The following is a 57,186-nucleotide window of genomic DNA, read 5'->3' as shown; positions in this document are numbered from 1 at the left end:
CTGGTCCGCCCGCCCGAGAGCGCGCAGCTCGATTACGAAGGCGAGATCGTCATCGTCATCGGCAAGGGCGGGCGCCGGATTCCGGAGGCGTCAGCACTCGACCACATCGCCGCGCTGTCACTCTGCAATGAAGGCACGATCCGCGACTGGGTGCGCCACGCCAAATTCAACGTCACCCAGGGCAAGAACTTCGACCGAACCGGCTCGATCGGCCCCTGGCTGGTGCCCTTCACCGATGAAGCCCAGCTTGCCGATATCAAGCTCGAAACGCGGGTGAACGGCGAGGTGCGGCAGCAGGACCGCACCAGCCGGATGATCTTTTCCTTCCGCAGGATTATCAACTATGTCTCGACTTTCACGACGCTGGTTCCGGGCGACGTCATCGTGACAGGCACTCCGACGGGCGCCGGCGCCCGCTTCGATCCGCCGATCTGGCTGAAGCCCGGCGATGTCGTCGAGGTCGAAGCCGAAGGCATCGGCACGCTCATCAACCCGATCGCCGACGAGGCCTGACCTATGCTTGACAAGTCCCATATCGAGGCGGCCGCAGCCGCACTCGACAGCGCCGAACGAGAACGCGTCCAGACCGGCCTGCTCTCGCTCAAGCATCCCGAGATGACCATGGATGACGCCTATGCGGTGCAGGCCGCATGGGTGAAACAGAAGATCGCCAGGGGACGACGGGTGATCGGCTGGAAGATCGGCCTCACCTCAAAGGCAATGCAATATGCGCTGAATATCGATATCCCTGATTCCGGCGTGCTCTTCGATGACATGCTGTTTGAGGACGGCGCGCGCATTCCGGGCGATCGTTTCATTCAGCCGCGCATCGAGGCCGAGATCGCCTTCGTGATGAAGGCGCCGCTTGCCGGCCCCAACGTCACGGTTTTCGACGTGCTGAACGCCACGGATTACGTCACGCCGGCGCTCGAAATCCTCGACACCCGCATCCTGCGCGTCGATCCGGAAACCAAGAAGGCACGCACCATCGTCGATACCATCTCCGATAACGCCGCCAATGCCGGCATCGTGCTCGGCGGCCGGCAGATGCGGCCTGACGCGATCGACATGCGCTGGATGGGCGCGATCGTCTCGCGCAATGCCGAGGTGGAGGAGACCGGGCTCGGCGCTGGCGTGCTCAACCATCCGGCCCGCGGCATTGCCTGGCTCGCCAATCGTCTCTCGCTTTACGGCGACCGCATCGAGGCCGGACAGATCGTGCTTGCCGGTTCCTTCATCCGTCCGGTCGAGGCCCGCCATGGCGATACCATCGTCGCCGATTTCGGACCATCCGGCACCGTCAGCTGCTTCTTCGAATAGGACCGCCCATGCCCGCTCCCCGCAATCCGTTCAAACAGGCTCTCGCCGAGAAACACACGCAGATCGGGCTCTGGCTGGCGCTCGCCAATCCCTATACCGCAGAGGTCTGTGGCGGCGCCGGCTTCGACTGGCTTCTGCTCGATGCCGAGCACGCCCCGAACGACGTGCCGCTTCTCGCGGCACAGCTTCAAGCGCTCGCAGCCTCGCCAAGCCACGCCATCGTCCGGCCGCCGATCGGCGAAACCTGGATGATCAAGCAGATCCTCGATATCGGCGCACAGACGCTGCTGGTGCCTATGGTCGAAAGCGCCGAGCAGGCCCGGGCACTGGTGCGCGCCGTGCGCTACCCGCCGCATGGCGTGCGCGGCGTCGGCGCGGCCCTTGCGCGGGCGTCCGCCTTCAACCGCATCCCGGATTACCTGCAGACGGCCAATGACGAGATCTGCCTGCTCCTGCAGATCGAAAGCCGCGCCGGTCTCGCGGCCCTCGACGAGATCGCCAGCACCGACGGCGTCGACGGCATCTTCATCGGCCCGGCCGACCTTGCAGCCGACATGGGTTTCCTCGGCAAGCCCGGCGCGCCGGAAGTGCAAGAAGCGGTCGAAGCGGCGCTGCTGCGCATTCAGTCTCACGGAAAGGCCGCCGGTATCCTGACCTCGGATCAGGCGCTCGCACGCCGCTACCTCGAACTCGGCGCCACCTTCGTCGCCGTCGGCAACGACGTCGGCCTGCTGGTCGGCGCAACCTCGCGTCTGGCTGCGGACTTCAGGAGCGGCCAAGGCAATGCCGAGGTAGCGCGAACAGGCGGTCCTTACTAATCTTCTTGGCCGCGGCGGCAGATGCGCTACGAGATACCAAAGCATAGGACAGTCGACTTAATCAGTTTTAATCGCTATGATTAAAGCTGATTATCGGAGATGCTCATGGAAACGAAAGTGCTGACCGCGCACGTTCCGTTGCCGCTTGCGGAAAAGGTCGACCAGCTCGCCGCCCGTCTGGAGAGACCGCGCGGCTGGATCATCAAGCAGGCGCTTGCGGCTTGGGTAGACCAGGAAGAAGAACGACGCCGATTGACGCTGGAGGCTCTTGCCGATGTCGATGCCGGGGGCGTCATCGATCACCAGGCCGTACAGGCCTGGGCCGAGAGTCTCGACAGCGACACACCGCTTACCGTTCCGCGATGATGGAGCTGAAATGGACGCAAAAGGCGCTGTCCGATCTGGCGCGCCTTTTCGAGTTTCTGGCGCCGGTCAACAGAAAGGCGGCGGCGCGGACCGTCCAATCCTTGGTTGTCGCTCCGACCCATCTCGTCGAGCAGCCCCGTCTCGGCGAGCGGCTGGACGAATTCGCACCCCGCGAAGTTCGCCGTTTGCTCGTTGGTCACTACGAGATGCGCTACGAGATTCATGAGACAACGATCTACATCCTCCGTATCTGGCACACACGCGAAGATCGTTGAAGCATTGACATCAAATGACCCTGCGCGCTCTGGCGCTTCATCATCGATTCCGATTTTGAGAATTCATGCGGCGGGAGTATAGCGATTCCACGCCCACCAGCATTGGATCCCGCTCATGACCGATACCGTTCTCGACCGCTTCCTCCGTTATGTCGTTATCGACACCCAATCCGACCCCAAGTCGAAGACGCAGCCGTCGACGGAAAAGCAGAAGAACCTCGGCCGCGTGCTCGTCGAGGAATTGCTGACGATCGGTCTTGCCGACGCCCATCTCGACGAAAACGGTTATGTCTACGCCACCATTCCTTCAAATGTGGACAAGCCAGTGCCGGTCATCTGCTGGTGCTCGCATATGGACACGGCACCCGATTTCACCGGCACGAACGTCAAGCCGCAGATCGTCAGCAACTATCAGGGCGGCGACATCCGGCTAAAGGGCGACCCGCAGCAGGTTATCCGCGTTAGCGATCACCCTGTTTTGAACGACCAGATCGGCAACGACATCGTCACGACAGACGGCACGACGCTGCTCGGTGCCGACGACAAGGCCGGCCTTGCCGAGATCGTCACGGCCGCGCAGACCCTCGTCGACAATCCCGAAATCAAGCACGGCACGATCAAGCTGCTGTTCACCACCGACGAGGAGATCGGCCGCGGCGTCGACAAGGTCGACCTCAATAAGCTTGGTGCCGAATTCGCCTACACGGTCGACGGCGAAACGGCGGGGCATATCGAGGACGAGACCTTCTCTGCCGATGGCGTCGAGATCATCATCCACGGCGTTGCCATCCATCCCGGTTTTGCCAAGGACAAGATGGAGAATGCCATCAAGATCGCCGGTGCAATCATTAGCCGGCTACCGCGTGATGTATCGCCCGAAGGCACGGAAGGCCGCGACGGCTTCGTGCATCCGACGGGTGTGACCGGGTCGATGGACAGGGCGCAGCTTGGTCTCATCGTACGTGATTTCGACGAGGCTGGGCTGGCCAAAAAGGAGGCCATGCTCGAGGCGATCGTCAAGGACGTGATGACCGCCTATCCCGGCTCGACCTACAGCTTCGAGGTCAAGGAACAGTACCGCAATATGAAGGCGGTGCTCGACCGACATCCCGAAATCGTCGAGAATGCGATCGAGGCGATCCGCCGCGCCGGCATGCAGCCGGTGCGCGGCAGCATCCGCGGCGGCACCGACGGTTCGCGGCTCTCCTTCATGGGCCTGCCTTCGGCCAACCTCTTTGCCGGCGGCCACGCCTTCCACTCGCCACTCGAATGGGTCAGCCGCCAGGACATGGAGCGCAGCGTCAAGACACTCGTCGAGCTGGCGAAAATCTGGGCGGAGCGCGCCTGAACAATTCCGGTAAGTGTGGGCGGCTTCGGATTCTAGGCGAGCCGCCCCCTCCAAAGGAGACGATCGATCGACACCGCGCGAACAAGAGTTGGGCGATGAGTACGGCGCGAAGCTCCAAGCGCCCGCCGGCGAGGCTCACTTCGCTCGCAACCAATCCGCCGACCTTCGAGCACATCGTCACCAACGTCAACGAGACGTTCCTCTGGCGTCTCGACGATTATCCCTGGGAGCGCAACGTCTGGAATTTCCACCCGGAGATCGAGATCCATCTCATCCGGAAAGCTTCGGGCCTCGCCTTCGTCGGCGATCACATCGGCCAGTTCGATCCGGGCTACCTCACTGTCATCGGCAGCAATCTGCCGCATGACTGGGTGACGGCGACCGAGCCCGACGAAATCATCGAAGGTCGCGACATCGTCATCCAGTTCCATCCGGACCGCATGCGCGAGATCACCGACGCCTTGCCGGAGTTCGCGGAACTCGAGACCTTCTTCGCCCGCGCCGAACGCGGGCTGGTGTTTCACGGCGAGGCCCGTGCTACGGGCGCCGAACTGATCGAACGCATGGGAGGCCTTGCGGGGTTCTCGCGGTTCTCGCTCTTCATCCAGCTTCTCGACCTTCTCGTGAACACGGAAGAATACGAGCTGCTCTCTTCACCCGAGTTCGCGCCGGAGCTCGACCAGCAATCGCTCGACGTGCTGCGTGGCGCTCTGGCCTTCATCTACGAGAACATCGCCACCGACATCCACCTTGCCGACCTCGCCAGGCGCGCCGGGATGAGCGAGACCGCCTTTTCCCGCTTTTTCAAGAAGAACACCGGCAACACCTTTACCGACCACGTCAACAAGCTGCGCATCTGGCAGGCGTGCAAGCTTTTGGCCGAAACCGACATGCCGATCACCGACATCTGCTTCGAGGTCGGCTACCTCAACATCTCCAATTTCAACCGCACCTTCCTGCGCCAGCACAAGATGACGCCTTCGGCCTACCGGCGGCTGACGGGCCAGCGTCGTACTTCCCGTTCCTAGGCGCGTTTCACCCACCCAGGCGATGAATCCTTGCGTTTGCTGCGCTGCAAACGGCTAGCATATGGCAATTTTCTGCAAAAAAGTACAGAACAGCCGCATCGCGCACGCTAGTTCGGCGGAGCGTAAGGCCTATCATCGAACCTGGCGAAACGGTTCGCTATGAGGAAAACGCACTGGATCTGAGGAGTATCCGGCGCGCATCGCAGACCTGGGGAGGTCTTTTCACAATGACAAAAGCCAAGACACTCGTTTCGAGCATCGCCTTCGCATGCCTTCTTTCCACCGGCCTGACGACTGTTGCGGTCGCTGCCGAATGCTCCGGCACGATCAAGGTGCTCGCCCAGCCGCGTGACGGCCTGACGCTGCTCGAGGACTACAAGTCCGAATTCGAAAAGCTCTCGGGCGGCGCATCCTTTGAGATCGACTATCTCAACGAAAACGACCGGCGCGCCAAGACCAAGGCCGACGCTTCGACCATTGGCAAATACAATGTCTATTACATCGACGAGGCCAATGTGGCGCTGTTCGCGTCCGCCGGCTGGGTCGCGCCGCTGATGGACTACTATCCCGCAGACTACGACTATGCCGACTTCGACCCCGGTCGCCAAAAGGTCGCGACCTATGACGGCAAGGTCTGGTTCGCTCCGGTCACCGGTGGCGGCGACCTGATGGTCTACCGCAAGGACCTGCTCGAAGCGGCCGGCATTTCGCCGCCGAAGACGCTCGACGAATACGTCGCTGCGGTCAAGAAACTCAATCAACCGGACCAGGGCATCTATGGCACGGCACTTCGCGGCCAGCGCGGCTCGGGCGCCAATGTCTGGCGCTGGATGCCGTTCTTCAGAGGCTTTGGCGGCAACTGGTTCGACGGCAAGACGCCCGTCTTCGATGGCGAGCAGGCGGTCAAGGCGACCGAAACCTATCTCGAACTGTTCAAATACTCGGCACCGGGGAGCCAGACCGGTGGTTGGGACGAGGCGGTCGGCGCATTCACATCCGGCCAGGTGGCTATGCTGATCGAATCCACCCCGCTCGTCGGCATGGCGATCGATCCGAAATCCTCCAAGGTCGCCGGCAAGGTCGGCTACCTGCCGCCGCCGGCACCGCTGACGGGCGGCGGCTACGGCCACGGTCTGGCGATCGGCACCAAGGCCAACAAGGACGAGGCTTCCAAGGCCTGCGCCGGTCTGTTCATCGCCTGGGCGACCTCCAAGGAAAACGAGGCGCGGCGGCTCGAGGCCAATCAGTTCAGCGAACTCAACCGCACCAGCATCATGACCAGCCCGAAATTCGCCGAGCTCTATGGCCCCGATCTCGGCCAGGCGCTGGCCGACACCGGCAAGCTCACCGCCGTCAATTTCTGGCAGAGTCCGCAATGGCCTGACCTCGGCGATCGCTGGGGCATCATCCTGGAAGAGTTGATCACCGGAACGCGCAGCGACATCAAGGAAGGCCTCGACGAGCTCGACGGCTTCGCCAAGGACCTGGTTGCCCGCAGCCAATAACACCGCTCCTCCCAGGTCCATCGGCAGGCAGAAAGCCGCGCCGGTGGACCGCCGCACCATCGGCGCGACAAGCCGTAGGACGTCTCACATGAAGCAGAAAAACAACCTGCCGGCGGTGTTCCTCACCCCGGCCATGGGGATCCTCGCCGTCCTGGCCCTCGTGCCGACGGCCTATGCGATCTACATTTCCTTCCAGAACCGGGAGCTCAGCCGTCCGGACGGCAGCCTCATTGGCTTCGCCAACTATATCGACCTGTTCTCGGATCGGCGTTTCGTCAACGCCATCGGCGTCTCCCTGACCTGGGAAGCGGTGACGGTCGGCATGACGCTTCTGATCGCCGTCGGCCTCGGCATCCTTCTGTTCGAATGCGTCTCGCCGCGCACCCGCAATATGCTGGCGCTCTTGTTTCTGGTGCCGGTGATCCTGCCGCGCGTTTCGGCCGCCTTCGTCTGGAAGTTCGCCTTTCATCCGCTCTACGGCATCGCAACCTATCCCTACAAGGCGATCACAGGCCAGCCGCTCGACCTGCTCTCCAATCCGGCAACCGCACTTGCGACCGTCGCGCTCGTCGACGTCTGGCAATGGGGCCTGTTCTTCGCCGTCATCGTGCTGAAGCTTCTGGAAACCCTGCCGCCGCAGCCGTTCGAGGCAGCAAAGCTCGACCATGCCCGCACCTGGGAGATCTACGCCTTCATCGCCCTGCCGATGCTGAAGGCGCCACTGATCTCGCTCGCCTTCGTCAAGATGATCGAGTCGCTGCGCGCCTTCGACCTGATCTACGTCATGACCCGCGGCGGCCCCGGCATCGCGACTGAGACGCTCGACATGTACGCCTTCTCGCAAGGCTTCATCGAGTCCGGCCGCATCTCCTATGCCTCGAGCATGGCCGTTCTGATGATGATCGCCACCTCGATCGCCTTCACCTTCATCTGGAAGAGGGTTCAGTGATGACCGCCCACACCGTTGGCCGCTTGGTCGGTCGGCTGATCCTTGGCCTCGCCGCCTTCTCCGCCGTCTTTCCGATGGTCTGGACGGCGCTCAATGCCTTCAAGAACCGCGTCGACATCGTTACGCCGACGCCGCTCTTCATCTTCGAGCCGACACTCGACAACTTCGCCTATGTGCTCGGCCGTGAAAGCGTCTTTGCCGGCCTCGTCAACTCGCTGCTGATATCGGGCGCTGCGGTTCTGATCGGCGCGGCACTCGGCCTTCCCGCTGCCTATGCGATCGCGCGTTATCCCAACCGCTGGTCGCGCGACATCCAGTTCTTCGTCCTGTCACTACGGTTCCTGCCGCCGGTCGCGATCGCCATTCCGCTGATGGTGATCTGGCTCGACTTCGGGTTTTACGACACGCGCCTGTCGATGATCGTCACCTATTCGCTGCTGACGCTTGCGACCATCATCTGGCTGAGCGTTCCGGCTTTTGCCCGGGTGCCGAAGGAAGTCGAGGAAGCTGCCCGCGTCGATGGCTACGGACCCTACGCGATCTTCTTCCTGATTGCGCTGCCGATCGCACTCCGCTCGCTAATTGGCGCCGTCGCCTTTGCCTTCGTGCTCGTCTGGAACGAGTTCCTGATCGCACTGATGCTGACGACGTCGGACGCCAAGACGCTGCCGATCGTCGCCTCGGAACTGACCCAGCTCGGCCGTGACGTGCCCTGGGGCATCCTCAACGCCTCCGTCGTGCTGCTCTCCATTCCACCGCTGCTCTTCATCGGGGTCCTAAGCGGCATGCTCAACAGCGCCTTCAAGCGCAAGACCCAATGAAACCCGAGACTGGAAAAACAAGGAAGTCCTTCATGCAAGCGTTGGTCCTCGAGCAAAAAGGCAAGCTCGCGCTCAGGGAGATCGATCTCCCGCTGGAACTCGGCCCGGATGACGTCAAGATCGCCATCCACACGGTCGGCGTCTGCGGCAGCGATGTGCACTATTACACCCACGGCGCCATCGGCCCCTATGTGGTGCGCGAACCGATGGTGCTCGGCCACGAGGCGGCCGGCACCGTCGTCGCGGTCGGCAGCAATGTCGAAACGCTTCAAGTTGGCGACCGCGTCTGCATGGAACCAGGCGTTCCGGATCTTTCGTCCCGCGCCTCCAAGCTCGGCATCTACAATGTCGATCCCAAGGTGCGCTTCTGGGCGACACCGCCAGTGCATGGCGTCCTGGCTCCTTTCGCCGTCCATCCGGCCGCCTTCACCTACAAGCTCCCTGATAACGTCTCCTTTGCCGAAGGGGCGATGGTCGAGCCCTTCGCCATCGGCATGCAGGCGGCCGCCCGCGCCCGCATCGCCCCCGGCGATGTCGCCGCGGTCATCGGCTGCGGCCCGATCGGCATCATGGTGGCATTGGCAGCCCTTGCGGGCGGCTGCAGCCGCGTCTTCATCTCCGATTTCAGCGCCGAGAAGCTGGCGATCGCCGCCCAATATCCGGGCATCATCCCGGTCAACATCGCTGATCGCGCCTTTGCCGACGTCATCGCTACCGAGACCGGCGGCTGGGGCGCTGACATCGTGTTCGAAGCAAGCGGCAGTGCCAAAGCCTTTTCGGGGATCTTCGATCTCGTTCGACCGGGCGGCGCCATCGTGCTGGTCGGTCTGCCGGTCGAAGCCGTTCAGTTCGACGTTCCCGGCGCGATCTCGAAGGAGGTCCGCATCGAAACGGTGTTCCGCTACGCCAATATCTTCGACCGCGCGTTGCAGCTGATCGCATCGGGCAAGGTCGACTTGAAGCCGCTGATCACAGACACGTTCCGGTTCGAAGACAGCATCAAAGCCTTCGATCGAGCCGCCTCAGCCCGGCCAACCGACATCAAACTGCAGATCCTCATGGACAGTGGGAAGGATTGAGCCATGGCGAACATCGTCTGCTCCGGCGTCGACAAGCAATACGGCGCTGTCAACGTCATCACGGATTTCAACCTCGATGTCGCCGATCACGAGTTTATCGTGTTCCTCGGGCCTTCGGGCTGCGGCAAGTCCACGCTGCTGCGCATGATCGCGGGTCTTGAAGACATATCCGGCGGCACCGTGTCTATCGGCGGGCGGACGGTCAACGGCCTGCCGCCGCGCGACCGCGGCGTCGCCATGGTCTTCCAGAATTATGCGCTCTACCCGCACATGACGATCTACGACAACATCGCCTTCGGACTGAAGCGAATGAAGGTGCCGAAGGCGGAGATCGACACGCGCATCCGTGCTGTGGCTGCGACGCTGGGGCTCGATCCCTATCTTGCGCGCAAGCCGACCGAATTGTCGGGCGGCCAGCAGCAACGTGTCGCCATCGCCCGCGCCATGATCAAAACGCCGCGCGTCTTCCTCTTCGACGAACCGCTTTCCAATCTCGACGCCAAGCTTCGCAACCACATGCGCGTCGAGATCGCACGGCTGCACCAGAAGCTGAAGACCACGACCATCTATGTGACGCACGACCAGCTGGAGGCGATGACGCTTGCCGACCGGATCGTCCTGATGAAGGGCGGCGCGATCGAGCAGGTCGGCACACCCGCCGAAATCTACGAGCGCCCGCGCACCCTCTTCGTCGCCGGCTTCATCGGCACGCCGAACATGAACTTCATCGACGTCGCCACCGAGAAGACCGAAGGCGGATGGCTGCTGCGCAGTGCCGGCGGCAACTTCTCGATCTCGGATGGAAAGTTCGCCCTGCGCCATGGCCAACCGCTGGTGCTCGGCATACGGCCGGCGGATCTGAAAATCGCCGAGGCCGGCGCCAATCGCATGTCAGGCATTGCCGATCTCGTCGAGTTTCACGGCAATGACGCGTTGGTGACGTTCCTCTTTGCCGGCAAGGAAATCGGCGCGCTGGTCAAGGCCAGCGCCTGCCCGAAACCGGGCGACGCTGTCACCTTCGCGGTCGAGCCCGAAGGTCTCCACCTCTTCGATCGGGAAAGCGGTATCTCCCTGCTGAAATCCTGAGACGCCTTCGTCAGTTCGGATTTGCAAATGAGGCGGCCGGGAGCGGTCCGGCCGTCATCAGCGTAAAATCGAACGGCGCGCGGACGTCGGCATCAAGCACATATTGCCGGTGAACCCGAAGAAAATCGCGCTTGATCCTGCGATAGCGTTCCGGTGAAAGCATGTGCTTTAGCCGTATGAAGACGATCGGTGGCTGGGGCGCATCATGGTGACCGGCCAGTGCCACGACCTGGCACCGGTAGAAGTTGATCGCATCGGTCAGGCATTGGACGTCGAACCAGAAGATGTCCTTCACACGGGCGATCGCGCCGACGCGCGCCCGCAAGACCTCGGCCGAGCGAAGCAATGCGCATTGCAGGATCGCGCCGCCGAGCGTGACAAAGACGACCCGCTTTCCCGCAAACAGGCTCGGCTCCCTTTCCACCAAAGTGCCGATCACCTGAGTGGCGATGCTTGAGCCCATGCTGTGGGAGCTGATGACGTATTCGTCGGCCGGCTCGCTGAGTGCCGCCCGCACGGACGCCACGTTATCCTCAACCCACTGCTGGAAATAGGGTTTTTCCAGGCTGGCGACCGCGACGGCCAGCTCCCAATCGGAAAAAAGGTGCAGCGTATGCCACCGGTCCGACCAGGGAAGAAAGAGCCGGAAGAAGGCCATATGGGCAACGATTGCGCTTAGGATCAGAAGGGATGTGTCAAGCGCAAGCCAGTAGGGCGCGGTGACGATCAGCACGCTCAGAGCGAGCCCGATTGCCACCAGCAGGAATGGGAAGAGGAAGAACAACCCGAAGCGCCATGCATGCCTGAAGTAGGAAAAAGCACCACCTTCCCAGACGATGCGCGCGGCACTCGAATATCCCGCAACCATTCTGCGCAGCGTCGACCGGCCGTTCAGGCTTTTGACGATTTCGTCGTGATCGAATACATAGACGCGGCTCGAGGTTTGCCAGTCGGCACCTTGACTGTCGACATCGAAGTAGCGGCTTTGCTCTTCGGTCTGTACCGGTCCCACCTCGACCTCGAAGTCCTGAAGCTTGGCGGTCTTCACCGCCGATCGCTTGTAGCGCGCCTGGTGCCTGACGGCATCCAAGGGCTCAAAGCCCGGAAAGTGCAGCACGATACGTTTCGTGACGTGCCCGGAGGGTTTGTCGTATGACAAGTGGATGATCTCTCGAAAGGCGCAAAACGCCCGCCCCTGCCTCCCCGAAAAGGAGGCGGAAGCGGGCGCTCGGTGAGCGCCGGGTGGTCCCAGCCTGCGGGAAGAGGTCGACAATCTCGGTGTCGAGAATATGGCCGAATGAAACGATACAACGGTGTTGGCAAGATTTCTTTTGACGCAGCCGATCCGAAACGCGACCTTCCGCCGGTACTGCGTAGGCGCTGCCTGAAAACGCCACTATGCTCCAGCCTTTATGGGTTCTTTATGCCCCGCGCCTGACTTCCCAAGCGATTTCCTACCTTGGTTCGAGCTAACAGGAGGCGGCGCAAATGCCGCAGCGAACCCCGATGGCTCCGCCTTCTTAGCGCCGTTTTTCGATGGCTTGAGACGCGCCGTGCCGCCGGGAACATCGCCGGCATGCGGTACGTGTTATCTTTGCAATATGCAGCCTGACTGCAGCGGTGGTTAGACGCCCATCGCGCCCCGCGTGGCAACGACGAGAGAAATGCATAGACGCCTCGGCACCGGTCCTCCCCGGTTCCGGAACGTCTCACGACGAGCAAGACAATGAAATTCACGAACGGGTTCAAGCCCAGCCCCAAGACCAGCCGCCGATTGCCGACGGAATACTTCATTCTGGCGGATATCGCATTTGAGGGCGCCGTGATCGGCTCCCTTGCCGGCAGGCCCATACGGGAAGCGGTAAGGGATGGCAGCGGCCTTTGCTATCGCTTCGTCGGCGTGGCTCCGCGGCTGGCGGGTGGCGGCTTTGACGTGTTGTCGCTTCGCTCCGGCGAGTGGATCGTGGAGCCCGGCCTTGTTTACGCAGCCGATACGGCCACATCAAAGAAAGAAGCGAATCTGGCCGCCTGAGCTGCACCGCCTCGCGGTCAGGAAGCCACCCAGTGCTTCATGGCTCTTTTCCGGCAGGCGTCAAACATCTCCGCGATCTGACGCTGGCTTGTCTGCGGGCCACACGCCGCCCTCCCGCAATGTCCCTGTAATCTTGCCCCTTTAACAGCGGGTTGTCGCCGCCTCGACCCGGAATAACAATCGGGCATGCGGCAGGTCAAAGCACGACCGTGCGTTTTGGGCGTCCGGGTGGACGCCTGGCGATGCGGGACAAACCGGGATCCGTCATGTTCTTCAGCAAAGGGCGCCGCGCCCTCGCATGTTTTGCCGCTACCACGCTGCTTCTCGCCGGCTGCGCTTCCGACACCATGAAAACCTATATCGGCCAGCCGGTCGAATCCGTCATCATCGACTACGGTCCGCCGACGAACATTCTTGATCTCAGTTGGAACGAACGGGCCTATCAATGGCGCAAGATCTCGACGAACGTCGTCTCCGGCACATCGAGCGGTGAAATCAAAGACACCCGACGCGGAATGCGCTACGAGGAATACACGACGCCGGGCTACGTCGAAGAGCAGGAATGCTTCTATACCTTCTACGCGCGCATGCAGCAGGGCCGCTGGTACATCACCAATTTCCGCCAGCCGAAGCTGGAATGCGAGTGATGGCTTCAACCTCACTGGCGAGGCGGATGGAATTCATTTTAAGTATTTGAATTTGTGTATGTTTTCATTGAGTAACCTGCTCAGGAAGACCTGCAATCGGGAGAACTGGCATGCGCATCCTGCTGCTGGAAGACGAGCCGGAGATGGCCTCGGCCCTGAAGGCGGCGCTGGAGCGGCGTCAGGTGATCGTCGATCACGTCTCGACGCTGGCCGATGCCGAAGCCGTCGCCGAACTCTGGCCCTATGACGTCGTCGTGCTCGATCGCCGTGTACCGGATGGCGAGGGCCTGGACCTCATTCCGAAGCTGCGCGGCCTCGGTGTCGGCGCGCCCGTATTGATGCTGACGGCATTGGGATCGATCAACGACCGGGTCGCCGGGCTCGATGCCGGTGCCGACGACTACCTGTCCAAGCCGTTTGCCGTCGAAGAACTGATGGCCCGGCTACGGGCGCTCGCCCGCCGCCCGGTCTCCTTGAAGGCCGAGCAGACCAAGGTCGGACGCCTGATCTACGACTTCCACCACCGCGAAGCGGCCGTGGACGACAAGCCGCTCGATCTCTTGCGCAGAGAACGCCTTGCGCTCGAAGCCTTGATGCGTCGACCGGGCCGAACCGTGCTCAGGGCGACATTGGAGGAATCGGTCTACGCCATGGAAGACGAGATCGAGTCCAATGCGCTCGACTCGCATCTGTCGCGCCTGCGCCGGAAGCTCGAGGATGTCGGTGCCGGCGTCGAGATCAGGGCCATCCGCAACCTCGGCTATCTCCTGCGCGCAACGACATGACGAAGGCTCGGCCCCGCTCGCTGCAATGGGTGCTCGTGCGCCGCCTCATCTTGCTGCAGGCGGCAACGCTGTTTGTCTTCATCGGCCTGCTTTTCGTGGCAATGTTCATCGTCCAGCCGCGCCTCCTCGTCGACAATGAAGCGGCGGTGGATGTTCTTGACCGCGCCGTCGGGCGCAACGCGAGCGGCGTGTTGGTGGTGCGTGAGACCGAAGAGCTGCGCGAGCTACGCCAGTCCCACCCCAATCTCTGGTTCATCATCCGCGACGACACCGGTCAGATTCTCCGACAGGGAAATGTTCCTTCCCCCTATGACGAAAGCGGCGGCGACCTACTTCGACGTGTTGAGGGCGCGAAGCTGCTCTTCGATGATGGCGGAACGCTGCCGGACGCGGTCCTCCACAACGCCGACACCGACGCCGGCCGCGTCCAGATCATCGCCTCGACCGTTGCTTCGCGGCGCGACGATGGCCCGCTGGACGTGCAGATCAGCATCAATGTCGACATGGCACGCGACCTCGACGGCACGACGACCTGGACCGAGGTCGTACCGATGATCGCGCTGCTCATCCTCTGCTTCCTGCTGCCGATCGTTCTGGTCATGGGCGTGACCACATTGGTGACGGCACCGGCCGTCGTTCGGCGTTCCTTGGCGAGCCTCATATCGACCGCTGACCAGGCCGGCCGCATCGATATCGACAATCGCGCGGTTCAGCTCGAAACCGAACAGGTACCGACCGAGATCGCCCCCTTAGTGCGGGCCTTCAACAAGGCGCTGGCGCGGCTCGGCGAGGGATATGATCAGCGCAACCGTTTCCTCACCGACGCGGCGCACGAATTGCGCACCCCGATCGCGATCCTCAGAACCCGTGCCGAACTTCTGCAGGAAGCCCCGGAAAGTGCTCGCCTGAGGCTGGATATCGAGCGTCTGTCCCACCTCGCCCAACAGCTTCTCGACCGGCAGGTGCTCGAGCATGCCGGTGGCGCACTCGAAGTGGTCGATCTTGTTGCCCTTGCGAGAAACACCGCCGCCGACTTTGCGCCGTTGGCGTTCGAAGCAGGCTACGAGCTGGCGTTCGAAACCGAGGTGCCGGAGGCCCGTGTCAGCGCTCGGCCACGCCAGATCGAGCAGGCTGTCGCCAATCTCTTGCGCAACGCCATCGAACATGGCGGCGGCACCGGCACGATCACCGTGCTGGTCAATGCCGCGGGCGGGTTGGAAATCCAGGACGAGGGCCCCGGAATTCCTGTCGAGGAACGCGAGCGCGTATTCGAGCCTTTCTATCGCTTGCGTCCACGTTCCACCGGCGCCGGTTTGGGGCTCAATCTGGCACGGGAGATCGCCCGTCTGCATGGTGGCCGTGTCGACATCCTTGCCGGCCCGTGGCAGGGGGCCCGCGTCCGCTTGCACTTGCCGCTTCTCGGCGAAAGCCGTCGGGCGCACCAATCGGCGTGAACGCGGACGCAACCATCCCCTTTTCTCAAAAGCTTTCGGCTTCCCCCTTATCAAGGCGCCGCTGATGCTCCACATTTGCAGCGATACATCGCGAACGTTCGCCGGAGGAACGGCTGAGCGTTCGACCAGCATGGAGAATTGCAAATGCAGATGTCTTCGCAGCCCCCCTCCCCGTCGATCGAAGGAGAAAGCTGGCCAGCTCGGCGCCGGAGCGTGCTCGACTGGCTGATCATCGAAACCCGCAACGAGCGGTTTATCGACAATATCCTCGTGGAAATGTGCGAACGGCTACAGGCAGTCGGTGTCCCGGTTGCGCGCGCAACGTTGCATTTCCGGATCAACCATCCGCAGTGGCTGGGTGCTCGCATTCTGTGGCGCAAGGGCCTGGCGGAGGCCGAAATCGATCTCTACGACTATGGCACCCAAAACACCGCGCTCTACCTCAACAGCCCGCTCTATGTGATCAACAACGGCGGCACCGAGGTTCGCACGAACCTGAAAGCCCTGACGGAAGAGCAGTCCCAAAACTCACTTTATGCCGACCTGAGGGCCGAAGGCCTGACCGAGTACATTGCCTGGCCGCTCGAACACACGCTGGGCAAACGCCATGTCGTAACCTTCACCACCGACCGAGAGGGCGGCTTCGAGGATGAGCACGTCGGCTTTCTCTCGGATCTTCTACCCGCCTTGGCCCTCGTCAGCGAAATCCGGCTGAAGAACCGGTTCGTGCGCACGCTGCTCGAAACCTATGTCGGCCCGCATGCCAGCGAACAGATCCTCGCCGGCGCTACGACGCGCGGCAGTGGCGTTACCGTCGGCGCCGCCATTTTGATCTGCGACCTGCGCGACTTCACGAAACTCTCCGACCTGTGGCCGCGCGACGACGTGATCGATCTGCTCAACGGCTATTTCGACGCCATGTCGGAGCCGATCGAGCGGTACGGCGGCGAGATCCTCAAGTTCATGGGTGATGGGCTGCTGGCGATCTTCCCGCTCAGCAATGCGAATGCTGCCGAAAACCTGCTGCAGGCGATCCGTGAGGCGGAAGCGGCGATCGCTCTCCTCAACAAGGACAACGCCCAAAAAGGCCGTGAGCCCCTCGGCTACGGGATCGGCGTCCATGTCGGCGACGTGATGTATGGCAATATCGGTTCGCGTCGCCGGCTGGACTTTACGGTGATCGGCCCTGCGGTCAACATCGCCTCGCGATTGGAGAGCCTGACCAAGGAAACGAAGCGGCCGGTGCTTCTGTCGCGGGCCTTCGTCGAGCTGGCCGGTTGCGCCTCCAGCATGGAGCACCTCGGCTCCTATCCAGTCAGGGGCATTGGCGAGCCGATCGAGGTCTTCGCCTTTTCCGGCAACGGCCCGGCCCCGGTCTTGCGCGTGGTCGGAGGATAGCCAGTTGTCCGCGGACAACTGGCACGTTGCGGGGCTGCGAGTGTTAGCCGGCTATCCGATCGGACTCGGCGCGAACTGAGCGACGAGTTCGTGGCGATCGCCGGGATAGGTCAGCCGCACATGCGTGACCGGCGCACGACCGCTCCAGGTGCGGCGTTCGATGACCAGGCAGGCGGTGCCGGTGGAAATGTCGAGCGCCTGCGCCGCCAATTTGTTCGCCGCAACGGCGCGAATGCGGTGTTCGGCCGTGCTCCACGGCACCTTGCCAAGCAGCCACGAACCGGGTGCCGCGGTCTCAAACAATTCCGCCTCCGCCTCGGGCACCGCCGCAAGGCTGATCAGGCGCTCTTCGAAACAGAAGGGACGCCCACCGGCAAAATGCCGGCACGTGACATCCAGTAGCCTCGCCGATGTCGGAAGATCCAGGCGTTCGACGTCCCGGCTCTCCACCTTGCGAACCTTTCGCTCGTCCAACTGAAAACTATAGTCGAGCCCCAGAGATTGGACTTCGAGCTTGACGTCGTGGATTTCCATGACCGCCGACTGCACCTGCGGAAAGGTGACGTAGCTGCCCGACTTGCGTCGCCGCTCGATCAATCCGCGCTTGACCAATTCGGTCAGCGCCTTGTTCACGGTCATCCGCGAGCAGTCATACTGTTCGGTCAATTCGTGTTCGAATGGGATGCGGTGACCCGGCGGCCACTCCCCGGAGAGGATGCGCCCTTCCACATCGCCGAGGATACGCTGATGCAACGACAAGGGCTGCCCTTGGCTATCGACGGCATCGTCGGGCTGAGCGTTCGAAACGGTTCGGTGTTGCTTGGTGTCCATGACACCGAACTTAATCATTTCCCGGCGGCGAAACAGCCCTTCTCTCGCTGTTTCTCGCTTTTCCACCATGGCGGCGGAAGTCGGAAACACACGACTGTTGACAGGTGTCAACATCCGCAGCGGCGAAGGCCTCGCCGCCGCCCGCTGATCAATAAAGGAGATGCCAGGGCGTCAGGAATGCACGCGCCCATTCCTGATTGCGGTCCGACTCTTCGCAGTCCGACTTTTCAACCGAAGCTGACCCGACCTCCACGCGTGGCTGCCGTGTCTTCTTCGGCGGCGGCGGTGCCAGATAACCGAGGGTCATTCCACCAAGATAGAACATAGCGAACCTTCTCGTGTCTCGTCTCTGATGGACACAATCGTGACACAATCCGTTCATCTGTCAATAGTCTATAAATTCTATACTCTTTTAGGGCTTTTCGTCCCGGCCGGGAATGGCCCGCCAGGCCGTGGTAACCTTCACCACCAAGTCGCAGTTGTCCGCGGACAACTGGCCGCGATCCCCGGTACCTTCGCCGCCAAATCAGGGCCCTGGGTATAGATCGCTATGCATTTGTAAAACCGAACCGAATCGGAGCATAGTGCATCTGCGCATATTGTTCCGATATGACGATTTTTGCGCAGTTTTCGGGGAACCCAATGTTGCAACAGAAAATTCAAGGTCACGACGAACAGGAGCATCTGCCGACGCTTCTGGCTGCCGATGCTTTGGAACTGGCGCATCAGCTGCAGCAGCATCAAAAGAAGATCTTCCCTCCACAAGCCCAAAAGGCAATGCGCCTCTTCAGCCCTGCCGAAGCCGCCGCCTTCATTGGAATCGGCGAAGGCTACCTGAGGCAGGTGGCCTCAGAGGGCCACGGCCCGGCGCCCTTGTCAAACGGTCGGCGCATGTACGCCGTTGAGGACATCGAGCGCATCCGCCGCGTTCTCGACGAAGGCGGAAAATCCGGGAAATACGTCCCGCACCGCCGCGGCGACGAGAAGCTTCAAGTCATATCGGTCATGAATTTCAAAGGCGGGTCGGCGAAGACGACGACATCTGCCCACCTTGCCCAATATCTGGCCCTCCGCGGCTATCGGACGCTCGCGATCGACCTTGATCCACAGGCTTCGCTCTCCGCCCTCTTCGGCCACCAGCCGGAACTGGACGTTGGCGAGGGCGAAACGCTTTACGGCGCGATCCGCTACGACGAGCCGCGGCCGATCGCCGACATCGTCCGTTCGACCTATACAGCCAACCTTCACCTCATTCCCGGCAATCTCGAGCTCATGGAATTCGAGCATGAGACGCCGAAGGCAATGATGGTGGGTGGCGCTGCTGAAACCCTCTTCTTCGCGCGCATCGGCGACGTATTGGCGGAAATCGAGAGTTTCTACGATATCGTCGTCATCGACTGCCCGCCGCAGCTCGGATTCCTGACCATGTCGGCGCTCTGCGCCGCGACGTCCGTTCTCATCACCGTGCATCCACAGATGCTCGACGTCATGTCGATGTCGCAGTTCCTGTCGATGACGAGTGAGCTGATGAGTGTCGTCGAGAAGGCCGGAGGGCGCACAAGTTACGACTGGATGCGCTATCTCGGCACGCGTTTCGAGCCGAATGACGGTCCGCAGAGCCAGATGACCGGCTTCATGCGCGCCATTTTCGGCAACCGCATGCTGCAGAATGCGATGGTGAAGTCGACGGCTATCTCCGATGCCGGCGTGACCAAGCAGACACTCTACGAAGTCGAGCGCTCGCAGTTCGTCCGCGGCACCTACGACCGCGCCATGGATTCGCTGAACCAGGTCAATGGCGAGATCGAAGAACTGATCCGTCAGGTTTGGGGGAGGAAGTAATCCATGGCCCGTAAGAATCTGATTGGAATTACGGACGACACGGCCGGAAACGACACTGAAACGGCTCTCGAACGCCTGGCAACAGCCCGGCCGATCGCCGGCCTGAGTGTCGGGACGCGGCCAGTAAGCGCCGTCGGCGGCATTACGCGGTCCCTGTCGAACATCACCCAGAAAGTTGAGCGCGCCCAGGAATTGGAGCGCCAGCTTGCCGAAGGACTGACAATCGTCGATCTCGACCCCGCACTCATCGACGCCTCTTTCGTCGTTGACCGTCTCGAGATCGGGGCAGATGCACAAACCGCTCTTGCAGAACAGATTCGCGAGCACGGACAACAGGTTCCGATCCTCGTGCGTCCGCATCCGGATGCCGAAGGGCGGTACCAGGTTGCCTACGGTCATCGCCGATTGGCAGCTGCACGCGAGCTTGGCAGCAAGGTCCGCGCGGTTGTCCGCGATCTCAGCGACGAACAGTTGGTCGTTTCTCAGGGGCAGGAAAACAACACGCGCACGGATCTGTCCTTCATCGAGCGATCACTCTTCGCCACGCGCCTTGAGGATCGCGGCTTCTCCCGCGAGATCATCATGTCCTCGCTTGGAGTCGACAAGGCCGCACTTTCAAAGATGATTTCCGTCGTTCGTCGGCTACCGACCGCCCTGATCGAGGCGATTGGGCCGGCGCCGACGATTGGTCGGCGTCGTTGGTTCGAACTCGCCGACCTTCTGGACCAGGACGGAAGGGCCGAAGCTGCAGGCGTCTTTGTCAAAGAAAAACAATTTCAGGCTGCCGGGAGCGATCAGCGTTTTGATGCGCTTTGCGCCGTCCTGAGCGCCTCCAAGGCGCGCGCCAGAGCCATCTCGTGGGTGGCGCCCGACGATACAACCCCGGTCCGGATCCGTGAAACGGATGGCGAAACGACGCTGTCCTTCAGCAGGAAGAAGGCCCCGGGCTTTGCAGATTTCGTGAGGCAGAGGCTCAAATCTCTGTACCTCGAATACCAAGAGGAAACAGGAGACTAAACAGAGCAAAAGAAAAAGGCTTCCGAACGACTAGCGCTGCGGAAACCCTTCTCTCGTGTAGCAACTAGAGAATCCCATTTCCGCGAATCGGTGTCAAGAGTTTTCAACGTCGTTTCGGCGAACGAATTTCTTTTGCCTTGAAAAAGGTGAAGACAAATGGATTGTGGGATTGTCACGACGCCCTTCGGGCGGCGGGCGATGTCGCTTGGGATGTTGGCGCACCAACTTTCCAGCGCTTCGGCCGTCGACGAAGGCAAGGTCGACAAATGGAAATTGTTTCGAACGGTCTGCGCCGCCAAGTCGAACCTTGGCGTTTCCGATCGCTCTCTTGCCGTCTTGAACGCATTGCTGTCGTTCTACCCGAAGACGGAACTCGAGGCAGCCGACGGTCTCGTCGTGTTTCCCTCCAACGCTCAGCTTTCCCTGAGAACACACGGCATGGCCGAGACAACGCTCCGGCGGCATCTCGCCACTCTGGTCGAGGCTGGCCTCATTCTCCGGCGTGACAGCCCCAACGGTAAGCGTTATGCGCGCCGTGACCGCAAGGGAGCGATCGGCCAGGCATTCGGGTTCGACCTTGCACCGTTGCTTTCTCGCGCGGCCGAGTTCGAAGCTGAGGCTGCTCGTCTGGAAGCCGACCGGCGTTACCTTCAGATGATGCGTGAACGCATGAGCCTCTGCCGCCGTGACGTTGCAAAGCTGGTCGATCTGTTGCGCCCATCCGATATCGCCTACGCTGAAGAGGCCGAAGCGCGCTGCCAGGCCGTCTCTATGTCCCTCTCGCGCAAGCCCTCCATCGCCGAGATCGAGCGCCTCCTCCCTGTTCTTGCCCTGCTGCAGGACGAACTGACTAATCGTCTGGAAAATCTACTGAAAACACAAAATACGGCTGCCAATGAACGCCAAAATGAGCGGCACATACAGAATTCAGAATCCGATTATCTTTCTGAATCTGAACCGGCTGATGAAAGACTTGGAGTGGAATTTTCGCGCAAAGCGTCGACGGATGTGCTGCCGGTCGGCCAAAATGCGAGTGATCCACCTGCAAATATCGAAACATCGCTGCTGCCGGAACGTCGCTCGCATCCCCCGGCAACCCCTCCCCTCAACCGTGCTACACCGCTGCCACTCGTATTGAAGGCCTGCCCGCAAATCCGCGACTACGGCCCATCCGGACGTATCGACAACTGGCGCGATCTCCTGACGGCCGCCACAGTCGTCAAAAGCATGCTTGGGATCAGCCCTGATGCCTACAACGAAGCCTGCGCCATCCTTGGGCCAGAAACGACCGCGACCGTGCTGGCGTGCCTTCTGGAGCGAGCTGAGCACATTCATTCCGCCGGCGCCTATCTGCGTGACCTGACGCGCCGCGCGAAGAGCCAATCCTTCGCTGTCTCGGCAATGCTATCGGCACGGTTACGCGCGCAGCCTGCGGTCGTTGGGTGAATGAGGGGATCGTCTATTCGGCGGGAGTTAAGTGCGATGTTGCGATGTAGAGGCTACTTCTCTCGCAGATCGAAGCGAGCTTGTATAAGATAACCAAATGCGGGAAACTGGAAGTGCAGGGATTCGTTGATATCTTTGGGATATTGTAGTGCTCAAGATACAATTTGAATCTCCGCCATCTCCCAGAAAAGATTGATTGTTTGGTCTCTTTCGGAAAGAAAAGGGGCATTTGCTTCCGTCGTCCGGACGGTGCTGGACGTGGTCGGTTGGGTTGCCATGCGCGGGGATTGGCGCACATCCCTTAGGACCGGTAATAGCCGGCTGTGAAAACAACTCTTCCGGTTAAATTCCGAACGTTAGTGCGGGTTGGAAAGTGCACCGGCAAGGCAATTGTGCTTCTTGTTGAGCAAGCCTCGTGTTGACAGCTGTCAACGGAGTTAGCTGAGCATGGGCAATGAGCAATTCGAGGCCGACGGGGTCGAGCAATCCCGAAATTCAGCCAGCAATTTCCCGGGATAAAAGAGCAGGGCCGCTCGGTCTCAAGGCGGAGTTCTTGAGCTCAACGCTTGGACTCGCCCCCACTTCCGGCGACAATGTTGGCCACGAATCAGCCGGGGGGCCTTGGCCAATGTCTCATGTCGTAGTGATCAACGGCCCGGCGGGTGTCGGCAAGACCACGGTGAGCCGGTTTCTGGTACAGGGCAATTCCGGTAGGATCAACATCGCGGGCGACGCCTTGCGCCATTTCGCTCCGGAAGATGTTCGAAATTCTCTGGGGCCTGGTTCGACTTACCGCGCCGGCGCTGCGCTTGCAGCCGCCTACCTTGCTATGGGTGCCGCCCAGGTCCTCTTCGATTATGTTTTTGATGACGCCGAGAAGCTCGATCTGTTTTGCAGCGGGCTACCTCTTGAAACACCGGTCTTTGTCTTCACGCTCTGGGCGCCAATCGATCGCGTCATTGATCGGGAAGCGAGCCGTGTCGGGCGCGAACGAATGGGGCATGCTGTCGTGCGCACGTACGAGGCGATCGAGCGAAACCTGCATACGCTCGGGCGGGTGGTTTCAAACACGGAAGCGCCGGAGCGGACAGCGCAGACGATCATGGAAGCGATAGCAAATCCGGCTAACCTCTGGCCCCGCCCTGCCCCGGAGAACTGGATGATCGCTTGATCATGCCCGCGTGAGCCATTTGATGAGTTCCGCGCATTTCTCCAGATGGAGACTGGCTCGGTGCTTCGTAGCGCGTTGACAGCTGTCAACAGTCGATGCACTTAGGCCCAATGCAGGCCGGCGGTAATCGCCACCAGAGTTCGGCGCCTTGTTGTGCTAGGCTCAATTCGGAGAACGATAGAGCTGCTCAAAAGTCCATCGCGGACGCTACGCCTAGACCGGCGGTGCGCTCTTTCATATAGCCGAGACTGCGACACCGCGCATCTGTGACGGAAATGAATAACGTGTTACGTTCCATTTCGACACTGGCACCCTTAGTTTGAAATGCGATACCAGATCCCCGATCCCTATCATCCGACACTGCTTCCACTGCTGATTTCAGCAGAAGATGGCCTGGCGCGACTGGACGAGCGAACAAACCGCCACGCGGTCGAAGACGGCTTCCGCGAGCGCGGCCATTTCTTCGACGCTGCGGCTGCCCTTTGGGTTGCCGGTGAACTCGTCCATGTCGAGGATCTCGTGCTGCACGATGCCCATATGGACGCGCGTGCCCCGACGCATGAATTGACGATTGCCCATTCGGTTATTCGCGCGCGGCGGCGGATCTGGCTGGCCGAACCCGCATGGGCGTTTTCGCCTCAGGGCCTCGCCGCCCTTCGAGGCGAACAGCTTCCACCGGCTCCGGCTAGTGCCGGCGGTACGCCTGCAGAGGCAAGGCTGGAGCCACAATCGACGGCTGCCGGCAACGACCGCCATCTTGAGGCGGACGATGAGGAGGACGCCAATCCCATGGCCGCTGAGTTTGCAGCCATCGATACGGCGATCGCTCGGTCACAACAGCTGCTGGAAGCGCACGACAAGGATACGCTTGAAGTTGCCGAGCGCGCGGCACGCGTGACCGCACAGGAGCCCATGGGACAGCTAGGCCTGCTCTTTGACGAGGAATGGGACGAAGACGCACGGATCGACGAATGGCGCCAGGTGACCGCGACAGCGGATCAGCTGCCGGCCAGCCTTGGCGCCGCCCTGCTCTTCGACGCCTGGGAGCGGCTCGAGCCGCTGCGCCGCCAACACTGGATGGGCTCGCTGCTCGTTGGCGCCTATCTGAGATCACGCGGCAAGGTTACTTCGCATCTGCTCGCCTTTAACGCCGGACAGAAGGTTGTCCGCCATGAGCGACGGCGCTCGCAAGACCCAGTGACACGATGGAGCGCCTTCCTGGACGCGATGACGGCGACCGCAGATCTGGGGCTCAAGGAACTCGACCGCCTGTCGCTGGCAAAGACCCAGATGGAGATGCGCATCCGCGATCGCCGCTCCAATAGTAGCCTGCCGGCACTGATCGAGCTGGTGCTATCGCGACCGATAGTTTCGGCCACGCTCGTCGCGCAGCATGTCGGCGTAACGCCGCGTGGTGCGTTGAACCTCGTGCGGGAACTTGGCATCCGCGAAATGACCGGCCGCGGACGCTACCGCGGCTGGGGGGTGCTTTAGGCCATGCGCTGGATTAGCCCGTGGTGATCAGGATCAGCAGCACGAAGACGACGGGTACAAGAACCAGCGCCGGAATGATGATCGCCGGGTAGCCGAAGGCGACGATCGCGAGCAGCCAGATCAATGCGCAGTTGATCAGAAACAGGACCTTTGCCGTCTGTGATCCCTGTACGGCTTCCTTTAGCATCCAGCCGAACACCGGCACGTTGTAGACAAGTCTGGCAATCATTGTTCTTCCTTTTCTGGGCAGTCCGGGTGGGGATGGACTATTCGGAGGTATTCAGTTCCGGGGTTGCTCGCCGCTTGCCGCCCGCTGGCGGGTGAGGCCGGCAGCAGCTTCGAGGCGTTCGGGATCGAGCACGCGCATGGACTTCGGGTGGCTGAAATCGATCAGGCCTTCGCGCTTGAAGCGATTGAGGCACCGGCTGACGGTCTCGACGGTAAGGCCGAGCCAATCAGCGAGATCTGCCCGGGTGAGATGCAGGTGGAAGCTCAGAAGGGCAGGGACGCCGCTGCGATTGAACAGGCGCGACAGCTCGACCAAGGCACTGGCCACCTTCTCGCTCGCGGTCTTGCGACCAAGCAGGGTGGCATGCGTCTGCAGCCGATGCAGCGTCGTCTTCAACTCGCTGGCGACAGCCGGATTGGTTGCGTGAAGTTCGGCATCGCCAAGCGATTCGATACGCGCGGTGCTCAAGGTCTCCGCCGTGGCGATGTTGCGTCCATCGACTGTGAAACCGAAAAGCCGGCCGGGACCGAGCACATCGGTGATTTGCCTGCGGCCGTCGTCGAGCAGTTGAGAGAGAACGATGCAGCCATCGAGCACGCGAAAGAGCGAGTAGTTGCGGCCCCCTTCAAAAAGCAGCGTCGAGTTTTCACCGACCACACGGCTGCGGGCAGGAAGACGCGGCGGCCTGCTCAAGGACGCAAGGGGAGGGGCCGCGGAGGGCGCGGCTGTGGATTGGGTCTCGGGCATGGGGTATGTCCGCATTGCGGATACAAGGAGGCATGGCGCCTCGCTGCCATCCGACATCGAAGGAGGGCGTTGACAGCTGTCAACGCGGTTTCAAAGCCAGATGTTGGTTTTGGGCGGTCCGCGCGGACTGGAGTTCGGCGAATGAACCTGTGTTGGCGGCTGTACGGCGGTCACCGCAACCGTGGGCGCAAGGCTTCCTTGCAGCCGCTCGCCGACGGTGTCATCCGGCGGCGTCAGCAGCGCCCAGAAGAACCGGCAGGCACTGCAGACATGTTTCTGCGCCGGCTTTTCCTTTCCGTCCGCGTCAATGCCGGTTTGACAGAAATCCGCAAGTGAACCGTCGGGAAGGGCGTAGAGCGCGTAATCGGCTGACGAGATTGGGGCGGCGAGGGCAGGGCCGAGATGGGCGAAACCCAGCAGGAAAAGAGCCATGGCGCACAGGGTGCGTAGGGCCTTGTCCCACCTTGATTTTGTGCGACGTGTCATCGCTCGGCTTCGTCCTCGTCTCTTTGTTCGATGAGTGAGAGATAGGCGAGCGGCTTGACAAAGCTCAATGTGGCAAACCGCGCAGGGGCAGAATGCCGCAGTCAAGAGAACGCCGCGCGTCCGGTTGGAGGCGCGGCGTATTAAGTTATTGATTTATATAACTATTGTCGTGAAAACGGCTGGCAGCCATCAATCCTCCTCGACAAAGACCTCCTGCCGTTTGGCCTTTACGCTCGGCAGGAATACGACGATGAGCACCAACGCCGCGATCAGAAGCAGGATCGCGCTGATCGGTCGGGTGACGAAGGTCGTCGCATCGCCGCGCGACAGGATCATGGCTCGGCGAAGGTTCTCCTCAAGCAGCGGCCCGAGCACGAAGCCGAGCAGCAGCGGCGCCGGCTCGCAGCGCAGCTTCAACAGCAGGTAACCGACCAAGCCGAAGAAGGCGACGGCATAAAGGTCGTAGACGTTGGAGTTGACGCTGTAGACCCCGATCGAGCAGAAAGCCATGATGATCGGGAAGAGCAGGTAGTAGGGGATCTTCAGCAGCTTCACCCAAAGCCCGATCAGCGGCAAGTTCAGGACCACCAGCATCAGGTTGCCGATCCACATCGAAGCGATGATGCCCCAGAAGAGGGCCGGTTGCTCTGTGGCGACGTTCGGGCCGGGCACGATGCCCTGGATGATCATCGCCCCGATCATCAGCGCCATCACCGGGTTGGCCGGAATACCGAGGGTGAGCAGTGGAATGAACGAGGTCTGCGCGCCGGCATTGTTGGCGCTTTCCGGACCGGCGACGCCGGCAATGGCGCCATGTCCGAATTCCTCGGGGTGATCCGAGACACGCTTTTCCACCGTGTAGGAGGCAAAGGCCGCAAGGATTGCGCCGCCGCCGGGCAGGATGCCGAGCGCCGAGCCGATGATGGTGCCGCGAACCACCGGCCCGAACATGCGCTTGAAGTCATCTCGGGTCGGCATCAGGTCCGAAACCTTGGCCATCAGCACTTCGCGGGTGCGTTCGTTTTCAAGATTGCGCAGGATTTCGGCAATGCCGAAGACGCCGACGGCGAGGGCGACGAAGTTGAGGCCGTCTGCGTACTCCCGAATGCCAAGAGTAAAGCGTGGCGTGCCGGAATAGATGTCGGTGCCGACGAGGCCAAGCAGCAGGCCGAGCGCCACCATGGCCAGAGCCTTGGTGATCGACCCATGGGCAAGCGCGATCGACGAGACGAGGCCGACGATCATCAGCGAGAAGTACTCGGCCGCGCCGAACTGCAGAGCGATCTCGGTCAGCGGCGGCGCGAAGACTGCGACGAGGAACGTCGAGACGGTGCCGGCGAAGAATGAGCCAAGCGCTGCAATGGCGAGTGCGGCACCAGCACGGCCCTTGCGGGCCATCTGGTAGCCGTCGATCGCGGTAACCGCCGAGGAGGATTCGCCTGGCATGTTGATCAGGATGGCGGTGGTAGAGCCGCCATACTGGGCGCCGTAGTAGATGCCGGCGAGCATGATCAGCGAGGAGACCGGTTCGAGCTGGAAGGTGATAGGCAGCAGCATGGCGATGGTCGCCGTGGCGCCGATACCTGGCAGCACGCCGATCAAGGTGCCGAGCAAAACGCCAATCAGGCAGAAGAGCAGATTGGCAGGGGAGCCGGCGGTCGCAAAGCCGAGCGCGAGATTGCTGAAGAGTTCCATCGCGCGTCTCCTAAAACTGGACCCAGGGGCCGAAGCGTTGGAAGGGCAGGCCGAGGCCATAGCTGAACACTGCGACCGAGAAGGCGGTCAGCGCCAGTGAAAGCGCCAGCGCCATGAGCGGTTTCATCCGGCCCGATGCGAAGCAGGCGATCAGCGCGGTGAAGAACAGCGCCGGCACGAAGCCCAATCCGCGGACCGTCAGGCCGAAGAAGACGGGTGCCGGCAGGATGAAGGCCATGCCGCGTAGCGCGATCGGGCCGATGGGCTCGCCTTGGACGCGGGTGGACTGCACGAGGATCACGATGCCGAGCAGCGTCAGGATGATCGCGAGCACCAGCGGAAAGTAGCCGGGGCCCATGCGAAAGGCGGTGCCAAGCTCGAGGTTGAAGGCCTGCCAGGTGAAGAACAGCCCGACCGCTGTCAATATCCCGCCGCAGAGCGCATTGGTGGTGTCGAAGGAGAGTGATTTCATCGTGTCCCCATATGTTCTGGGCGGGGCAGCCGGCCGAGGCTTGTCCGACGGCCTCCCGCATTGGCAGTGCCGGCGTCACGCCGGGTTCGCGCATTGGGCGGCGCATGTTGACAGCTGTCAACAACGGTTGACGGCATTTGATCCCTCTCCGGGCACCGTCGCAGCTTCCCCAATGTCAGAGGCGCCGCGCTCCGGGGTGAACCGGACGCGGCGCGACGAGCCGTGGATCAGTCGGCGTATTGGCCGGCTGCTTCGATCACCGGCTTCCAGCGGGCGATTTCGCTCTCAAGCTTTGCCTTCAGCGCGGCCGGGGTCGCATCGGCGTCGGAGGAGGGTTCGGTGCCGAGTTCGCCGAAGCGGGCGACGACGTTCGGATCCTTGAGCGCGACCTGCAGCGATTTCGACAGGCGTTCGGTCACTTCGGCGGGCGTGCCCTTCGGGGTGTAGATACCGTGCCAGATGCCGACCTGAAGGTTCGGCAGGCCGCCTTCGGCGGTCGTCGGCAGATCGGGGAAGACCTTGAGGCGTTCCGGTGAGGTGACCGCATAGGCCTTGATCGTGCCGCCCTGGATCTGCTTCGTGGTGTTGGTGGTCTGGTCGCACATGATGTCGACCTGGCCGCCGAGAAGATCGGTCATTGCCGGGCCGGTGCCCTTGTAGGGCACGGTCGTCAGCGGCGTCTCGATGGCGCTCATGAACATCATGCCGCAGAGATGCGAGGCGGCGCCGATACCGGCATTGGCGACGGTGACGGTGTCCTTGTTCGCCTTGACGTACTCGACGAGACCCTTGAGGTCGGCCGGTTCCAGATCCTTGCGGGCGACGATGGTCATCGGCACTTCGGTGACGAGGCCGACATATTCGAAGGAGTTCAGCGTATCATAGGCGAGCTTGCGATAGAGCGTGGCGCTCGTCGCCATGCCGATATGATGCAGCAGCACGGTGTAACCATCCGGATCGGCTTGGGCGACGCGGCCGGCGCCAAGCGTGCCGCCGGCGCCGCCGACGTTCTCGACGATGATCTGCTGGCCGAGATCCTTGGACATGGATTCAGCCACGAGACGCGCGACGGTATCCGTCGGGCCACCGGCCGAGAACGGCACGACCATGGTGATCGAACGTTCGGGATAGGTTTGCGCATTGGCGGAAACGGCGAAAAGCGACAGGGCGGCAACAGCGCCGAGCAGGGCATTCAGGGTTTTCATCTCTTCCTCCCGGATGAAATATCGGCCAGCCGGCAAGGTTTCCTCCCACGCCGGTTCTGGGTACCCTCATTTGCAAACGCAATCATAGCACAGACAATGGCTTAGCGGGGCGACGGTAGGTATTTGTCGGGCGCGGTCGTTGATTTGGGTGGATTTGGAAACATGCGGCCAATCGCGTGGGTGGATTTCCACCCATTGCGGCGCGGCGCGGTGTCGTCCGCTTGGGTTCAGGGGAGATCAGGTGTCGTCGCTTGTTTCTTATGCCTGGGTGTGTTGGACTGCCCTCGGGGAGGCTAAAGCTTCACAGTGAGCGCTCGCCCATGGGAATGGTTGGATGCGCAAACTGGCCGCTGTTCTCTGCATCGATATCGCCGGCTACAGCAAGCTGATGGGACGCGACGAGGCCGGTACACTTGTCCGCGTCAAGGCGGCATTTGCGGCATTCGATCCGACGCTGGTGCGGCACCATGGCCGGATCGTCAAGCTGATGGGTGACGGCGCCCTGATCGAGTTTGCGAGTGCAGTCGATGCGACCCTATGCGCAATGGCGCTTCAGAGCGTGGCCGCGGCAACCGACCCTTCACTCCGCTTTCGCATGGGGCTCAACCTGGGTGACGTGATCTCCGAAGATGGCGATCTCTATGGGGAAGGCGTCAACATCGCGGCGCGGCTGCAAGCTCTCGCCGAGCCCGGTGGGATCCTTCTCTCCGAAGCGGTCCGCGAGCACGTCGCGGGAAAGCTGAGCCTTGCCCTGGAAGACCTCGGGCCGATGTCGCTCAAGAACATCGAGCGCGCCGTCCGCGCCTTTGCAATTCACCCTGGCGGGCCGCCAGAGACCGGTGGCAAGCGGGAACGGCTCGGCATCTGCGTCCTGCCCTTCACCAATATGAGCGGCGATCCGGAGCAGGACTATTTCAGTGCCGGCGTTACCGAGGACATCATCATCGATCTGAGTAAGCTCTCGTCGCTCTCGGTCATCTCGCGGGCGACCTCCTTCGGCATGAAGGCGCAGAGTGCGCGGATCGTCGCACAACAACTTGATGTCGCCTACATCCTCGAAGGCAGCGTGCGTAAGGCCGGTGACCGAATCCGACTGGCGGCGCAGCTGATCGATGGCGCAAACGAAGCGACCGTCTGGGCCGAACGCTTCGACCGTGACATCAAGGACGTGCTGTTGCTGCAGTCAGACTTGGCAAGTGCCGTCGTCGAGGCGCTCCGGCTTCAGCTCCTGCCTGCGGAGCGCCAGGTATTGGAGCGCAAAGCGCCGACCGATCCGGAGGCGTACAAGCTGTTTCTCCTGGCGCGCGAATACAACATCACCGGGTCCGAGCGGCACCTGCCGCTGATCATTCGGCTCTGCCGTCGCGTGACCGAGCTGGAGCCCGGCAGTGCACGGGCCTGGGCCCTTCTCGGCGAAACCCTCAACCGGCTGCGGCGCAGCGTCGGAGGCGCGGAAACAGGCGAGCTGGAAATCGACCGCGCCCTCGAACTCGATTCCGGTCTCGCCAGTGCGCATGCCGCAAAGGCGCTGCTGTTTCTATATCGAGGACAGTTCGAAGAGGCGGAGCGGCAATGTGCAATTGCCCTTCAGCTCGAGCCGGACGACTACGCCGCCAATCTCGCCGCCGGGCGAACCTTCATCATGCAGCGTCGTTACGACGACGCCATTCACCACTTCGAGCGAGCGGCAGCGCTGGCCCCGGCAGACTACAACGCCGCCGCCATGGCCATCCAATGTTACCAGGGCAAGGGCGACGCGCAGGCGGCACTTGAGGCCTGTCGCCGTGCCCTGGCCAGGATTGAGCGCATCGTCGCTGCGGAGCCGGATCACAGCGGTGCGATCGGGCACGGCGCCGGTATCCTCGCCCTCCTCGGGGATCGCGAGAGGGCCAACGAATGGGCATCGCGTGCCAGTCTGCTGGAGCCCGACAATATCCAGCTCCAGGCAAATCTGGTTTGTGCCTGGGCGATCAGCGGTGACGCGGAAGCGGCCCTGGATGCGCTCGAGCGCATCGCGTCGAAGATGAGCGGTGAGTTACTGGTGTGGATGGAAAACGACAACGATCTGGACAGCTTGCGCTCACTGCCGCGCTTTGCGGAGATAATGCGTGTGGTAAGAGGCCGTTTCGGAAACTGAGGGCCGTCTGCCGTCAAAGACCCGTGCGTTGCCTCAGATAGGCGATTTCCTCAGAGGTCAGGCTGCGGCTCGTCCCCTTCGGCAAATCGCCAAGAGCGATCGTCCCGATCGAAACGCGCAGCAGGCGCAGCACCTCGAAGCCGAGCGCATCGAGCATACGGCGGATCTGGCGGTTGCGCCCCTCTTCCAGCTCGACTTCGATCCACGTGTTCTTGTCGCCGCCCTTGAGGTGGGCGGCACGGGCGGCATGCAGGACCTCGCCACCTTCCTCAATGCCGGCAACCATCTGCCTGAGCTGACCGTCATCGATCTGCCCGGCGATCTGCACGTGGTAGACCTTGCCGAGATGGGTTTCAGGATCGAGCAGGCGCTGGGCGAGTACCGTGTCGTTGGTGAAGAGCAGAAGTCCCTCGCTCGCCTTGTCGAGGCGACCGACCGGGGACAGGAACGCGGTGTCCATATCCTTCAGGCAATCGAACACGGTCGGCCGGCCCTCCGGGTCGTGGCGGGTAGTGACCAGTCCACGCGGTTTGTTCAGCATCAGATAGATCTTCTCTTCGGCAAGCACCGGCTTGCCGTCGACCGTGATGCGATCCTTGTCGATATCGACCCAGTGTAAAAGGTCCGTGATCTTGCGTCCGCCGACGCTGACGCGCCCTTCGAGCACGAGCTTTTCGGCCTGCGTGCGCGAACAATAGCCGAGCTTGGAAAGCGCGCGGGCAACTGTCACGCGCTTGCCGGCATCGGCCACGGCGCGGCGGCCGGTATCTCGAGCGGCTGTGGGTCGCTTCTGCTTCACGCTGTGATCTTCCGGTCTCTGGTCATGTGCGGCCCATCGCCGTACCCCTGCTTGATCCGGTCGCTTCGACCGCGGCTTCAGCCGATCTTCGTGTAGTCGATCCGCCGGGCGAGCCAGCAGCCGATGGTGAGGCCGGCCACGTTGCCTTGCTGGTCGCGTCGGACAAGCAGGGTCCAGTCTCCCGGTGCCGGTGCATCCATCGAGCGCTTGCAGCGAAGAAGCCAGACGTCTTCGGCCAGCGGTCGCAGGGCGTGCATCGCGCCGGTCCCGAGCGAACCGTCGAAGCCACCGTAGAAGACACCATTGGTGGAAGCGATGTCGAGATGGGCGTCGAGTTCCGCCGAATGGTAGCGGCCGGCGATATCGGGAAGCGCCGTTCCGGAAATGCGGTCAGCGTTCACCGTCAGATTCTCGCGAGGCCGTTCCATGCGGAGCGAGGCGCCTTGCGCGGTCAGCGTCACTGCGGCCGAACGGGCGCTGCCGTCGGCGCTGACGGAAAGCGTTTCGGGAGAGGTCGCAAACCGCAGTTCGACGCGGGACGATCCGGTGGGCCTGGTGACAAGCGCGAGGCCCGTTTCCGCATCCAGAAAGCTGCCGCTGCCCTTGGCGTTCCAGCTTCCGGATGTGGTCTCGGTATCCTCGTGGCCGAGGGCGATCTTCATCAGCGCGACCGCCGCCGCATGGGCATCGCCTTCGTGATTGAACATCACCACGACCGATAGGCGCTCGGCCGGTGTGTAGAGCCTGCGGCAGCGAAAACCGCGAAGCGCACCGCCATGGCCGCTGATGACGGCATCGCCGATCATTTCGTGTGCGAGGCCGAAGCCGTAGGGTGCCGGGCGGCCATCGGCATAGGTCTGCGGTGCAGAAAGGCGGCGGTAGAGCCCGTCCGCATCGTCACGCGTCCCGTCGATGAAGCACTCCCAGGCCAGCATGTCGTCAAGTGATGCGGAAACACCGGCGTCACCCGCCCAGTAGATGCGGTTCAGCGCCTCGAAATAGCCTGTCGTCTCGTTGCCCTCGTAGCCGACGATGCCGTCCGGCGGCAGGCCCGTATCCGGAGTCAGGGCGGCGGTCTGCATGGCCGCGGGATCAAAGACGGAGCGCTGATAGAGTTCCGCCATCGAGCGGCCGGTATGCTCCTCGATGAGATCGGCGAGAATGCGGAAATTGCCGTTGGAATAGGAATAGCGGGTGCCGGGCTCGAAGTGTGTCGAGCGCGCCTTGGAGAGCAGCGGGCGCGCATCCTCGCGGCGGAAGACGCCGTCGTGGCTAGCGCCCTGCAGCACCGTCAATGCCCAGTAGTCGCGAAGTCCCGACTGGTTGTGGCAGAGATGGGCAGGGGTCGGGCGCTTGCCTTCGAGCAAGGGGAGATAGGCGTCGAACGCACGATCGAGCTTCTCGGGATCGCCGACCGTATCCAGCAGAACGGCGCAGGTCAGTTGCTTGGTGATCGAGCAGATCGGTATCCGCGTCGCCATCGTCATCGGCTTGCGGGCCCGCAGGTCGGCATAGCCCCAGGCGTGACGAAAGAGGACCTCGCCGTCTCTCACCACGCCGGCAACGCCGCCCGGCCCGGGGTAGTGCTGCGGCAAGGCTGCGATGGCGCGTTCGAGGACGGAAAGATCAGAAGTGTTCATGGCGCTGAAGGATCTGTCGGACGGAGGGTAGGGGCGTTGTGTTCCGTTCGTATCGCCCCCTCCTTCCGCATGCAATGCCTGCGGCTCCGCGGCCGCGTCAGCCGGCGCCTGCCTGAGCGTGATAGAGGCGGCTATAGGCACCCTTGGCGGCGAGCAGCGTTTCATGCGGCCCTTGTTCGCGAATGCCGCTGCCGTCGACGACGACGATGCGATCCGCATCGCGGATCGTTGCCAGCCGATGCGCGATGATCAGCGTCGTCCTGCCCTTGGAAAGTTCGGCCAGCGACTGCTGGATCGCCCTTTCGGTTTCGGTGTCGAGCGCCGAGGTCGCCTCGTCGAGGATGAGGATCGCCGGGTTCTTCAGGAACATGCGGGCGATCGCCAGCCTCTGCTTCTGCCCGCCGGAAAGCTTGACGCCGCGCTCGCCGATCACCGTGTCCATGCCGTCCGGCAATGCCTCGATCATGCCGTCGAGCTTGGCGCGCCGCGCGGCATCCAGGATGTCCGCTTCACTGGCGCCAAGCCGGCCATAGGCGATGTTGTCGCGAATGGTGCCGGCAAAGAGGAAGACATCCTGCTGCACGATGCCGATCTGGCCGCGCAGCGAAGACAGCGTGATGTCGCGGATATCGGTGCCGTCGACGGTGATCGAACCTTCGCTGACCTCGTAGAAGCGCGGCAGCAGCGAGCAGATCGTCGTCTTGCCGGCGCCGGAGGGGCCGACGAAGGCGATCGTCTCGCCGGCATGGATCGTCAGGTCGATGTTCTGGATGATCGGCTTCTCGGCGCTATAGCCGAACGAGACACCGCGATAGGTGATGTCGCCCTTGAGGCCGGAGACGTCGGCAGCACCCGGCCGGTCCTCGATATCGGGTTCGGTTTCCATGAGTTCGAGGAAGCGTTTGAAGCCGGCAATGCCCTTGGGGTAGGTCTCGATGACCGAATTTATCTTCTCGACCGGACGGAAGAACACGCCGACCAGCAGCAGGAAGCTGACGAAGCCGCCGTTCGTCAGTTCACCCGTCAGCACGAAGTAGCAGCCGGTGATCATGACGATCAGCTGCGTCAGCCGCATGCTCATATAGCTGAGCGACGTGCTCGCGGCCATGATGCGATAGGCTTCGAGCTTGGTGCGGCGATAGTTCTGGTTGTCGGTCTCGAACAGGCTGCGCTCATGCGCTTCGTTGGCGAAGGCCTGCACCACCCGCATGCCGCCGACATTCTCCTCGATGCGGGCGTTGAAGTCACCGACACGGCCGTAAAGGCTGCGGAAGTTTCGGGTCATCCGCCCGCCATAGCGGCTGGTGACCCAGGCGGTCATCGGCACCACGGCAGCCGTGATCAGCGCCAGCTGCCAATGCACCATCAGCATCAGCAACAGCGCGCCGATGAAGGTCATGATCGCTATGAACAGGTCCTCCGGCCCGTGGTGGGCGACTTCGCCGATTTCCTCGAGGTCCTTCGTCAGGCGTCCGACCAGATGGCCGGTCTTCTGGTTGTCGAAGAACGAGAAGGAGAGCTTCTGCAGATGGTCGAAGGCCATCCGCCGCATGTCCGTCTCGATGTTGATGCCGAGCATGTGACCCCAATAGGTAACTGTCGCCATCAGGCCGGTGTTGAGCAGATAGACGAGCAGAAGGCCGGCCGAGGACAGGAGGATCAGCGTCCATTGCTGGCTCGGCAACAGCTGGTCGACGAACAGCTTCACCGCGATCGGGAAACCGAGTTCGAGCAGGCCGGACAGTACGGCGCAGGAGAAGTCGAGAATGAACAGGCCGCGATAGGGGCGGTAAAACGCGAAGAAACGCTTGAACATGCACGTGCACTCACTGGGGGGCGGCGACCAAGGGTCAGCAGAAATATGATTTCCAATGTCATGTTTTGTGCCGGAAACCAACCCAGAAAAGCGGAAAACCGTGTCGTGTGTTTGACGGGGCCGACATCTTCCGTCTCGCAAAGGATCAATCCGCGCTTGGCGGCGTCGGCGGGAAGGAAACGTTAACTATAAGCTTCGTAGAACAGGAATCACCAGAGTGCTTCGCCTTCGATTGGGGACATCGGAGGCATCTGAGGTGCTCGATATCGACAAGCGTAGGGCGTCTTCAAGCGTTCGCGTCAACGTACGAAGTTCCAGGGGGCGAATGAGACGATGGCAGGCAATCAATCAATGAAAGCCACGGAATCCGATGTAAGCACGATCGTTCCGTTTCCAGTGGCGAGGAGATTGACCGCCATCCGCACCGCTGCCGCCGAGCTCGAGGACCTGCATGGCGCCGAAGCGCTGCAATTCTGGCGCCGCCGTTGCCGCGCCCTTGCCGACGAACTTCTTGCCTGCGGCTGCTCGGAAGACGAGGTACGCCGGCAGGTAATGGACTTCCAGGGTGAGGTTCAGGCCGAGCTGCAGCACCGCCACCTCTCGCGTGTCTCTCAAGGCGTGATGAGCCAGTAACGGCGCCTTTTCAATTCACCGGCAACTCCGGATCCCAGGTGAACAGTTCCTTTGCCCGGGCGATGCCGCGCAGCGCGAAACGACCCAGCGACACCGCATGAACCTGATGTTCCGGCGGGCAGGCCTCGACGAAATCAGAGGACATGATCATGTGCCGCTCGACCGAACGGCACATCGATGAAATGCGGCTCACTTCGTTGACGGCCGGGCCGACGACGGTGAAATCAAGCCGCGTCTGGCTGCCGATATTTCCGTAGAAGACTTCGCCGATATGGAGGCCAAGATAGACGTCGGTCGTCGGCTTGCCCTCCTCCTGCCGGCGTGCGTTGAGCTCGGCGAGCATGCGGCGCAGCTGCCGTTCCGCCGCGATCGCGTTGGCGCAGGCGGTTGCCGGATCGTCGGCGTTGAAGATCGCAAGCACGCCGTCACCGATGAGCTTCAGCACGCTGCCGCCGTGGTCGTGAACGGCGGTGATTACGGTTCCCGAATAGTCGTTGAGGAGCGGGATGATCTCGTCGGGGGCGGCGGTGTCCGAGATGCGCGTATAGCCGCGCAGATCCGAGAACCACATGACCGTTTCGATACGTTCCGCCGAGCCGCGGGCAATGCTGCCCTTGACGACGCGCTGGCCGGCATCGGCGCCGAGATAGACGTCTGCGAGCGTGCTGATGATGCGCACGCATGAGCCGGCCTTCACCGCAAGCGCAAGGGTCGGCAGCAGAATCCGGAGCGCAGCAATGTCATCCTCGCTGAACCCGCTGTCGCTCCGCGTGGTCCAATAGGAATAGAAACAATCCATCTCGCCGACGCGGCCCTGGTCGGTGAAGTGGTGGATCATGCTGACGCAGTCGGTGTGACCTTCGCCTTTCAGCTTGTCCAGGATGTTGTAGGTGGTGCCTTCATCCGCGGAGAGCCGGATGCGGCGTTCGGCCGTCCGGTCGCACAGCATGTGGTAGAAGATCGAGTTCTGCCAGTTGAGCAGCGCTTCGCCCGTCGTCGTCGAGCCATACTGGATGACTTCCGGCGTGATTTCGCTTTCGTCGTTCCACTGGAATGCGCGGCCCTCGAATTCGGGATGCAGGGTGTCGATCAGCCCGAGCGCGCGGGCAAGGTCAAGACCGGCTGCACGGCATTGCTCGCAGAAGCCGGCAAACAGCTCTGGCTCGTCCAGTCCCTTCAGGCCCTGTTCGGAAAGCCAAAGCACGATATCGCGTATCTGTTGGTCGTTCATGGCGCATCCCGCTCGGTCGACGTCGACTGCCTGATGATGTGGTGCATCATCAATAGCCGAACCAGAGCTCAGAGCGAAAGATGCAGTTTGCGTTCCTCGCCTTCCGCCGGAACGGCGCAGCAGATCAGCGCCTCGCCCTCTGCCACCGGGAAGGAGGGCTGCGACGGGTAGGTCACCTTGCCCTCGAGCACCGGCGTTCTGCAGGAGCCGCAACTGCCGTTGCGGCAACCGTATTCCGGCGTCAGCCCGCGTGCTTCGGCGAGGTCGAGAAGATTGCTGTCGCCCGGCTGCCACCGGGCCTCCTTGGCGGATTTCGCGAAGACGACGTGCACGGGAGCGCTGGCGGGCGGTGGCATGATCGGCCCAGCACCGCCATCCGGCCGCCGGGTCAGCGACGAGAGCCCGAAGGCCTCCGCATGGATGCGGGCATCGGCCACATTGAGCCCGCGCAATCCTTCATAGAGCGACTGCGTGAAAGCCGCTGGGCCGCAGAGATAGAAGTCGTAGTCGTCGAAGGGCAGGGTGGACTTGAGGTGGCTGATATCGATCCGGCCGCCGACGTCATAGTCTTGCCCTTCGGTCGCGGTCTCCGGCTGGCTTAGCGCGCGTATGAGGCGGATGTTGCCCTGGCCTTCCGCGACCAGAGCGGCGATCTCCCGCTCGAAGGCCCGTTCGTCCCGGGAACGCGCGGCCTGGAAAAGCCAGGTTGGGCGTGTGCGGCGCTTGCGGCGCCCCTCGTGGACGATGTGCTGCAGCATGGCCATCATCGGCGTGATGCCGACGCCGGCGCCGATCAGCACGGCCGGTCGCCGCTCGGTGCCATCGATCGTGAAGCTGCCGGCCGGCGCGCGCGCCTCGATCCGGTCGCCGGGTTTCAGCCCGTGCAGGTATTGCGAGACGGTGCCGTCGTTCTTGACACTGATGCGATAGAGGGCGTCGGTCGGGGCGGACGAGAGCGTGTAGCTTCTGACAAGAGCCTTGCCATCTGCGTCTGTCCTCACCCGGATCGGCAGGTGCTGGCCGGCCTGGTGTGCCATGAGGCCGACGTCGTCGTCGGGCGCGAGGTAGAGCGAGCGGATCGTCGTGCTCTCCTCTTCGACGCGCGCCACGCGAAAAGGGCGCCACGCCTCGGCAAGGGCCGCGGCCTGCAGGCGTACCTTCGCCTGTCCCCAGTCGCCCGTTGTCAGCAGGCTGGGCGACCAACCGCCATCCTCGAAAGCCCAGCGAAGCGGCAGACCATCCCGGCGATAAACGACCTGTTCGGGCCGGAACCGCCACAGGCGTTCTGCGCCCTGGAATGCGGCGACTTCGGGCGAAGACAGGATGACCTCGGCGCTGCCGGTCAGCTGCAGCATGTCGCCGGTCGCAAAGTCGACGAACAGCAGGCCGGCGCGCGGATTGACCATGAAGTTGCCGAGCGTGTTGAAGAACAGATTGCCGGAGAAATCGGGGATCGTCAGAACGTCGTCTTCGCCGATTTGCACAAAGCCGGCCTTGCCGCCGCGATGGGAGACATCGACCTGCCGTTCGCCGGTATCGCGGTCGACATAGGAGGCGACGAAGAAGGTGTCGGCATTGGCGATGATCGCCCGGGCGCGATCGTCGAGGGCCGCGTAGCGGACCGGCCGTTCTGCTGACGGTTCGTGCGGTTCACGGGAAAAAGCGAATTGCCGAAGCTGGATATATTGCGGGCAGTTGCCGAAGCTCTGGCGCACGCGAATGGTGAAACCGTCGTCGCCGTCGCGCAGGATCGCGCCGTTGAGCCGGTTTCGGCGCCGGGTTTCGAGCTGGATGCCGAGCATACCGATCGAATGTGCGTCGCCCATGCCGGCATCCGCCGGATCATCTGGATCACGGGGCAGCCGTACGTCGAGGGTCCAGGCGTCGGGCGCCTGCATGAAGCCGGGGGCCGCCGCGCGCATCGTCGCCCAGACGTCACCCTTCGCATCGATCGCACCGAAGACGGCGAAGGGCAGCATCGGGAAAAACTGCTGGTGCTGCTCGGGCATGAAGCTGCGGACGAAATTGCGCCCCGTCGCATCCATGCGTTCGACGACGCCAAGACTGCGCTGGATGGCGAGTTCGCCTTCGTGCCAGGGAGAGTCCGGCCGCTTCTGTTGTGCATTGTCCGGCATGATCTGAAACCTCGTTGGGGTGAGGCCCGGGGCAGTGTGGCCGCCCCGGGGCCGGTTCGTCAGGCGGCGAGGCCGACTGCAGTCTTCTGGAAACCGACGAAGCCGGGCAGACGCTCGATCCGGGTAAGCCAGGCCCGGACTTGCGGGTAATCGGAAAGATCGACATTGCCCTCGGGCGCGGCAGAAACGTAGCTGTAGAGGGAAACGTCGGCGACGGTCGGCCGGGCGCCGAGCAGGAAGTCGCGGCCGCTCAGTTCCGCATCGATCTGCGCCAGCACGCGATGGGCCCGGGCGATGGCCTCTTCCGCCCGCAGGTTGGCACCGAACACGGTGACGAGCCGGGCAGCCGCCGGACCGAAGGCGATGTCGCCGGCAGCAACCGAAAGCCACTTCTGCACCCTGGCGGCCAAAGCCGGATCTTCCGGCAGCCAATCGACGCGGCCGAGCTTCTTGGCGAGATAGACGAGGATGGCGTTGCTGTCGGCAACGACGGTGCCGTCGTCATCGAGGACCGGAACCTGGCCGAACGGGTTGAGCTTCAGGAACTCCGGCTCCTTGTGCGCCCGGGCCTTGAGATCGACGTCGACCAGTTCGTGCGGTACGCCGAGCAGCGACAGGAAGAGCTGAGCCCGGTGCGAGTGGCCGGACAGCGGATGGCGATAGAGTTTCATGGGAGATGTCCCTCGAAGAGCATGAGAACCGTCGCGGCCCTCCGACGGTTCGGGATGAACCGCCTTCGAGATCAATCTATGACTTTCCATTTTTTGGCAGTAGACTGCGGGAACGATAGACTGATTCCCGTTTTTTGGAAGGAAAGATGGATCGCCTCGACGCCATGGGGGTTCTGCTCGCCGTCATCGACAGCGGCAGCCTGTCGGCTGCCTCACGGCAGCTCAAGATGCCGCTTGCCACAGTCAGCCGGAAGGTCTCGGAGCTTGAGGCGCATCTGGGCGCCCAGCTCATCACTCGCACAAACCGCAAGATTCTCTTGACCGAAACCGGCCGCTCCTATGTGGAGGCCGCCAAGGAGATCCTGGCGCGGGTCGAGGAGGCGGAAAGGGTGGCCGCCGGCGAATACAGCGCGGTCAAGGGCGACCTGACGATCTCTGCCCCGATCGTCTTCGGTCGCCTGCACGTTCTTCCCGTCGTCGTGGACTTCCTGAAGGCTCATCCTGAGATCGACATGCGGCTTGCATTGGGCGACCGGTTTGCCAATCTCGTCGACGACCATATCGACTTGGCACTTCGGATCGGCAACCTTCCCGATAGCAACCTGGTGGCGACAAGGCTCGGCTCAGTCCGCCGCGTGGTCTATGCAAGCCCCGGCTATGTCGCGCAGCACGGCGCGCCCGGGCATCCGAACGAACTCGCCGAGCACGACTGCATCACCTTCGAAAACGTCACGGCCGCCCATGTCTGGCGCTTCCTCGACGATGGGCGCGAACTGGCGGCCCCGATCCGGTCGCGGCTGATCGTCAACACGGCGGAATCGGCTGTCGATGCCGCCATCTCCGGCCTCGGCCTGACGCGGGTGCTCTCCTATCAGGTGGCACGTCCGGTTTCGGAAGGGTTGCTCGTTCCGTTGCTGGAGGTGTTCGAACACCCGCCGCTTCCGGTCCAGCTGGTCTATCTCCCGCAGGGTCTCGTGCCGATGAAGCTCAGGGCCTTCGTGGATTTTGCGGTGCCGCGGCTGCGCGGCGTTTTGCGCTAAAGCGCGTCGCGATCGTTCAGTTTCGCTCCTTGCGCTTTAAGTTTTAAATATTTCGCATGTCGTTGTCGCAAAACCGCTGCGCACTTTTGCGCGCATGCTTTAGCCGCGGATCCGGCGTCCCGGTTAGGCCCTCAGTCCGCTTGCGGGCGCTCGCCGGTGGTCGGCCGGATATGGCGCGCATAGGTTCGCCCGACGCGAATTTCGCTGCCGTCGGAGAGAAGGGCGATGAGGGCTGCAAAGGGGGCCTGCTTCAGCCCCACGATACAGTCGCGGCGCACGATCGAGCTGCGGTGAAGCCGCAAAAACTCTGCCGGATCGAGCCGGCTTTCAAGCGAAGCCAGGCTTTCGTGATGCAGATAGGATCGGCCTTCGATGTGGATGCGGACATAATCGCGCTCCGCCTGGAAACGCACGACCCGGTCGAGCGCGATCCGAACGAATTCTCCGCGGGATTTGATCCAGAGATCGGCCGACTGGGTTTCGTGTTTGCGCAGCGCCTGTCTCAGCGCCCGCACGGTTTCGTTGAGTTCCAACACACGTTCGGTGCTCGTTCGCGCCGCGATCGCCACGCGTGCCCGCTCGATTGCGGTGCGCAGGCGGTTCGCCTCGATCGGCTTGGTGACATAGTCGACGGCGGCCGCCTCGAAGGCGCGAAGCGCATAGTGATCGAAGGCGGTCACGAAGACGACCGCGGGCGCGTTGCTGCCCACTTGCTCCAGGATGTCGAAGCCGGTGCCGCCAGGCATCTGGATATCGAGCAGGATCACGTCCGGCTGCAGCTCGGCGATGAGACTGCAGGCCTGCTGGACATTGCCGGCCGTCCCCAAGACCTCGACCCCTGGCATCGCGCCGAGCAGGCGCAGCAAGCGGCGTCTGGCGAGCGGTTCATCGTCGATGATGAGGATCGAAAGGGGGACTGTCTGGATTTCGTTCATGCAAGCCTCAGGGGCATTGTAATTGCGGCTCGGAAACGCCTTGGCGTCACGAGCCCGGATACACAGGCCCCGACCCCCGGAAACCGCGCCTGGACGCGATCGGCGACATTCTTGAGGCCGATCCCGGTGCCGGAGGTCTGGCGCCGCCCACTATCGGTCCCTGCGGCGATATCGTTCTCGACGGCAATCTCGAGCGACTGACCGACCTTGGCGGCGCTGATGACGATCTCGACCTGTTCAGGCGAGCGGCCAACGCCGTGTTTGACCGCGTTCTCGATCAGGGGCTGCAGGATCAGGCTTGGCACCAGTGCCTCTTCCAGGCCGCTGGCAATGTTCATCCTGAGTTTCATCCGGTCGGAATAGCGCTCGCCTTCGATGTGAAGGTAGCCGGCTTGCAAGGCCAGTTCATCCGCCAGCCGCACGTCGTGCAAAGGATCGAGCTCCAGGGTCGTACGCAGAAAGTTGGAAAGCGACATCACCATGCGGGTCGCGGCAACGGTCTGCCCTTCCTCGATCAGCCCGGTGATGGAGTTCAGCGTATTGAACAGGAAATGCGGATTGACCTGGTAGCGCAGCGCGCGCATTTGCGCAGCCAGTGCTTCCTCGCGCGAGATCGCCAGTCGCCGTTCGCGCTCACGCAGCTCGAAGCTGTAGAGCAGCGCGACGAAGAAGAACGACCACCCGACGAAGGTCGCCATGCTGTAGACGAGCGTGTAACCGGTATTCGTCCAGTCGACCGTGATCGGGTCGGGACGCACGAATAAAACATAGAGCAGGAAGTCGATGCCGGTATTGGCAAAGGCGGCAATGAGAGAGGTCGAGAATCCAACGACGATCTTGGTGGCGATATGCCGGTGCCGGACGCGAAACATCGTCGCCGCGATACCGTAGGAAAGAACCATGCCACAGGACATCAGCAGCAATTTGCCGGGGGCAGACACGATCGGATCGATCCCGAGTATACCCCACAGGATACTGCTGATGAGGAATTCCACGAACCAGTAGAGAAAACCGAGCCAGAGCGTCGCGCGCCGCACGCTGGCGATATGGGCGCTTTCGTCCACTGATTTGGCTTCATCCTCTGGTTTCATTCCATTTTTATGGTTCAAGCGGGCGCCGATGTCGATTGCCGTTCGTCGGCGATTTCAAGCGGTTTGCAGAAAGCCGCGGCGCTTCCTGCGCGATTCTGTGCCGTTTGCGGAATGTGGGTGCCTGTTGGCTTTGCCGGCTTGCCGTTTCGACGGCGGCTTAGGGTCCAGCTATCCGCAGGGGCATGGTGATGGATGCGCGAAAACGTTGCGGCGCCACGAGCCCGGATATGAAGGCGCCCATCTCCGGGAACCGTGCATTGATGCGGTCGGCGACGTTCTTGAGCCCCGTACCGGTGCCGGTTGGCCTTTTGGCGCTCAACTGCGGCCCGGCCGTCAGGTCGTTTTCGACCGAAAGCTCGAGGGTTTCGCCACGGCGCGCGGCCGTGATGAGGATCTCGACCGCGCCGGCTGAACAGCCGACACCATGTTTCACGGCGTTCTCGATCAGCGGCTGGAGTATGAGGCTCGGCACGAGCGCCTGCTCAAGCCCGGGTGCGATGTCGAGTTTGACCCGCATACGGTCGGAGAAACGCTCGCCCTCTATGTTCAGATAGCCGAGCTGCAGCGCCAGTTCGTCGGCCAGACAGACGTCCTGCATCGGGTCGAGTTCGAGCGTGGTGCGCAGGAAGGAAGAAAGCGAAAGCACCATGCGACCGGCCACCGTCGAAGCCCCCTCTTCGATCAGACCGGCAATCGAATTCAAAGTGTTGAACAGGAAATGCGGATTGACCTGGTAGCGCAGCGCCCGCATCTGCGCCGCCAGTGCCTCCTCGCGTGTCACGGCGAGGCGGCGCTCGCGCTCGCGCAGCTCGAAATTGGCGAGAAGCGCGATGTAGAGAAACGCCCATCCGTGGAAGAGCGCCGTACAGTAGATGATGGTGTAGCCAACATTGGTCCAGTTGATGTCGCCCGGGTCGCCATGTTCGATCAGGCCGTGGCAGAGGAAGTCGATGCCGGCATTGATGGCTGCCGCCACGAGCGACAGGGCCGAGCCGAGCAGAAGCTTGAAGAGAATGGACCTCTCCCTAAAGTGAAAGAGGATCGCCGCCATTGCATAGGACATCAGCGTCCCGTTCAACATCAGGATCAGGGTGATCGGCGCGATCTTGATCGGGTCGTATCCGAGGATCGCCCACAGCGCGCTGCTGATGACGAACTGCATGAATTGATAGAGGAAGCCGAAGGAGAGCGTTGCCCGGCGAACGCCCGCGACATACTCTGCTTCATCCGCCGAAATCGTGCCATTTGTTCGCGCCATGCAAGGCTTTATCCGCGAAGTCGGCAAGCTTGTCGATTGACGCTCGTCGGCGAAATCACGCCGTTTGCAGAAAGCCACAGCCCTTCAGCGCTGCAATTTGCCGTTTGCAGAAAGCCGAATTCTCCCCCTTCGCGGGCTTGCTATAGCCGGCCCATGACCGCGCTTTCCCGGCGTCACCGTTCGCCTGGGAGTTGTGCGCCCATGAATGCAAAGGAAAAGGGGCAGACATTGAATATCTGTGCGAAGGCGGACGTTTCGAGGATCAACCTTCTGAGTTCGACAGCGCTTGGCCGCGTCGGTCTTGTCTCGATGATGCTGGCGGCGATGCCGCTCGTACCGTCGCCGGCAAAAGCGGCCGGACTGCTTGTTCCAAACGATGAGACCTGGTCCAGCGACCATACGATCAACGGCAATCTCGTGATCCGCGGCGGTCCCGCCGGCGCCACGCTGACGATCAACAATGGTGCCGTCGTCAAGAGCCTCAACGGCTACATCGCCGACGGGAGAGGCTCCGTCGGTACGGTCGTGGTCTCCGGTTCCGGATCGACCTGGGACATTGTCGATGCCAATCCGAACGGTTACCGCGTGCTTTTTGTCGGCGGTTTTGAGGGGGGCATCTACGGCGGCAAGGGCACTCTGATCGTCGAGAACGGCGGCAAGGTATCCGCCAAGGAGACCCATGTCGGCGCTCTGCAGGAGGGCGACGGAACGCTCGTGGTGCGCGGCGCCGGCTCCATGCTTGCCACCGACTATCTGGGTGTCGCCGACGGCGCCCTGACGCTCAACACGGCTGCGGTCAGGATCGAGAACGGCGGCCTCATCAACTCCAAGACGGCCTACTTCGAAAACGGCACGGTTCTGGTGACCGGTGAAAATTCGCGTTGGGTCAACACCGGAGAGTTCACGGTCGGCGACAGCCTCACGATCGAAAACGGCGCCGTGGTCTCGACCAACACCGCCGTGCTGCGCGAGGATGAGAGCGTCGACACCATTCAGGTCTATGTCGATGGCGCCGGCAGCGAGTTCAAGGTCGCCGACAAGCTGACGATCGGCGAAGCCGGAAGGGTCAACCTTTCCGTCGCCAACGGCGCCAAGCTTTCGGCTGGCGGCGGCATCGTGCTTTCCGATATCGGTGGCGTAAGCAACGAAGGCATGGGCAACCTGACGATTGGCGGCAAGGTCGACCTGAACAATATCGCTGAGCCACGTGCTCGGCAGGCGCAGGCGGCAGGCACGGTCGATCCGTCGACGAAGATCGATTTTGGCCCGCGGAAGGGCTACGTCAATTTCAACCACACGAACACGGGTTATGAGTTTGCCAACACGCTCGTCGGCAAGGGCACGATCAGCAATTTCTCCGGGGAAACCATCGTCAACGGCGACCTGACGAAGTTCAACGGCAAGGTGAACGTTTCTGGTGGCAAGCTGGTTCTGAAGAGCAACCTCGACACGATCGACAACGACCCGGATAACGGCCCCTTGGACTACAGCGAGACCCGGTTCGAAGTGAGCGGTGGTACGTTGATCGTCGATGGTGAGACGGGACGGGTACAAGGTGATCGCTTCTATACCAATGAGGTGAATGTGTTCGGCGAGATGAACCGCATCCGCGATCCGAACTCGACCTCTTTCGGTAGGCTCGGCGGCTCCGGCACGGTTGGCGACACATACATCGACTCCAAGGCGATCATTTCGCCCGGCAACAATTCCACCGGCACTTTGACGATCATGGGTCGACTGGATATGGCGACGGGTTCGATCTACGAGGCGGATATCGCCGGTGACGGCCGCTCCGACCGGATCGTCGTCAAGAGCATAGGTACTAACGAAAACACCGGTATCGCCAGGATCGGCAGCGGCACGAATGTTCAAGTGACGGCGCTCGACGCCAACACCAGTTACAAGACCGGCCAGACCTACACCATCCTGACGGCCGATCGGGCCATCGAAGGACAGTTCGCCGAAGCGATCTCGAAATCGGCCTTCCTGGAGGTCTCCTTGGACCAGAGGGAGAAGCAGGTCGATCTCAAGATCAAGGTGAAGAACGGCGGAACGAAACCGGGTGAGGAACCGAAGCCGGGCGAACCCAAGCCCGGCGAGCCAAAACCCGGCGAGCCAAAACCCGGTGAACCGAAGCCCGGTGAACCCGAGCCCGGCGTCTTCGAAGGCGAAGCTGCCACCGGCAATCAGCGGCAGACGGCACTGGCACTGAACACGCTTGCCCAAAGCGGCCCGTCGCTCGGACTCTACAATGCGCTCATCCTGCAGGACGGCGATGCCGCGCGCCGCGCCTTCGACCTTCTGTCCGGCGAAGTCCATGCTTCGGCGCAGACGGCGCTGATCAACGACAGCAGCCTGCTGCGCAATGCCGCCAACAACCGCATTCGCGACGCTTTCGGCGATGTCGGCGCCGCGAGCGTTCCGGTTCTTGCTTACGGCCCTGAGGACAAGATCACGACCGGTGCCGTCGCCGCCGTCAACGCCGTTCCCGCCGCGCCGCCGGCGATGGTCGGCTGGGGCCAGGTGTTCGGCTCCTGGACCAATACCGACGGCAACGGTAACGCCGGCAGCCTCGATCAGTCGACGGGCGGTTTCGTCACTGGCTTCGATGCGGCAGTCTCGGACAATGCGTTGATCGGCATCATGGCTGGCTACAGCCGGACGAACTTCGACGTCGACAGCCGTGCCTCCAGCGGTGACAGCGACAACTACCACCTGGGCGTCTATAGCGGCGGTCGCTGGGGCGATGTCGCGCTCAGGTCCGGCCTTGCCTACACTTGGCATTCGATCAACACGTCGCGCAGTGTTGCCTTCCCGGGCTTCACCGATCAGCTGAAGGCCGACTATGATGCTGGGACGTTCCAGGCGTTCGGCGAAGTCGGCTACCGCATCGACTTGCCTGATGTGGCGCTCGAGCCCTTTGCGAACCTCGCCTATGTCAGCCTGCACACCGACGGCTTCACCGAGCGCGGTGCCGCGGCCGCCCTGTCGAGCAAGAGCAACACGACCGACACGACGTTTACGACGCTCGGCCTGCGCGCTTCCGCTCCGCTCAGCCTCGGCGCGACAGATGCGAAGGTGCGCGGCATGCTCGGCTGGCAGCATGCCTTTGGCGACACGACGCCATTCTCGACCATGGCCTTCGGCACGGGCAGCGCCTTCTCGGTTGCCGGTACGCCGATTGCCGAAGACGCGGCGATCATCGAGGCCGGCATCGATTTCGCGCTGACCGGCAATGCGAGCCTTGGCGTCACCTACACCGGACAGTTCGGCTCCGGCACGACGCAGAATGCGGTCGATGCCAAGCTTGACGTGCGCTTCTGATGCGCCGGCTCGTCTGGCTATCGACAGTGCTGATGGCGACCTTCGTCGCCATCTCGCCGCTTTACGGAGAGGACGCGGCGGCCGGGAAGGCTGCCGCGCCCTCTCAGCTTTCCGAAACCTATGAGGACTGGAGCGTCGCCTGCGTCGAGGCCGAGGGCAAGAAGCATTGCATCCTGTCGCAGCAGCAGTTTCACAAGAGTGGCCAGCACGTGCTGACGCTCGAGCTTCGGCCGGCTGAAAACGCCGGTCTGGCGGGGAGCCTCGCGCTTCCCTTCGGCCTCTACCTGGAAAAGGGCGTGAACCTCGGCGTCGATGAGGCGACCGGCGGCAAGCCGACGCCATTCCGCACCTGCCTGCCCATAGGCTGCATCGTGTCGTTGACCTTTACCGAGGGGACGGTCGCGTTGCTGCGCAGCGGAACGGCCCTGAAGATCGGTGCCTTTGCGAGCGATACGGAAAAGAACGTGACGTTCTCCGTGTCGCTCAAGGGATTTGCCGCAGCATTGGATCGTGTGCTTGTGCTCTCCGGCAAGGCGTAAGCCGCGACCGGGCGCGATACTTGGGGGTTACCAATGCGCCGTTAGGGTGCGGTGGGTTCGTCCCACCCACTTTGCAGGGCCGCGTCGACCGAGCACACCAGGCCCGTGGGATGGTAGCTGATCTCCACCTGGCCATTCAGTTCGGCAGCCAACAGGGTTTGAATCAGGCGCGAGCCGAATCCTTTGCGCGATGGCTGCTCTACCAACGGCCCGCCGGATTCCTGCCAGCGCAGCGTCAGCCGGGTCGGTGTGCCGGTCTGGAGCGACCACATGATGGAGACCCGTCCGTTCCCGGTCGAAAGTGCGCCGTATTTGGCGGCGTTCGTGGCGAGCTCATGCAGCGCCAGGGACAGCGATACGACCATCCGCGGCGGAACCTGGATCGGCGGGCCGGAAACGACGAACTTCTCCTGCGAGTAGGGGGAGATCGCCTGGTCGATGATCGCCTTCAACTCCGCCCGTTCCCAGTTGCCATGGGTGAGCAGGTCGTGCGCCCGTGCCATCGAAACCAGCCGCGCTTCAAAAGTCTGCACCTCTCCGGCGTCCGTCCTGTCGCTGCGACCAAGAGTCTGCCGGGCAATGGCCAGGACGGTTGCAAGCACGTTCTTGACGCGATGGTTCAGTTCGCCGACCAGGACGGTCTGAAGGCGCTCCGCCTCTTTCCGCACGGTTATGTCGTGGGCCAGTTTCGAGGCGCCGACGATGCTGCCATAGGCGTCATAGATCGGCGAAACGCTAAGCAGGACTTCGACGCTTCGACCGTCCTTGTGCAGGCGTTTGGTCTCATATGGCTCGACCTTGAGACCCGCGCTGACCTGCCTGAGGATTGCGGGTTCTTCGTCAATCCGGTCTTCGGGAACCAGCGTCATGACGGAGCGGCCGACCATTTCCTCGGCCGAATAGCCGTAGAGCCTTTCGGCCCCGGCGTTCCAGGTCGTGATCCTCATCCTGAGATCGATGCCGAGAATGGCGTCGTTGGAGGATGCGATGATGGCCGCAAGGCGACGTTCGACCTCCTGGGCCCGCTTGCGCTCGGTGATGTCGACGATGACGGCGGCCGCCTGCCGAAAATTGCCGCGCTCATCGCGAAGCGCGGAGACCGAACTCGTCACCCAGACAAGACTGCCATCCTTGCGCAGATAGCGCTTCTCGATTTCGTAGCTTTCGCCGGTGCTCGCCATCGTCTTGAACAGGCGAGCGCTTTGGGCGACGTCTTCGGGAAACGTGATGTCGTGCATCCGCATCGTCAGCAGTTCGGCTTCGCTATTGCCGACGATTTCGCAGAACCGATTGTTGACCAGGAGGAAGCGGCCCGTCAGGTCCATCTGGCAGATGCCGGCGGCCGACTGCGAGAAAATGGCGCGAAGCCGTTCTTCGTTGGCTTGCAGCGCGCTGTCGAATTTCACGCGTTCCGTCGTTTCGTTGACGATGCAGAACACGCCTCGAACCGTCTGTTCCTCGTCCCGGACGGGCGAATAGGAAATATCGAAGTAAGCCGTTTCGGGATAACCGTGTCGCTCGATGCAAAAGGGACGGTCCTTCGCGACCACCGTCTCGCCGCGTTCCAGCACGCGTCGCAACAGAGGTTCGAGGTCGCTCCAGAGTTCACCCCAGTTTTCGCGCGCCGGGCGCCCCAGCGCGCGAGGGTGCTTGTCACCGATGGTCGGCGCATAGGCGTCGTTGTAGAGAGCCACGAATTCTTCGCCCCAGAACATCACGATCTGCGCCTGCGCCGGCAACATGATGTCGACCGCAGCCGCCAGACATGGCGGCCAAGCCTCCATGGGGCCGAGCGGGCTGTCGTCCCAGCGGTAAGACTGGATCAACCGACCCATCTCTCCCGCTGCCGTGAAAGGGGCGCTGCTCTGCAGGGTGAGGTACCTCGCTTGAATGGCCAGAGCACTTCAACCCTTTGAGAAACTTAGGTCAATACGCAAAGTGAAAAGCTTTGCAGGCGCAGCTTGCGCAATATGCCCATAGCGCCGAGACGCTTCTCGGCCGTACCATCTCTTTTGGGTGACCTGGCAATGCGGGCGATTAGACGAGAAAGCCGGAAACGCCGTCCCACAACAGCTTCAGCGCGACCAGGACCAGCAAACCATAGCAGGCGCGATAGACCTGCCGCTGGTCGAGCCTACCCTGGAGCCGCCAGCCCAGCGTAACGCCGCTTGGAATGGCGAGCAGGCAAATCGCCATCAGCACTCCGAGATCGGCGTTTGGCTTCGCCAGGAACAGCCACGGCAGGGCCTTGGTTGCATTGCCGATGGTAAAGAAAAGGCTCGTCGTTCCCGCGTAGACCTCCTTACTGAGACCGAGCGGCAGCAGATACATCGCCAGCGGCGGTCCGCCCGAGTGGGCGACCATCGTGGTTATGCCTGAGGCGAGACCGGCAGAAATCGCCTTCGGGGTCGAGCGTGGGCGCGCCGTCACCTCTGCGCCCCTTGCCAGCCACAGGCCGACGAAGAGCAGGGTCGTCGCCGCCATCACGATCGCAACGGTGCGGTGATCGAGAAAGCGGAACAGGAGATAGCCGAGCGCGATGCCAATCATGAGCCCCGGAAGCAGCAGCACGAGGTCGGGACCAGACCAGGTGGTGCGCTTGAAGTAGCGCAACCCATACAGATCCATCGCGACGAAGAGCGGCGCGAGAAGGCCGCCCGCGGTGACCGGGTCCATCACTACCGACAGCAGCGGAATGCCGACTATGGAGAATCCGCCGCCAAACGCCCCCTTCATGAAGCAGATCAGGAATACCCCGGCAAAGGCGACCAGGATCGTCGGGACGGTCAGTTCCATCGGAGTGCCTCCGCATTCGCGCGCACCTTGAACGCGACAGCGGTCGGTAGGTTGAGAAATACAGGCATTGTCTCGTTTCCAGCCCTTGCTCCGGGCGTGCGATGCCGCCAGCCCGAGCGCGCTTCGAAAAGAGCGCTCGGGCCTGCGAAACCGTCGTGGTTCCGGGCGAATGGGATTTGATGAGAATAGAATGTTCCGATATAATTCTCGGTGCAATTGAAACATTGTACTCGGTGCAATAATGTCGAGATCGGAATACCTGAAGCTTGCCGACACGATCGCCGCGGAAATCGCGGACGGGACGCTCAGGCCGGGCGACCGCCTGCCGCCGCAGCGCAGCTTTGCCTATGAACGCAAGATTGCCGTATCCACGGCAAGCCGCGTCTATGCCGAGTTGTTGCGCCGCGGTCTGGTTGTCGGCGAAGTGGGCAGGGGCACCTTCATCTCCGGGGAGGTGAGACGTGGCGTGGCGGCGCTCACAGAACCGCGTGGTATCCGTACCGACTTCGAGTTCAACTATCCGATCTTGCCCAACCAGACAGCGCTTATCGCAAGAAGCCTGGAGGGGTTGGCTGCTCCTGCCTTGCTCGACGTTGCATCGCGCCAGGCGATCAGCATCGGAACGCCGGCGATCAGAAACATCGGAGCTGCACACCTCTCCAGGGGTGGCTGGTCGCCCAGTCCTGATCACCTCGTTTTCACCGGCAATGGCCGGCAGAGCATTGCTGCGGCTCTCGCGGCTGTCGTTCCGGCGGGTGGTCGCTGCGGTGTCGAGGCTTTGACGTATCCCTTCGTCAAGGGCATTGCCGCTCGGCTTGGAATTGCATTGGTACCGCTTTCGATGGACGAAGGCGGGGTGCGGCCCGATTCCGTTGAAAAAGCGCATCGCGAGGCGCATCTCTCGGCCATCTACATCCAGCCGGCGGTCCAGAATCCGCTGGGCGCGACGATGAGTGAGGCGCGCCGGGCCGATCTTCTGCGGGTGGTCGAGATGCTTGATCTTCCTGTTATCGAAGACAATGTCTATGGGTTCCTTGACGACGAGCCGCCGCTTGCCGCGCTCGCGCCGGATCGCTGCATTGTCGTCGACAGCCTCTCCAAGAAGGTGGCGCCCGGCCTGGCGCTCGGCTTCATCGTGCCGCCCGAGCGGCTACGGGAAAGTGTGATCGCCTCTGTGCGTTCGGGTGGATGGACCGCGACGGGATTTGCCTTTGCGGCGGCCGAGCGGATGATGGCCGATGGCACCGTTGCCGCGCTCATGACGATGAAACGCCTCGATGCGCAGGCGCGGCAGAAGCTGGCCGCCGCTCATCTCCATGGCTTCGAGGTCAAGGCCAACCCAAAGTGCTACCATCTCTGGCTGACGCTGCCGGCGCATTGGCGTTCGCAGACGTTCGTTGCGGCTGCCGCCAGGCGCGACATTGCATTGACCCCGTCGACGACCTTCGCGATCACGCCGGGCCACGCACCCAACGCGGTCCGGCTCGCGCTGGCCAGTCCGGCGATGGATCAGCTCGACATTGGCCTCAGTACGCTGGCGGCGCTGCTGAACTCTCGGGAGGACGATTTCGTCTCGACGGAATGAAGGTCGCCCGCCCTTGCATCTATTCGGACTAAATCGGCGTCAACCCGCCGCTTTTCGCTGGAGGACGAGTTTGGCCTTCAGGTTCTGCACCACCTCACCGTGCTGGTTGATGGTGCTGCTGAGAACGACGGCGATGCCTCGATCAGGCTTCGAGCGGGAAGGTATGATCTCCACGACCTCGCTTTCCACATGCAGCGTGTCTCCGGGGCGCGTTGGAGCCGGCCAGTTGATTTCTCCGCCTGCGCCAACGAGACCACCGGCAAATGGCAGGCCGGTCTCGACATTGAGGCGCATCGTGATGGCGGCGGTGTGCCATCCGCTTGCAGCCAGACCCCCAAAGAGCGTGTCCTTGGCCTTCGCCTCGTCGATGTGAAAAGGCTGCGGGTCGAACTGTATAGCGAAAGCCTTGATCTGTGCTTCGTCGATCGTGTGGGTCCCGCTTGTAAAGCGTTGGCCCACAAAGAGGTCGTCCAGAAAGAGACGACCGGGCGTCAAACTGTTCATAACCTGCCTCCTCTGAGTGCACGTCTTTTGACCTGCAGGCTTTCAATGGGCGCCACCCGCACCTGCGCCGCCAAGCTGGATCTTCCGGGTGAAAAGCAGGGCGATGGCGGCGAGCGCCAACACAGTGCCGATCACCGCGAAGGTATCACTGAACCCCAGGATAAGCGCCTGGCGGCGAACCGTCGCGCCGATCACTGCGATCGCCTTGTGTTGTGCAACGGCGGCGTCGGTTACGCCATGCGTCATGAAGTGCTGGGTCAGATCGCTGATCCGGTCACGGACCGCATCGCGGGAAAGCGTGACGGACTGGCCGATGATGTTGGAATGGAACTGCTCCCGCTTGGTCAGCACGGTCGCGAGCGTGGCCGTTCCAACGGCGCCGCCGAGATTGCGCAGCATGTTCGACAGGCCGGAGGCGGCGGCCGCGTCTCCAGGTGCTATGCCGGCGGTCGTGATCACCGTGATCGGCGTCAGCACCAGTGCCTGGCCGATGGCACGCACGATATTGGGCACGAAGAACTGGTCGCCGGCGCTGTCGAGCGAGAGCGTCGTGTTCATGAAACAACTGGCTGCGAAGATGCTGATGCCGACGAAGCCGACGTAGCGCGCGTCGAACCGCTTCATCAGTGCCGGCACGAGCGGAATGATGAGGAGCTGCGGCAATCCGGTCCAGGCCAGCACGAAGCCGATCTGCTCGGCATTGTAGCGCTGCACCTGACCCAGATATTGCGGCAGGATGTAAACGGTGCCGAACAGCGCCACGCCGACCAGCACATTGACGAGAACGCCGACGCCGAAGTTGCGCTGCTTGAGCAGGCGTAGCTTGACCAGCGGCTTTTCGACCTTGAGCTCGATGATGACGAAGGCGGTCAGAAACACGGCTGCGATCAAGGCGAGCTTGACGATGAACGGTGACTGGAACCAGTCGTCCTTGTTGCCCTCCTCAAGCACGGTCTGCAGAGCCGAGAGCCCGATCGCCATGGTGACGATGCCGGCCCAGTCGCCCTCCTTGAGCAGAGACAATTGCATCGGCTTCTTCTCGAGCGTGAAATAGAGCGTAACCACCATGATGATGCTTGGGGGCGTGTTGACGAAGAAGATCGACTGCCAGCCATAGTTCTCGGTGAGGTAGCCGCCGATCGTCGGGCCGATCGCCGGCGCGAAGGTGACGGACAGGGCGAAGAGTGCCAGTCCGAACGGCTGCTGCGCCTTGGGCAACCGGGTCAGGATCATCGTGAAAGCCATGGGGATGAGCACGCCACCCGCAACGCCTTGCAGACCGCGCAGCACGATCATCGAGCCGAGGTCATGGGCGAAGGCGCAAGCCGCGGAAAAGATCGGGAATAGGATCGCATTTGCCAGGATGTAGCGCCGGAACGAGAAGACGCGGCTGAAGTAGTCGGTAAGGGGGATCACCACGATCTCGCCGATCAGATAGGAGGTCGATATCCAGGCGCCGTTGTCGACGCCGGTGCCGATCCCGCCCTCGATGTCGAGCAGCGAGGCGTTGGTGATCTGGATGTTCAGGATCGCCATGAAGGCGCCGATCAGGCCGGCGAGCACCGCGATCCATGCCGTCGTGCTCGCCTTTTCCGATGGCGCCGCAGCGGCCGGCAGCGAGCCGGGCGCAACCGTTTCAGCAATGGTGGACATAACACCCTCCTGCCTTGTCTGGCTGGTGAGATGGGCGCCTAATCGCCCCCTAGAGCATCCCGCTCTCAAGTGGAATCACTGGAAGCGGAAAGATGCCCTGGATTCAAAATTCTAGAGCGCCCTTTGTGCGTGCACTTGAACGCACGGCGCTCTAGTAGATCTTGTCCGACTTTGACGCGACCTCAGTCGCCGTCGGGTTGGTGTCGATGGTCGGGTAGACTGACATGCCGGGCCGCAAGGTCACCGATCGTGGGGTTCCGCGGTCGAGCACGATCTTGACCGGGATGCGCTGCACCACCTTGGTGAAGTTCCCCGTCGCATTGTCCGGCGGCAGCAACGCAAATTCCTGGCCGCTCGCCGGCGCGATGCTGTCGACGTGACCCTCGAAGACCTGCCCCGGGAAGGTGTCCACTTCGACCGTCACCTTCTGGCCGGGAAAGACGTCGGTGAGCTGGGTCTCCTTGTAGTTGGCGACGATGTAAGCCGCCTCCGTCGGGACGACCGCCATCAGTTGAGTGCCGGCCTGCACATATTGACCGACCCGCAGGGTGCGGTTGCCGATCACGCCATCGATGGGGGCGGCAAGAGCGGTGTAGGAGAGGTTCAGGCGGGCCTGGTCCTGCGCCGCCTTGGCGCTGTCGAGTGCCGCCTTCGCCTGGGCGACCTCGGCCCTGATCACGTCGAGCTGCTTGGTTTCATTGGCAAGTGCCGCCGTGTCACGCGTTACCGCTGCACGCGCCGCCGTGATGCGCGAGGCCGCCTGCTGGGCATTCTGGATGGTGCCGAAGCCCTGTCTGGCGAGCTTCGAATAGCGTTTGTCGTCCTGTTCGGCAAAGGTCTGGTCGGCCTTGTCGGCCTCGACAGTCGCCCTTGCCGCGTCGATCGCGGATTGCTGAGCCACCAGGGCCGACTGCTTGTTGGCGATGTTGGCTTCGGCTGCCTCAACCTCGGCAAGGGCCCGTTCGAGGCTCACCTTGAAATCGCGGTCATCGATGCGGGCGAGGACCTGTCCTGTCTTTACCCGCTCGTTGTCGGCCACGAGCACCTCGGCGATATGGCCGGAGACCTTGGGTGCAATCGTCGTGCTGTCAGCCTTCACATAGGCGTCGTCGGTCGACACCTGGAAGCGGCCTGTCGTCCAGTACCCCCACCCGAAATCGGCCGCAGTCGCCAGGGCCGCGACGGCCACGGAGGCGAAGAACAGGCCGCGCAGCCACCGCTTTGCCGGCATGTTCGCTGCTGGCGCTACGGCAGGCGGGATTGCAGGCAGTTCCTCGGGGAGCCGAATGGTCGGCATTGTCTCCGCGGTCGGCGCGGGCTTCTCGATGATGGCGATTGGCGTGTGTTGGTTCATGGCCGGTTCCTTTCCCCGGTGTGGCGGGGCGGTCCAAAACGCCGTTCGCCAAATTAGGAAAACTATTGTTTTCTAAAATGCGCGCGAGAGGCCGGGTTGTCAATCGAATTTGGAAAGCAGTTGCATTCCTTAATGACAAAGTCGCAATCGAGCGCCCGCGACGGGGCTTGCGACATGAGGTGACCCAAGATGCATCACCACCGCAAAGCCCTAGCCGACGTCCTGCTGCTGCGCGATCCCTGGCCGCAGAACCAAGGCGGACTTGCGCCCCAGATGACGCTTCCTGCCTCTTCTTCTGAGGATGACATCGCATAAACGGAGAGGCCGGCCCCTGCGGGGCCGGCCTTGCCATTCATGCCGAAGCGATTGTGGATGTTCGCTGGTCGGACCGGGATCACTTCGCCGGGTTCGGTCCGATCGTGTTGCCGTGGCGGACGCGTTCGTCACCCTTGTGAACCATGGTGACGGCGTAATCGATGCCCATGCCGTAGGCGCCGGA

Annotated in this window: 50 protein-coding genes and 1 pseudogene (1 of these 51 only partly in view); 28 read left to right on the top strand and 23 right to left on the bottom strand. The window is 62.3% G+C overall.

All coding sequences use genetic code 11. The features are described from left to right. The 12 genes from V7S54_RS07370 to V7S54_RS07315 form a co-directional block, all read left to right on the top strand. Positions 1–513, top strand: partial view of a fumarylacetoacetate hydrolase family protein gene (locus V7S54_RS07370; RefSeq protein WP_336408084.1) — the 3' portion only. The gene continues 357 nt to the left of window position 1, outside the view; only the last 513 of its 870 coding nucleotides appear in the window; the start codon falls outside the window, past its left edge; it ends in the stop codon at positions 511–513. 3 nt (positions 514–516) lie between these two features. After that, positions 517–1,320 (top strand): 2-oxo-hept-4-ene-1,7-dioate hydratase, encoded by an 804-nt coding sequence (hpaH, locus tag V7S54_RS07365; RefSeq protein WP_336408083.1) that lies wholly within the window; start codon positions 517–519, stop codon positions 1,318–1,320. 8 nt (positions 1,321–1,328) lie between these two features. Continuing rightward, positions 1,329–2,138, top strand: a complete 810-nt coding sequence (hpaI, locus tag V7S54_RS07360; RefSeq protein ID WP_336408082.1) for a 4-hydroxy-2-oxoheptanedioate aldolase — start codon at positions 1,329–1,331, stop codon at positions 2,136–2,138. Between the two features lie 105 nt (positions 2,139–2,243). Further along, complete coding sequence (locus tag V7S54_RS07355; RefSeq protein ID WP_065376726.1) at positions 2,244–2,504, top strand: CopG family ribbon-helix-helix protein; 261 nt, start codon at positions 2,244–2,246, stop codon at positions 2,502–2,504. Next, on the top strand, positions 2,504–2,779 hold the full coding sequence (locus tag V7S54_RS07350) for a type II toxin-antitoxin system RelE/ParE family toxin (protein WP_336408331.1): 276 nt from the start codon (positions 2,504–2,506) through the stop codon (positions 2,777–2,779). Before V7S54_RS07355 ends, V7S54_RS07350 begins: the two co-directional genes overlap by 1 nt. 115 nt (positions 2,780–2,894) lie before the next feature. Continuing rightward, complete coding sequence (gene pepT, locus V7S54_RS07345) at positions 2,895–4,127, top strand: peptidase T (protein ID WP_336408081.1); 1,233 nt, start codon at positions 2,895–2,897, stop codon at positions 4,125–4,127. A gap of 95 nt (positions 4,128–4,222) precedes the next feature. Beyond that, complete coding sequence (locus V7S54_RS07340) at positions 4,223–5,155, top strand: AraC family transcriptional regulator (protein WP_336408080.1); 933 nt, start codon at positions 4,223–4,225, stop codon at positions 5,153–5,155. Between the two features lie 227 nt (positions 5,156–5,382). Continuing rightward, the gene (locus V7S54_RS07335) at positions 5,383–6,660 is read left to right on the top strand and encodes an ABC transporter substrate-binding protein (protein WP_336408079.1); all 1,278 of its coding nucleotides are present in this window, start codon (positions 5,383–5,385) and stop codon (positions 6,658–6,660) included. Between the two features lie 88 nt (positions 6,661–6,748). After that, a complete protein-coding gene (locus tag V7S54_RS07330) occupies positions 6,749–7,609 on the top strand; it encodes a carbohydrate ABC transporter permease (protein WP_336408078.1) in 861 nt (286 codons plus the stop codon). After that, the gene (locus V7S54_RS07325; protein WP_336408077.1) at positions 7,609–8,430 is read left to right on the top strand and encodes a carbohydrate ABC transporter permease; all 822 of its coding nucleotides are present in this window, start codon (positions 7,609–7,611) and stop codon (positions 8,428–8,430) included. Before V7S54_RS07330 ends, V7S54_RS07325 begins: the two co-directional genes overlap by 1 nt. Before the next feature lie 32 nt (positions 8,431–8,462). After that, positions 8,463–9,509, top strand: coding sequence for an NAD(P)-dependent alcohol dehydrogenase (locus V7S54_RS07320; protein WP_336408076.1), 1,047 nt, complete (start codon positions 8,463–8,465; stop codon positions 9,507–9,509). 3 nt (positions 9,510–9,512) lie between these two features. Further along, positions 9,513–10,595: an ABC transporter ATP-binding protein gene (locus V7S54_RS07315; RefSeq protein WP_336408075.1), complete on the top strand. Its 1,083-nt coding sequence runs from the start codon at positions 9,513–9,515 to the stop codon at positions 10,593–10,595. 10 nt (positions 10,596–10,605) lie between these two features. Here V7S54_RS07315 and V7S54_RS07310 read toward each other — a convergent pair whose 3' ends face one another. Then, entirely contained in the window at positions 10,606–11,754 is a 1,149-nt protein-coding gene (locus tag V7S54_RS07310) for a hypothetical protein (protein ID WP_336408074.1), read from the bottom strand. A 567-nt stretch (positions 11,755–12,321) separates the two neighbouring features. Here V7S54_RS07310 and V7S54_RS07305 point away from each other — a divergent pair. From V7S54_RS07305 to V7S54_RS07285, 5 genes are all read left to right on the top strand, one after another. Next, on the top strand, positions 12,322–12,627 hold the full coding sequence (locus tag V7S54_RS07305) for a hypothetical protein (protein WP_057251244.1): 306 nt from the start codon (positions 12,322–12,324) through the stop codon (positions 12,625–12,627). 266 nt (positions 12,628–12,893) lie between these two features. Beyond that, positions 12,894–13,274, top strand: a complete 381-nt coding sequence (locus V7S54_RS07300; protein WP_065376735.1) for a hypothetical protein — start codon at positions 12,894–12,896, stop codon at positions 13,272–13,274. Positions 13,275–13,384: 110 nt separating this feature from the next. Next, complete coding sequence (locus V7S54_RS07295) at positions 13,385–14,059, top strand: response regulator transcription factor (RefSeq protein WP_065376736.1); 675 nt, start codon at positions 13,385–13,387, stop codon at positions 14,057–14,059. Next, positions 14,056–15,513, top strand: coding sequence for a sensor histidine kinase (locus V7S54_RS07290; protein WP_065376737.1), 1,458 nt, complete (start codon positions 14,056–14,058; stop codon positions 15,511–15,513). The genes V7S54_RS07295 and V7S54_RS07290 overlap by 4 nt, the downstream gene beginning before the upstream one ends. 144 nt (positions 15,514–15,657) lie before the next feature. After that, positions 15,658–16,911, top strand: a complete 1,254-nt coding sequence (locus V7S54_RS07285; protein ID WP_336408073.1) for an adenylate/guanylate cyclase domain-containing protein — start codon at positions 15,658–15,660, stop codon at positions 16,909–16,911. Between the two features lie 51 nt (positions 16,912–16,962). Here the strand turns inward: V7S54_RS07285 and hutC are convergent, their stop codons facing one another. Further along, positions 16,963–17,742 carry a histidine utilization repressor gene (hutC, locus tag V7S54_RS07280; protein ID WP_065376739.1) on the bottom strand — a complete coding sequence of 260 codons (780 nt, stop codon included), beginning with the start codon at positions 17,740–17,742 and terminating at the stop codon, positions 16,963–16,965. A 645-nt stretch (positions 17,743–18,387) separates the two neighbouring features. Between hutC and repA the strand changes: the two genes are divergently transcribed. From repA to V7S54_RS07255, 5 genes are all read left to right on the top strand, one after another. Next, on the top strand, positions 18,388–19,584 hold the full coding sequence (gene repA, locus V7S54_RS07275; protein WP_375293072.1) for a plasmid partitioning protein RepA: 1,197 nt from the start codon (positions 18,388–18,390) through the stop codon (positions 19,582–19,584). Between the two features lie 3 nt (positions 19,585–19,587). Continuing rightward, positions 19,588–20,601, top strand: a complete 1,014-nt coding sequence (gene repB / locus V7S54_RS07270) for a plasmid partitioning protein RepB (protein ID WP_065376740.1) — start codon at positions 19,588–19,590, stop codon at positions 20,599–20,601. A 156-nt stretch (positions 20,602–20,757) separates the two neighbouring features. After that, positions 20,758–22,047, top strand: coding sequence for a plasmid replication protein RepC (gene repC, locus V7S54_RS07265; protein WP_336408072.1), 1,290 nt, complete (start codon positions 20,758–20,760; stop codon positions 22,045–22,047). A gap of 454 nt (positions 22,048–22,501) precedes the next feature. Next, the gene (locus V7S54_RS07260) at positions 22,502–23,218 is read left to right on the top strand and encodes a hypothetical protein (RefSeq protein WP_336556957.1); all 717 of its coding nucleotides are present in this window, start codon (positions 22,502–22,504) and stop codon (positions 23,216–23,218) included. Between the two features lie 324 nt (positions 23,219–23,542). Next, a complete protein-coding gene (locus V7S54_RS07255) occupies positions 23,543–24,712 on the top strand; it encodes an RHE_PE00001 family protein (protein ID WP_336408070.1) in 1,170 nt (389 codons plus the stop codon). A 13-nt stretch (positions 24,713–24,725) separates the two neighbouring features. Here the strand turns inward: V7S54_RS07255 and V7S54_RS07250 are convergent, their stop codons facing one another. The 6 genes from V7S54_RS07250 to V7S54_RS07225 all read right to left on the bottom strand — a co-directional run bounded on the left by V7S54_RS07250 (position 24,726) and on the right by V7S54_RS07225 (position 29,546). Continuing rightward, complete coding sequence (locus V7S54_RS07250; protein ID WP_065376744.1) at positions 24,726–24,941, bottom strand: hypothetical protein; 216 nt, start codon at positions 24,939–24,941, stop codon at positions 24,726–24,728. 51 nt (positions 24,942–24,992) lie between these two features. After that, positions 24,993–25,688 carry a Crp/Fnr family transcriptional regulator gene (locus V7S54_RS07245; protein WP_176707616.1) on the bottom strand — a complete coding sequence of 232 codons (696 nt, stop codon included), beginning with the start codon at positions 25,686–25,688 and terminating at the stop codon, positions 24,993–24,995. Positions 25,689–25,778: 90 nt separating this feature from the next. Further along, positions 25,779–26,174 (bottom strand): hypothetical protein, encoded by a 396-nt coding sequence (locus V7S54_RS07240; protein WP_336408069.1) that lies wholly within the window; start codon positions 26,172–26,174, stop codon positions 25,779–25,781. A gap of 189 nt (positions 26,175–26,363) precedes the next feature. Continuing rightward, a complete protein-coding gene (locus V7S54_RS07235; RefSeq protein WP_065376747.1) occupies positions 26,364–27,869 on the bottom strand; it encodes a tripartite tricarboxylate transporter permease in 1,506 nt (501 codons plus the stop codon). A 10-nt stretch (positions 27,870–27,879) separates the two neighbouring features. Next, positions 27,880–28,341 (bottom strand): tripartite tricarboxylate transporter TctB family protein, encoded by a 462-nt coding sequence (locus V7S54_RS07230; RefSeq protein ID WP_065376748.1) that lies wholly within the window; start codon positions 28,339–28,341, stop codon positions 27,880–27,882. Between the two features lie 227 nt (positions 28,342–28,568). Beyond that, positions 28,569–29,546 carry a tripartite tricarboxylate transporter substrate-binding protein gene (locus V7S54_RS07225; RefSeq protein WP_065376749.1) on the bottom strand — a complete coding sequence of 326 codons (978 nt, stop codon included), beginning with the start codon at positions 29,544–29,546 and terminating at the stop codon, positions 28,569–28,571. Between the two features lie 334 nt (positions 29,547–29,880). Between V7S54_RS07225 and V7S54_RS07220 the strand changes: the two genes are divergently transcribed. Continuing rightward, entirely contained in the window at positions 29,881–31,683 is a 1,803-nt protein-coding gene (locus V7S54_RS07220; protein ID WP_065376750.1) for a TPR end-of-group domain-containing protein, read from the top strand. Between the two features lie 13 nt (positions 31,684–31,696). Here the strand turns inward: V7S54_RS07220 and V7S54_RS07215 are convergent, their stop codons facing one another. From V7S54_RS07215 to V7S54_RS07205, 3 genes are all read right to left on the bottom strand, one after another. Beyond that, positions 31,697–32,482 carry a pseudouridine synthase gene (locus V7S54_RS07215; RefSeq protein WP_065376751.1) on the bottom strand — a complete coding sequence of 262 codons (786 nt, stop codon included), beginning with the start codon at positions 32,480–32,482 and terminating at the stop codon, positions 31,697–31,699. Between the two features lie 77 nt (positions 32,483–32,559). After that, a complete protein-coding gene (locus V7S54_RS07210) occupies positions 32,560–34,122 on the bottom strand; it encodes a D-aminopeptidase (protein WP_065376752.1) in 1,563 nt (520 codons plus the stop codon). A 97-nt stretch (positions 34,123–34,219) separates the two neighbouring features. Further along, positions 34,220–35,938: an ABC transporter ATP-binding protein gene (locus V7S54_RS07205; RefSeq protein WP_065376753.1), complete on the bottom strand. Its 1,719-nt coding sequence runs from the start codon at positions 35,936–35,938 to the stop codon at positions 34,220–34,222. A gap of 351 nt (positions 35,939–36,289) precedes the next feature. Between V7S54_RS07205 and V7S54_RS07200 the strand changes: the two genes are divergently transcribed. Then, positions 36,290–36,571, top strand: a complete 282-nt coding sequence (locus tag V7S54_RS07200) for a DUF6074 family protein (protein ID WP_234793188.1) — start codon at positions 36,290–36,292, stop codon at positions 36,569–36,571. 10 nt (positions 36,572–36,581) lie between these two features. On the opposite strand, the gene V7S54_RS07195 is transcribed toward V7S54_RS07200, so the two are convergent. The 3 genes from V7S54_RS07195 to V7S54_RS07185 form a co-directional block, all read right to left on the bottom strand. Then, entirely contained in the window at positions 36,582–37,802 is a 1,221-nt protein-coding gene (locus V7S54_RS07195; protein WP_065376755.1) for an adenylate/guanylate cyclase domain-containing protein, read from the bottom strand. A 68-nt stretch (positions 37,803–37,870) separates the two neighbouring features. Further along, positions 37,871–39,937, bottom strand: coding sequence for an FAD-binding oxidoreductase (locus V7S54_RS07190; protein WP_065376756.1), 2,067 nt, complete (start codon positions 39,935–39,937; stop codon positions 37,871–37,873). Between the two features lie 59 nt (positions 39,938–39,996). Continuing rightward, a complete protein-coding gene (locus V7S54_RS07185) occupies positions 39,997–40,608 on the bottom strand; it encodes a glutathione S-transferase family protein (protein WP_065376757.1) in 612 nt (203 codons plus the stop codon). Between the two features lie 146 nt (positions 40,609–40,754). Here V7S54_RS07185 and V7S54_RS07180 point away from each other — a divergent pair, with 146 nt between their 5' ends. After that, positions 40,755–41,648 (top strand): LysR family transcriptional regulator, encoded by an 894-nt coding sequence (locus V7S54_RS07180; RefSeq protein ID WP_065376758.1) that lies wholly within the window; start codon positions 40,755–40,757, stop codon positions 41,646–41,648. A gap of 131 nt (positions 41,649–41,779) precedes the next feature. Here the strand turns inward: V7S54_RS07180 and V7S54_RS07175 are convergent, their stop codons facing one another. The 3 genes from V7S54_RS07175 to V7S54_RS07165 form a co-directional block, all read right to left on the bottom strand. Continuing rightward, positions 41,780–42,583: a LytR/AlgR family response regulator transcription factor gene (locus V7S54_RS07175; protein WP_065376759.1), complete on the bottom strand. Its 804-nt coding sequence runs from the start codon at positions 42,581–42,583 to the stop codon at positions 41,780–41,782. After that, the gene (locus tag V7S54_RS07170; RefSeq protein ID WP_065376760.1) at positions 42,580–43,674 is read right to left on the bottom strand and encodes a sensor histidine kinase; all 1,095 of its coding nucleotides are present in this window, start codon (positions 43,672–43,674) and stop codon (positions 42,580–42,582) included. The genes V7S54_RS07175 and V7S54_RS07170 overlap by 4 nt, the downstream gene beginning before the upstream one ends. Positions 43,675–43,831: 157 nt before the next feature. Further along, a complete protein-coding gene (locus V7S54_RS07165; protein WP_234793189.1) occupies positions 43,832–44,932 on the bottom strand; it encodes a sensor histidine kinase in 1,101 nt (366 codons plus the stop codon). 201 nt (positions 44,933–45,133) lie between these two features. Between V7S54_RS07165 and V7S54_RS07160 the strand changes: the two genes are divergently transcribed. Together V7S54_RS07160 and V7S54_RS07155 are read left to right on the top strand one after the other, a co-directional pair. Next, positions 45,134–48,256, top strand: coding sequence for an autotransporter family protein (locus V7S54_RS07160; RefSeq protein ID WP_336408067.1), 3,123 nt, complete (start codon positions 45,134–45,136; stop codon positions 48,254–48,256). Continuing rightward, entirely contained in the window at positions 48,256–48,795 is a 540-nt protein-coding gene (locus V7S54_RS07155) for an invasion associated locus B family protein (RefSeq protein WP_234793190.1), read from the top strand. Before V7S54_RS07160 ends, V7S54_RS07155 begins: the two co-directional genes overlap by 1 nt. Before the next feature lie 41 nt (positions 48,796–48,836). Here the strand turns inward: V7S54_RS07155 and V7S54_RS07150 are convergent, their stop codons facing one another. Together V7S54_RS07150 and V7S54_RS07145 are read right to left on the bottom strand one after the other, a co-directional pair. After that, a complete protein-coding gene (locus tag V7S54_RS07150) occupies positions 48,837–50,630 on the bottom strand; it encodes a PAS domain S-box protein (protein WP_442892542.1) in 1,794 nt (597 codons plus the stop codon). Positions 50,631–50,832: 202 nt separating this feature from the next. Then, complete coding sequence (locus V7S54_RS07145) at positions 50,833–51,591, bottom strand: sulfite exporter TauE/SafE family protein (protein WP_336408065.1); 759 nt, start codon at positions 51,589–51,591, stop codon at positions 50,833–50,835. 241 nt (positions 51,592–51,832) lie between these two features. Here V7S54_RS07145 and V7S54_RS07140 point away from each other — a divergent pair, with 241 nt between their 5' ends. Then, positions 51,833–53,176, top strand: coding sequence for an aminotransferase-like domain-containing protein (locus tag V7S54_RS07140; protein ID WP_065376764.1), 1,344 nt, complete (start codon positions 51,833–51,835; stop codon positions 53,174–53,176). A gap of 39 nt (positions 53,177–53,215) precedes the next feature. Here V7S54_RS07140 and V7S54_RS07135 read toward each other — a convergent pair whose 3' ends face one another. The 4 genes and pseudogenes from V7S54_RS07135 to V7S54_RS07120 form a co-directional block, all read right to left on the bottom strand. Beyond that, positions 53,216–53,680 carry a MaoC family dehydratase gene (locus V7S54_RS07135; RefSeq protein ID WP_336408064.1) on the bottom strand — a complete coding sequence of 155 codons (465 nt, stop codon included), beginning with the start codon at positions 53,678–53,680 and terminating at the stop codon, positions 53,216–53,218. A gap of 42 nt (positions 53,681–53,722) precedes the next feature. Next, the gene (locus V7S54_RS07130; RefSeq protein ID WP_336408062.1) at positions 53,723–55,333 is read right to left on the bottom strand and encodes a DHA2 family efflux MFS transporter permease subunit; all 1,611 of its coding nucleotides are present in this window, start codon (positions 55,331–55,333) and stop codon (positions 53,723–53,725) included. 151 nt (positions 55,334–55,484) lie between these two features. Further along, positions 55,485–56,687: an HlyD family secretion protein gene (locus V7S54_RS07125; protein ID WP_336408061.1), complete on the bottom strand. Its 1,203-nt coding sequence runs from the start codon at positions 56,685–56,687 to the stop codon at positions 55,485–55,487. Between the two features lie 394 nt (positions 56,688–57,081). Further along, positions 57,082–57,186: pseudogene (locus tag V7S54_RS07120) on the bottom strand (hydrolase); the annotation flags it as partial.

This window comes from Ensifer sp. CCNWLY38 (genome assembly GCF_037120565.1).
Classification (GTDB): Bacteria; Pseudomonadota; Alphaproteobacteria; order Rhizobiales; family Rhizobiaceae; genus Ensifer; species Ensifer adhaerens_H.
Note: the sequence above shows the minus strand (reverse complement) of the source record. Positions and strands in the feature narration are given on the sequence as shown.

Excerpts from the sequence above, each read along its gene's own strand:
- hpaH (WP_336408083.1), top strand. The coding sequence starts at position 517 with ATGCTTGACAAGTCCCATATCGAGGCGGCCGCAGCCGCACTCGACAGC.
- hpaI (WP_336408082.1), top strand. The coding sequence starts at position 1,329 with ATGCCCGCTCCCCGCAATCCGTTCAAACAGGCTCTCGCCGAGAAACAC.
- V7S54_RS07355 (WP_065376726.1), top strand. The coding sequence starts at position 2,244 with ATGGAAACGAAAGTGCTGACCGCGCACGTTCCGTTGCCGCTTGCGGAA.
- V7S54_RS07350 (WP_336408331.1), top strand. The coding sequence starts at position 2,504 with ATGGAGCTGAAATGGACGCAAAAGGCGCTGTCCGATCTGGCGCGCCTT.
- pepT (WP_336408081.1), top strand. The coding sequence starts at position 2,895 with ATGACCGATACCGTTCTCGACCGCTTCCTCCGTTATGTCGTTATCGAC.
- V7S54_RS07340 (WP_336408080.1), top strand. The coding sequence starts at position 4,223 with ATGAGTACGGCGCGAAGCTCCAAGCGCCCGCCGGCGAGGCTCACTTCG.
- V7S54_RS07335 (WP_336408079.1), top strand. The coding sequence starts at position 5,383 with ATGACAAAAGCCAAGACACTCGTTTCGAGCATCGCCTTCGCATGCCTT.
- V7S54_RS07330 (WP_336408078.1), top strand. The coding sequence starts at position 6,749 with ATGAAGCAGAAAAACAACCTGCCGGCGGTGTTCCTCACCCCGGCCATG.
- V7S54_RS07325 (WP_336408077.1), top strand. The coding sequence starts at position 7,609 with ATGACCGCCCACACCGTTGGCCGCTTGGTCGGTCGGCTGATCCTTGGC.
- V7S54_RS07320 (WP_336408076.1), top strand. The coding sequence starts at position 8,463 with ATGCAAGCGTTGGTCCTCGAGCAAAAAGGCAAGCTCGCGCTCAGGGAG.
- V7S54_RS07315 (WP_336408075.1), top strand. The coding sequence starts at position 9,513 with ATGGCGAACATCGTCTGCTCCGGCGTCGACAAGCAATACGGCGCTGTC.
- V7S54_RS07305 (WP_057251244.1), top strand. The coding sequence starts at position 12,322 with ATGAAATTCACGAACGGGTTCAAGCCCAGCCCCAAGACCAGCCGCCGA.
- V7S54_RS07300 (WP_065376735.1), top strand. The coding sequence starts at position 12,894 with ATGTTCTTCAGCAAAGGGCGCCGCGCCCTCGCATGTTTTGCCGCTACC.
- V7S54_RS07295 (WP_065376736.1), top strand. The coding sequence starts at position 13,385 with ATGCGCATCCTGCTGCTGGAAGACGAGCCGGAGATGGCCTCGGCCCTG.
- V7S54_RS07290 (WP_065376737.1), top strand. The coding sequence starts at position 14,056 with ATGACGAAGGCTCGGCCCCGCTCGCTGCAATGGGTGCTCGTGCGCCGC.
- V7S54_RS07285 (WP_336408073.1), top strand. The coding sequence starts at position 15,658 with ATGCAGATGTCTTCGCAGCCCCCCTCCCCGTCGATCGAAGGAGAAAGC.
- hutC (WP_065376739.1), bottom strand. The coding sequence starts at position 17,742 with ATGGACACCAAGCAACACCGAACCGTTTCGAACGCTCAGCCCGACGAT.
- repB (WP_065376740.1), top strand. The coding sequence starts at position 19,588 with ATGGCCCGTAAGAATCTGATTGGAATTACGGACGACACGGCCGGAAAC.
- repC (WP_336408072.1), top strand. The coding sequence starts at position 20,758 with ATGGATTGTGGGATTGTCACGACGCCCTTCGGGCGGCGGGCGATGTCG.
- V7S54_RS07260 (WP_336556957.1), top strand. The coding sequence starts at position 22,502 with ATGAGCAATTCGAGGCCGACGGGGTCGAGCAATCCCGAAATTCAGCCA.
- V7S54_RS07255 (WP_336408070.1), top strand. The coding sequence starts at position 23,543 with ATGCGATACCAGATCCCCGATCCCTATCATCCGACACTGCTTCCACTG.
- V7S54_RS07250 (WP_065376744.1), bottom strand. The coding sequence starts at position 24,941 with ATGATTGCCAGACTTGTCTACAACGTGCCGGTGTTCGGCTGGATGCTA.
- V7S54_RS07245 (WP_176707616.1), bottom strand. The coding sequence starts at position 25,688 with ATGCCCGAGACCCAATCCACAGCCGCGCCCTCCGCGGCCCCTCCCCTT.
- V7S54_RS07240 (WP_336408069.1), bottom strand. The coding sequence starts at position 26,174 with ATGACACGTCGCACAAAATCAAGGTGGGACAAGGCCCTACGCACCCTG.
- V7S54_RS07235 (WP_065376747.1), bottom strand. The coding sequence starts at position 27,869 with ATGGAACTCTTCAGCAATCTCGCGCTCGGCTTTGCGACCGCCGGCTCC.
- V7S54_RS07230 (WP_065376748.1), bottom strand. The coding sequence starts at position 28,341 with ATGAAATCACTCTCCTTCGACACCACCAATGCGCTCTGCGGCGGGATA.
- V7S54_RS07225 (WP_065376749.1), bottom strand. The coding sequence starts at position 29,546 with ATGAAAACCCTGAATGCCCTGCTCGGCGCTGTTGCCGCCCTGTCGCTT.
- V7S54_RS07220 (WP_065376750.1), top strand. The coding sequence starts at position 29,881 with ATGCGCAAACTGGCCGCTGTTCTCTGCATCGATATCGCCGGCTACAGC.
- V7S54_RS07210 (WP_065376752.1), bottom strand. The coding sequence starts at position 34,122 with ATGAACACTTCTGATCTTTCCGTCCTCGAACGCGCCATCGCAGCCTTG.
- V7S54_RS07205 (WP_065376753.1), bottom strand. The coding sequence starts at position 35,938 with ATGTTCAAGCGTTTCTTCGCGTTTTACCGCCCCTATCGCGGCCTGTTC.
- V7S54_RS07200 (WP_234793188.1), top strand. The coding sequence starts at position 36,290 with ATGAAAGCCACGGAATCCGATGTAAGCACGATCGTTCCGTTTCCAGTG.
- V7S54_RS07195 (WP_065376755.1), bottom strand. The coding sequence starts at position 37,802 with ATGAACGACCAACAGATACGCGATATCGTGCTTTGGCTTTCCGAACAG.
- V7S54_RS07190 (WP_065376756.1), bottom strand. The coding sequence starts at position 39,937 with ATGCCGGACAATGCACAACAGAAGCGGCCGGACTCTCCCTGGCACGAA.
- V7S54_RS07185 (WP_065376757.1), bottom strand. The coding sequence starts at position 40,608 with ATGAAACTCTATCGCCATCCGCTGTCCGGCCACTCGCACCGGGCTCAG.
- V7S54_RS07180 (WP_065376758.1), top strand. The coding sequence starts at position 40,755 with ATGGATCGCCTCGACGCCATGGGGGTTCTGCTCGCCGTCATCGACAGC.
- V7S54_RS07175 (WP_065376759.1), bottom strand. The coding sequence starts at position 42,583 with ATGAACGAAATCCAGACAGTCCCCCTTTCGATCCTCATCATCGACGAT.
- V7S54_RS07170 (WP_065376760.1), bottom strand. The coding sequence starts at position 43,674 with ATGAAACCAGAGGATGAAGCCAAATCAGTGGACGAAAGCGCCCATATC.
- V7S54_RS07165 (WP_234793189.1), bottom strand. The coding sequence starts at position 44,932 with ATGGCGCGAACAAATGGCACGATTTCGGCGGATGAAGCAGAGTATGTC.
- V7S54_RS07160 (WP_336408067.1), top strand. The coding sequence starts at position 45,134 with ATGAATGCAAAGGAAAAGGGGCAGACATTGAATATCTGTGCGAAGGCG.
- V7S54_RS07155 (WP_234793190.1), top strand. The coding sequence starts at position 48,256 with ATGCGCCGGCTCGTCTGGCTATCGACAGTGCTGATGGCGACCTTCGTC.
- V7S54_RS07150 (WP_442892542.1), bottom strand. The coding sequence starts at position 50,630 with ATGGGTCGGTTGATCCAGTCTTACCGCTGGGACGACAGCCCGCTCGGC.
- V7S54_RS07145 (WP_336408065.1), bottom strand. The coding sequence starts at position 51,591 with ATGGAACTGACCGTCCCGACGATCCTGGTCGCCTTTGCCGGGGTATTC.
- V7S54_RS07140 (WP_065376764.1), top strand. The coding sequence starts at position 51,833 with ATGTCGAGATCGGAATACCTGAAGCTTGCCGACACGATCGCCGCGGAA.
- V7S54_RS07135 (WP_336408064.1), bottom strand. The coding sequence starts at position 53,680 with ATGAACAGTTTGACGCCCGGTCGTCTCTTTCTGGACGACCTCTTTGTG.
- V7S54_RS07130 (WP_336408062.1), bottom strand. The coding sequence starts at position 55,333 with ATGTCCACCATTGCTGAAACGGTTGCGCCCGGCTCGCTGCCGGCCGCT.
- V7S54_RS07125 (WP_336408061.1), bottom strand. The coding sequence starts at position 56,687 with ATGAACCAACACACGCCAATCGCCATCATCGAGAAGCCCGCGCCGACC.